This window comes from Actinomadura formosensis NBRC 14204 (assembly GCF_001552155.1).
In the GTDB taxonomy this organism is placed as follows: domain Bacteria; phylum Actinomycetota; class Actinomycetes; order Streptosporangiales; family Streptosporangiaceae; genus Spirillospora; species Spirillospora formosensis.
Map to the genome: position 1 here is coordinate 1 of NZ_BCQQ01000035.1, position 55,609 is coordinate 55,609.

The 55,609-nt window shown below is 71.6% G+C and carries 54 protein-coding genes and 1 pseudogene; 25 read left to right on the top strand and 30 right to left on the bottom strand.

The genetic code is table 11. The features are described from left to right. The 6 genes and pseudogenes from AF1_RS11835 to AF1_RS11860 all read right to left on the bottom strand — a co-directional run. Nucleotides 1-571: pseudogene (locus AF1_RS11835) on the bottom strand (hypothetical protein); the annotation flags it as partial. After that, entirely contained in the window at nt 568-1,389 is an 822-nt protein-coding gene (locus AF1_RS11840) for a hypothetical protein (RefSeq protein ID WP_067796612.1), read from the bottom strand. The pseudogene AF1_RS11835 and the gene AF1_RS11840, both read right to left, overlap by 4 nt. A gap of 140 nt (nt 1,390-1,529) precedes the next feature. Next, nucleotides 1,530-1,919, bottom strand: coding sequence for a VOC family protein (locus tag AF1_RS11845; protein ID WP_067796615.1), 390 nt, complete (start codon nt 1,917-1,919; stop codon nt 1,530-1,532). Nucleotides 1,920-1,988: 69 nt separating this feature from the next. Beyond that, entirely contained in the window at nt 1,989-2,855 is an 867-nt protein-coding gene (locus AF1_RS11850; protein ID WP_067796618.1) for an NAD(P)-dependent oxidoreductase, read from the bottom strand. A gap of 109 nt (nt 2,856-2,964) precedes the next feature. Beyond that, complete coding sequence (locus AF1_RS11855) at nt 2,965-4,041, bottom strand: phosphotransferase enzyme family protein (RefSeq protein WP_067796621.1); 1,077 nt, start codon at nt 4,039-4,041, stop codon at nt 2,965-2,967. Between the two features lie 103 nt (nt 4,042-4,144). After that, nucleotides 4,145-4,546 carry a nitroreductase family deazaflavin-dependent oxidoreductase gene (locus AF1_RS11860; RefSeq protein WP_067796623.1) on the bottom strand — a complete coding sequence of 134 codons (402 nt, stop codon included), beginning with the start codon at nt 4,544-4,546 and terminating at the stop codon, nt 4,145-4,147. 133 nt (nt 4,547-4,679) lie between these two features. On the opposite strand from AF1_RS11860, the gene paaI reads away from it, so the two are divergent. After that, a complete protein-coding gene (gene paaI, locus AF1_RS11865) occupies nt 4,680-5,114 on the top strand; it encodes a hydroxyphenylacetyl-CoA thioesterase PaaI (protein WP_306303160.1) in 435 nt (144 codons plus the stop codon). A 51-nt stretch (nt 5,115-5,165) separates the two neighbouring features. Here the strand turns inward: paaI and AF1_RS11870 are convergent, their stop codons facing one another. Next, a complete protein-coding gene (locus tag AF1_RS11870) occupies nt 5,166-6,032 on the bottom strand; it encodes a helix-turn-helix domain-containing protein (protein WP_067796756.1) in 867 nt (288 codons plus the stop codon). 578 nt (nt 6,033-6,610) lie between these two features. Here AF1_RS11870 and AF1_RS11875 point away from each other — a divergent pair. Next, the gene (locus AF1_RS11875; protein WP_067796626.1) at nt 6,611-6,919 is read left to right on the top strand and encodes a hypothetical protein; all 309 of its coding nucleotides are present in this window, start codon (nt 6,611-6,613) and stop codon (nt 6,917-6,919) included. 110 nt (nt 6,920-7,029) lie between these two features. On the opposite strand, the gene AF1_RS11880 is transcribed toward AF1_RS11875, so the two are convergent. Together AF1_RS11880 and AF1_RS11885 are read right to left on the bottom strand one after the other, a co-directional pair. After that, the gene (locus AF1_RS11880; protein WP_067796628.1) at nt 7,030-7,809 is read right to left on the bottom strand and encodes an ABC transporter permease; all 780 of its coding nucleotides are present in this window, start codon (nt 7,807-7,809) and stop codon (nt 7,030-7,032) included. Next, complete coding sequence (locus tag AF1_RS11885; protein ID WP_067796631.1) at nt 7,806-8,711, bottom strand: ATP-binding cassette domain-containing protein; 906 nt, start codon at nt 8,709-8,711, stop codon at nt 7,806-7,808. Before AF1_RS11885 ends, AF1_RS11880 begins: the two co-directional genes overlap by 4 nt. Before the next feature lie 158 nt (nt 8,712-8,869). On the opposite strand from AF1_RS11885, the gene AF1_RS11890 reads away from it, so the two are divergent. Next, on the top strand, nt 8,870-10,000 hold the full coding sequence (locus AF1_RS11890) for a sensor histidine kinase (protein WP_207394005.1): 1,131 nt from the start codon (nt 8,870-8,872) through the stop codon (nt 9,998-10,000). Nucleotides 10,001-10,008: 8 nt separating this feature from the next. Beyond that, nucleotides 10,009-10,683 carry a response regulator gene (locus tag AF1_RS11895; RefSeq protein WP_174548847.1) on the top strand — a complete coding sequence of 225 codons (675 nt, stop codon included), beginning with the start codon at nt 10,009-10,011 and terminating at the stop codon, nt 10,681-10,683. Between the two features lie 54 nt (nt 10,684-10,737). Here the strand turns inward: AF1_RS11895 and AF1_RS36285 are convergent, their stop codons facing one another. The 3 genes from AF1_RS36285 to AF1_RS11910 form a co-directional block, all read right to left on the bottom strand. Continuing rightward, entirely contained in the window at nt 10,738-11,391 is a 654-nt protein-coding gene (locus AF1_RS36285; protein ID WP_242608748.1) for a nucleoside triphosphate pyrophosphohydrolase, read from the bottom strand. Between the two features lie 11 nt (nt 11,392-11,402). Beyond that, nucleotides 11,403-12,317 carry a hypothetical protein gene (locus tag AF1_RS11905; protein ID WP_067796634.1) on the bottom strand — a complete coding sequence of 305 codons (915 nt, stop codon included), beginning with the start codon at nt 12,315-12,317 and terminating at the stop codon, nt 11,403-11,405. Between the two features lie 128 nt (nt 12,318-12,445). Continuing rightward, entirely contained in the window at nt 12,446-13,729 is a 1,284-nt protein-coding gene (locus tag AF1_RS11910) for a citrate synthase (protein WP_067796637.1), read from the bottom strand. 129 nt (nt 13,730-13,858) lie between these two features. Here AF1_RS11910 and AF1_RS11915 point away from each other — a divergent pair, with 129 nt between their 5' ends. Beyond that, nucleotides 13,859-14,521, top strand: a complete 663-nt coding sequence (locus AF1_RS11915) for a thiaminase II/PqqC family protein (RefSeq protein WP_067796640.1) — start codon at nt 13,859-13,861, stop codon at nt 14,519-14,521. A 9-nt stretch (nt 14,522-14,530) separates the two neighbouring features. Here the strand turns inward: AF1_RS11915 and AF1_RS11920 are convergent, their stop codons facing one another. Together AF1_RS11920 and AF1_RS11925 are read right to left on the bottom strand one after the other, a co-directional pair. After that, complete coding sequence (locus AF1_RS11920) at nt 14,531-15,406, bottom strand: serine/threonine-protein kinase (protein ID WP_165488356.1); 876 nt, start codon at nt 15,404-15,406, stop codon at nt 14,531-14,533. Nucleotides 15,407-15,502: 96 nt separating this feature from the next. Next, the gene (locus tag AF1_RS11925; RefSeq protein ID WP_255218797.1) at nt 15,503-16,333 is read right to left on the bottom strand and encodes an aldo/keto reductase; all 831 of its coding nucleotides are present in this window, start codon (nt 16,331-16,333) and stop codon (nt 15,503-15,505) included. A 286-nt stretch (nt 16,334-16,619) separates the two neighbouring features. Between AF1_RS11925 and AF1_RS11930 the strand changes: the two genes are divergently transcribed. Continuing rightward, nucleotides 16,620-17,405 carry a hypothetical protein gene (locus tag AF1_RS11930; RefSeq protein WP_067796650.1) on the top strand — a complete coding sequence of 262 codons (786 nt, stop codon included), beginning with the start codon at nt 16,620-16,622 and terminating at the stop codon, nt 17,403-17,405. A 279-nt stretch (nt 17,406-17,684) separates the two neighbouring features. Here AF1_RS11930 and AF1_RS34250 read toward each other — a convergent pair whose 3' ends face one another. After that, nucleotides 17,685-18,437: a hypothetical protein gene (locus AF1_RS34250; RefSeq protein ID WP_131732539.1), complete on the bottom strand. Its 753-nt coding sequence runs from the start codon at nt 18,435-18,437 to the stop codon at nt 17,685-17,687. A gap of 1,273 nt (nt 18,438-19,710) precedes the next feature. Continuing rightward, nucleotides 19,711-20,661, bottom strand: coding sequence for a hypothetical protein (locus tag AF1_RS11940; protein WP_067796655.1), 951 nt, complete (start codon nt 20,659-20,661; stop codon nt 19,711-19,713). A gap of 585 nt (nt 20,662-21,246) precedes the next feature. Between AF1_RS11940 and AF1_RS11950 the strand changes: the two genes are divergently transcribed. Further along, a complete protein-coding gene (locus AF1_RS11950) occupies nt 21,247-21,459 on the top strand; it encodes a helix-turn-helix domain-containing protein (protein WP_067796662.1) in 213 nt (70 codons plus the stop codon). A gap of 93 nt (nt 21,460-21,552) precedes the next feature. Here the strand turns inward: AF1_RS11950 and AF1_RS33195 are convergent, their stop codons facing one another. The 3 genes from AF1_RS33195 to AF1_RS11965 all read right to left on the bottom strand — a co-directional run bounded on the left by AF1_RS33195 (nt 21,553) and on the right by AF1_RS11965 (nt 24,563). Further along, nucleotides 21,553-22,860, bottom strand: coding sequence for a DUF2786 domain-containing protein (locus AF1_RS33195; RefSeq protein ID WP_067796665.1), 1,308 nt, complete (start codon nt 22,858-22,860; stop codon nt 21,553-21,555). A gap of 109 nt (nt 22,861-22,969) precedes the next feature. After that, nucleotides 22,970-23,242, bottom strand: coding sequence for a hypothetical protein (locus AF1_RS11960; protein WP_067796668.1), 273 nt, complete (start codon nt 23,240-23,242; stop codon nt 22,970-22,972). A gap of 214 nt (nt 23,243-23,456) precedes the next feature. Beyond that, nucleotides 23,457-24,563 carry a winged helix DNA-binding domain-containing protein gene (locus AF1_RS11965; RefSeq protein ID WP_067796671.1) on the bottom strand — a complete coding sequence of 369 codons (1,107 nt, stop codon included), beginning with the start codon at nt 24,561-24,563 and terminating at the stop codon, nt 23,457-23,459. Between the two features lie 377 nt (nt 24,564-24,940). On the opposite strand from AF1_RS11965, the gene AF1_RS11970 reads away from it, so the two are divergent. Both AF1_RS11970 and AF1_RS35645 read left to right on the top strand, forming a co-directional pair. Beyond that, complete coding sequence (locus AF1_RS11970) at nt 24,941-25,489, top strand: hypothetical protein (RefSeq protein ID WP_131732538.1); 549 nt, start codon at nt 24,941-24,943, stop codon at nt 25,487-25,489. A 737-nt stretch (nt 25,490-26,226) separates the two neighbouring features. Continuing rightward, nucleotides 26,227-26,892 (top strand): hypothetical protein, encoded by a 666-nt coding sequence (locus AF1_RS35645; RefSeq protein ID WP_067796678.1) that lies wholly within the window; start codon nt 26,227-26,229, stop codon nt 26,890-26,892. Nucleotides 26,893-27,139: 247 nt separating this feature from the next. Here the strand turns inward: AF1_RS35645 and AF1_RS11980 are convergent, their stop codons facing one another. Next, nucleotides 27,140-27,691 carry a GNAT family N-acetyltransferase gene (locus tag AF1_RS11980; RefSeq protein WP_067796681.1) on the bottom strand — a complete coding sequence of 184 codons (552 nt, stop codon included), beginning with the start codon at nt 27,689-27,691 and terminating at the stop codon, nt 27,140-27,142. Beyond that, nucleotides 27,688-28,695, bottom strand: a complete 1,008-nt coding sequence (locus AF1_RS11985) for a phosphotransferase family protein (protein ID WP_067796770.1) — start codon at nt 28,693-28,695, stop codon at nt 27,688-27,690. Before AF1_RS11985 ends, AF1_RS11980 begins: the two co-directional genes overlap by 4 nt. A 169-nt stretch (nt 28,696-28,864) precedes the next feature. On the opposite strand from AF1_RS11985, the gene AF1_RS11990 reads away from it, so the two are divergent. The 3 genes from AF1_RS11990 (at nt 28,865) to AF1_RS12000 (ending at nt 30,465) form a co-directional block, all read left to right on the top strand. Then, nucleotides 28,865-29,500 (top strand): TetR/AcrR family transcriptional regulator, encoded by a 636-nt coding sequence (locus AF1_RS11990; RefSeq protein ID WP_067796684.1) that lies wholly within the window; start codon nt 28,865-28,867, stop codon nt 29,498-29,500. Nucleotides 29,501-29,569: 69 nt separating this feature from the next. After that, a complete protein-coding gene (locus tag AF1_RS11995; protein WP_067796687.1) occupies nt 29,570-29,932 on the top strand; it encodes a VOC family protein in 363 nt (120 codons plus the stop codon). Nucleotides 29,933-29,970: 38 nt separating this feature from the next. Further along, nucleotides 29,971-30,465, top strand: a complete 495-nt coding sequence (locus AF1_RS12000; RefSeq protein ID WP_067796690.1) for a GNAT family N-acetyltransferase — start codon at nt 29,971-29,973, stop codon at nt 30,463-30,465. A 44-nt stretch (nt 30,466-30,509) separates the two neighbouring features. Here the strand turns inward: AF1_RS12000 and AF1_RS12005 are convergent, their stop codons facing one another. Continuing rightward, nucleotides 30,510-31,811, bottom strand: coding sequence for a helix-turn-helix domain-containing protein (locus AF1_RS12005; protein ID WP_165488355.1), 1,302 nt, complete (start codon nt 31,809-31,811; stop codon nt 30,510-30,512). A gap of 173 nt (nt 31,812-31,984) precedes the next feature. Between AF1_RS12005 and AF1_RS12010 the strand changes: the two genes are divergently transcribed. The 4 genes from AF1_RS12010 to AF1_RS12025 all read left to right on the top strand — a co-directional run bounded on the left by AF1_RS12010 (nt 31,985) and on the right by AF1_RS12025 (nt 35,548). Continuing rightward, on the top strand, nt 31,985-32,449 hold the full coding sequence (locus AF1_RS12010; RefSeq protein ID WP_084262805.1) for an ATP-binding protein: 465 nt from the start codon (nt 31,985-31,987) through the stop codon (nt 32,447-32,449). Then, a complete protein-coding gene (locus tag AF1_RS12015; protein ID WP_131732536.1) occupies nt 32,430-32,831 on the top strand; it encodes a hypothetical protein in 402 nt (133 codons plus the stop codon). The genes AF1_RS12010 and AF1_RS12015 overlap by 20 nt, the downstream gene beginning before the upstream one ends. A gap of 153 nt (nt 32,832-32,984) precedes the next feature. Further along, nucleotides 32,985-34,409, top strand: coding sequence for a hypothetical protein (locus tag AF1_RS12020; RefSeq protein WP_067796774.1), 1,425 nt, complete (start codon nt 32,985-32,987; stop codon nt 34,407-34,409). Continuing rightward, entirely contained in the window at nt 34,406-35,548 is a 1,143-nt protein-coding gene (locus AF1_RS12025; RefSeq protein ID WP_067796703.1) for an ARPP-2 domain-containing protein, read from the top strand. The genes AF1_RS12020 and AF1_RS12025 overlap by 4 nt, the downstream gene beginning before the upstream one ends. On the opposite strand, the gene AF1_RS12030 is transcribed toward AF1_RS12025, so the two are convergent. Both AF1_RS12030 and AF1_RS12035 read right to left on the bottom strand, forming a co-directional pair. Then, a complete protein-coding gene (locus tag AF1_RS12030; protein WP_067796705.1) occupies nt 35,541-36,353 on the bottom strand; it encodes a PIG-L family deacetylase in 813 nt (270 codons plus the stop codon). The two genes, AF1_RS12025 and AF1_RS12030, sit on opposite strands and share 8 nt — an antisense overlap. A gap of 57 nt (nt 36,354-36,410) precedes the next feature. Beyond that, nucleotides 36,411-37,265: a class II glutamine amidotransferase gene (locus AF1_RS12035; RefSeq protein ID WP_067796708.1), complete on the bottom strand. Its 855-nt coding sequence runs from the start codon at nt 37,263-37,265 to the stop codon at nt 36,411-36,413. Nucleotides 37,266-37,357: 92 nt separating this feature from the next. Here AF1_RS12035 and AF1_RS12040 point away from each other — a divergent pair, with 92 nt between their 5' ends. After that, nucleotides 37,358-37,858 (top strand): HAD domain-containing protein, encoded by a 501-nt coding sequence (locus AF1_RS12040; protein WP_067796711.1) that lies wholly within the window; start codon nt 37,358-37,360, stop codon nt 37,856-37,858. 96 nt (nt 37,859-37,954) lie between these two features. Further along, the gene (locus tag AF1_RS12045) at nt 37,955-38,962 is read left to right on the top strand and encodes a methyltransferase (RefSeq protein ID WP_165488354.1); all 1,008 of its coding nucleotides are present in this window, start codon (nt 37,955-37,957) and stop codon (nt 38,960-38,962) included. A gap of 27 nt (nt 38,963-38,989) precedes the next feature. On the opposite strand, the gene AF1_RS12050 is transcribed toward AF1_RS12045, so the two are convergent. Next, nucleotides 38,990-39,847: a helix-turn-helix domain-containing protein gene (locus AF1_RS12050; RefSeq protein WP_084262806.1), complete on the bottom strand. Its 858-nt coding sequence runs from the start codon at nt 39,845-39,847 to the stop codon at nt 38,990-38,992. A 66-nt stretch (nt 39,848-39,913) separates the two neighbouring features. Here AF1_RS12050 and AF1_RS12055 point away from each other — a divergent pair, with 66 nt between their 5' ends. Both AF1_RS12055 and gltX read left to right on the top strand, forming a co-directional pair. Beyond that, nucleotides 39,914-40,522 carry a TIGR03086 family metal-binding protein gene (locus tag AF1_RS12055; protein ID WP_242608746.1) on the top strand — a complete coding sequence of 203 codons (609 nt, stop codon included), beginning with the start codon at nt 39,914-39,916 and terminating at the stop codon, nt 40,520-40,522. 58 nt (nt 40,523-40,580) lie between these two features. Then, nucleotides 40,581-41,981: a glutamate--tRNA ligase gene (gene gltX, locus AF1_RS12060; RefSeq protein ID WP_084262807.1), complete on the top strand. Its 1,401-nt coding sequence runs from the start codon at nt 40,581-40,583 to the stop codon at nt 41,979-41,981. Nucleotides 41,982-42,041: 60 nt separating this feature from the next. On the opposite strand, the gene AF1_RS12065 is transcribed toward gltX, so the two are convergent. Then, nucleotides 42,042-42,695 carry a response regulator gene (locus AF1_RS12065; protein ID WP_131732535.1) on the bottom strand — a complete coding sequence of 218 codons (654 nt, stop codon included), beginning with the start codon at nt 42,693-42,695 and terminating at the stop codon, nt 42,042-42,044. 115 nt (nt 42,696-42,810) lie between these two features. Next, entirely contained in the window at nt 42,811-47,046 is a 4,236-nt protein-coding gene (locus AF1_RS12070) for a HAMP domain-containing protein (protein WP_067796723.1), read from the bottom strand. Between the two features lie 341 nt (nt 47,047-47,387). Between AF1_RS12070 and AF1_RS12075 the strand changes: the two genes are divergently transcribed. Genes AF1_RS12075 through AF1_RS12085 form a run of 3 tightly spaced genes read left to right on the top strand, consistent with a single transcriptional unit; the run spans nt 47,388 to nt 50,386 of the window. Next, the gene (locus AF1_RS12075) at nt 47,388-49,607 is read left to right on the top strand and encodes a SpoIIE family protein phosphatase (protein WP_067796726.1); all 2,220 of its coding nucleotides are present in this window, start codon (nt 47,388-47,390) and stop codon (nt 49,605-49,607) included. Nucleotides 49,608-49,638: 31 nt separating this feature from the next. Then, complete coding sequence (locus AF1_RS12080) at nt 49,639-49,986, top strand: STAS domain-containing protein (RefSeq protein ID WP_067796729.1); 348 nt, start codon at nt 49,639-49,641, stop codon at nt 49,984-49,986. A gap of 31 nt (nt 49,987-50,017) precedes the next feature. Beyond that, on the top strand, nt 50,018-50,386 hold the full coding sequence (locus AF1_RS12085; RefSeq protein WP_242608745.1) for an ATP-binding protein: 369 nt from the start codon (nt 50,018-50,020) through the stop codon (nt 50,384-50,386). 82 nt (nt 50,387-50,468) lie between these two features. Here the strand turns inward: AF1_RS12085 and AF1_RS12090 are convergent, their stop codons facing one another. Together AF1_RS12090 and AF1_RS12095 are read right to left on the bottom strand one after the other, a co-directional pair. Further along, nucleotides 50,469-51,818 carry a class II 3-deoxy-7-phosphoheptulonate synthase gene (locus tag AF1_RS12090; protein WP_067796736.1) on the bottom strand — a complete coding sequence of 450 codons (1,350 nt, stop codon included), beginning with the start codon at nt 51,816-51,818 and terminating at the stop codon, nt 50,469-50,471. Between the two features lie 128 nt (nt 51,819-51,946). After that, nucleotides 51,947-52,951, bottom strand: a complete 1,005-nt coding sequence (locus tag AF1_RS12095) for a sigma-70 family RNA polymerase sigma factor (protein ID WP_067796740.1) — start codon at nt 52,949-52,951, stop codon at nt 51,947-51,949. 130 nt (nt 52,952-53,081) lie between these two features. Here AF1_RS12095 and trxA point away from each other — a divergent pair, with 130 nt between their 5' ends. Continuing rightward, nucleotides 53,082-53,435: a thioredoxin gene (trxA, locus tag AF1_RS12100; RefSeq protein ID WP_067796743.1), complete on the top strand. Its 354-nt coding sequence runs from the start codon at nt 53,082-53,084 to the stop codon at nt 53,433-53,435. 109 nt (nt 53,436-53,544) lie between these two features. Further along, nucleotides 53,545-54,396 (top strand): putative RNA methyltransferase, encoded by an 852-nt coding sequence (locus tag AF1_RS12105; RefSeq protein WP_242608744.1) that lies wholly within the window; start codon nt 53,545-53,547, stop codon nt 54,394-54,396. Here the strand turns inward: AF1_RS12105 and AF1_RS12110 are convergent. Then, nucleotides 54,334-55,053, bottom strand: coding sequence for a hypothetical protein (locus tag AF1_RS12110; RefSeq protein ID WP_242608743.1), 720 nt, complete (start codon nt 55,051-55,053; stop codon nt 54,334-54,336). The two genes, AF1_RS12105 and AF1_RS12110, sit on opposite strands and share 63 nt — an antisense overlap. Between the last annotated feature and the right edge of the window lie 556 nt (nt 55,054-55,609).

Genomic DNA, 55,609 nt, shown 5'->3' on the forward strand with positions numbered 1-55,609 from the left:
GGGCCGCCGCGGCGACCTGCTCCGGCTCGGCCTGCCCGTCCACGACCGCGAACGACTTGATCTCGATGACGTGCAGCCGGCCCGCGAGCTGGAACGCGATGACGTCCGGCTCCAGATAGGCCGGACACCCGGCGATCTCCAGCCGCAGCAGCGGATGGTCGAACAGCGTCCCCTCGCCCGACTCCAGCGCGCGGGCGAGCAGCCGCCGGGTCCGCGAGTGCCGCAGCTCCCGGCTCTCGCTGCCCGCGACCACCTCCAGGTCGTCGTAGGCGACCTCGGGGACGTCGAGGCCGAGCCGCTCGCGCAGCAGCGTCACCAGCTCCGCGCACCCGTCGGCCTTCACCTGCGCCTCGAACACGTTGCCGCGCGTGATCGCGAACTGCGACTGCCCGAACGGCGCGGAGAACCCCAGGGCCCGCGCCACCGCGTCCTTGTCGACGCCCGCCGCGTCCATCACCCCGCGCCGGGCGCAGCCCGGATTGGAGGTGAGCGCGGCGATCGTGCGGGCGTCGTGGTTGCGCGGCGGAGCGTCGCCGCGCAACCGGTCCAGCTCCGGTGCGGTGTCGGTCATCGGTCGGTCTCTCCATCGATGGCAGGGTGCCGCCCGGAGGCCCGCACGGCGCGCAGCCGGCTGCCGAACAGCCGTTCCGCGTCGTCGAGCCGGTCCCGGGCGCGGGCCGCGGCGGCCTCGCGGTGCCGCCGGTCCGGTTCGCGGTGCACGTCCAGCTCGGCCCGGGCGGCCTCGGCGAGCACGGCCGGATCGGCCGTACCGACCGTACCGGTCGTCGCACCGGGAATGTTGGACGCGAAACGCCACAGCAGCCGCTGCACGCCGGGGGACGGTGTGCCGCGCCCGGCGTGCTCGGCGAGCCGTACCGCGGCGGTGAGGAAGTCGGTGCGCGGGCTCAGCGGCCCGACGACCCGCCGCTCCAGCGGCCAGGTGCTCACGGTGAGCAGCCCGCGCGCGGGGGCGAGCAGGTCGGCGGTCAGCGCGGCGCACAGGTAGTACGGCCGCGCGTACGGCGCGGTGCGGAAGGAGCGTTCCTCGTCGCGGCGCAGGCTGGTCAGCCGGCTCCCCGGGATCTCGCCGGTGAAGAACGCCGCGTACACCGCCCCGATCAGCTTCGGCGCCGCCGGGACGCCGAGGAGCGTGAGCGCCTGGTGGACCTGCTCGCGGACGGGCAGCAGCCCGCGTTCGCCGTCGTCGTGGGTCGCGGGCCCGCCGAGGACCGCGTCGTCCCACGCCTGCTCGGCCCGGCGCAGGTCGGCGCGCAGCGCGCGGGCGGCCCGCCGGTCCCCGGCCGCCATGGCCCGCCGAACGGCGGCGCGCAGCTCGGTGATGCGCGTCTCCAGCTCGTCGGGGGTCGGGACGCCGGGGGACCGGGGCATGCGGCAGACAGTACAGCCACTTCCCGACAGTTCCAGTGTTTTCCAGCTTTTCCGCGTCCCGGCCAGGGATCGGCGCGGCCTGCGCCGCACGACCGGGCACCGCCACGGCACGTGCGGCCGGAACACGGCGCCGGGCAGGATCAGGAACGCGGGTCGCGGCGCAGGGGGTGCCCCTCCGGGACCTCCACAATAACGATCTTCACGCCGTCCGGGTCCTCGATCCACATCTCGACCAGGCCCCACGGCTCCTCGCGCGGCTCCCGGGTGACGCGCGCCCCGGCGGCGGCGAGCCGATCGTGCTCCGCCCGCACGTCCCGCACCTGGAGCCAGATCATCGGGGACGAGCCCGTCTCGCCCGCGCCGTGCCCCGACACCTCCAGGAACCCCGGGCCGAGGAAGAACACCACGCTGGGGGAGCCGGCCGGGCCGAACTCCCGGTGGACGGCGAGCCCCAGGACGTCGCGGTAGAAGGACCGGGTGCGCGCCGGGTCGGCCGGGCGCAGCAGGATGCGGCTGCTCAGTACGTCCATGCCCGCCATCCTCACCCGGAGCCGCGCCGCCCCGGGCACCGCCACGCCCGGCCGGTGTCCCGGCGCGGGTCAGGTGAGGAAGCTCGCGCGATACGTGGCGGCCATGTCCTCGTCACCGTGTCCCCGCTCGATGACGCGGCGGAGCCGCTCGCCCGCCGCGTCGTTGACGTCCACCTGGATCTTGGCGGATTCCGCCGCCTCGTGGATCAGCCGGGTGTTGGTCTCGGCGTTGCGGGCGGCGAAGCTCGGCTCGAAGTCGCCCTCGACCATGGCCTTCATCTTCATCTGCAGGTAGGGGCTGTCGAGCGGGCCGCCGGTGAGGACCTCGCCGAGCAGCGCCGGGTCGAGACCGAGGCCCTTCGCCAGCGCGACGGACTCGGCGACGACCGCGGTCAGCGAGATCGCGTAGCCGACCGCGGCGAGCTTGAGCCGGGTGCCCGCGCCGGCCGCGCCGTCCTCGGCCAGCCAGAGCGTCCGGCCGCCGACCGCGTCGAACAGCGGATCCAGGACGGCCCGCGCCTCCTGCCGCCCGGCGGCGAGAACGAGCAGCCTCCCCTGCTCGGCGGGCTGCTTCGTCCCCTGGACGGGTGCGTCGACGAACGTGATCCCGCGTTCGGCGGCGAGGGCGGCGAGCCGTCCCAGGGACGCGAGGCCGACCGTGCCCATCTGTGCCCAGACCTGCCCCCGGCGCAGCGACGGCGACGCTTCGCTCATGACGGACAGGGCCGTCTCGCCGTCCTTCAGCATCGTGATGACCACCTCGGCACCGTCCACGGCCTCGGCGGGGGAGCCGGCCACCACCGCGCCGTCGGCGGCGAGGGGTTCGGCGCGCGCCCGCGTGCGGTTCCACACCGTGACCCGGTGGCCGTTCCGCAGCAGGTTGCGGGCCATCGCCGCCCCCATGATCCCGGTTCCGAGCATCGCGACCCGAGTCATCTCGCACTCCTTTTTGAACTGTTCGATCCATAACCGTGCCGGGGCAAGCCTCGCACACGGCCGCGCGGCGCGCATCCCGTGGGTCCCTACCCGCCCGCGGGAGGATCGGTCAGCCGTAGTGGGCGTGGCCGTCGTCGTGCGCGTCGGCGTGGGCGGCCGCGTACGGCGCGGCGAACGCGTCGAGGGTGCGGTCGAGATGCGCCGACCACCAGGCCACGAGGGGCGCCGGACCGCGCCCGCCCGTGCCGTCCGCGCCGAGGTACCGGTGCCGCAGCGGCGCGACGTCGCAGAGCCGCTCCCACCACTCGCGGTGCACCGCCGCCTGGATCTGCCCGGCGTCCAGCGGATACGCCGAACGGTGGCCACGCACGAACGCCTGCACGCGGTCCAGATCGAGGCCGCGCTCGTCCTCGCAGGCGAACAGCCGCGCCGCCGAGCGGACCACCTCACCGGCGATCGGCCCCGCCGCCAGCCCGTCCCAGCCGAGGACGGCGGTGACGTTGCCCGCCCCGCCGTAGCGCAGGTGCCCCGCGTGGAACGCGCCGTGCAGGTACCCGACCGTGCTCACCTCGATGTCCGGCGGCTGGTGCCCGGCGAACTCGGTGAGCAGGGCGCGGCGCTCGCGGAGCCGGCGCCCGGTCAGCGCGTCGAAGTCGGTGCCGCCGGCGTCGCCCGGGACGTCCCGCAGCATCTCCGCCACGGCGGCGGAGGCGTCCGCGGCGCGCGGTGTCGGCACCAGCATGCTCTGCTGGACGGGCGCCGTCAGCTCGTCGAGCGCCGCGTGCAGTCGCCCGAGCAACTCGCCGAGCGCCTCGCACTGGCCGAACGTCAGCTCCAGCCCGCCCCGCCGGCGTCCCCCCACCCACGGGTACAGGACGTAGCCGTGACCGGCCGCGGTGACCAGCGTCCGGCCGCCGCGCGCCGGCATCGGGGCGAGCACCGGCAGCCCCGCCGCGTCCAGCGCGGTGGTGACGGTGTGCTGGAAGAGCAGACGGCGCCGGTCGGGTTCGGCGTACTCCCGGAGGAAGAACGTCCCCGCGGATGTGCCGACGCGCCAGCAGCGGCGGCCGGGACCGGCCTCCAGCGGGCTCGTCTCGCCCGGCGCGCCGATGTCCCAGCGCCGCAGCGGCCGTGGCGGCGGCCCCGTGGCGGCGGGCGCGGTGTCAGCGCTCTGGGACGTGGGCACGTCGGCACCTCGGCTGCGTCGGACGGACGTCGGTCGAATGGGTGTTCTACGCCGACGCTACACGTCCCGCCCGCACGGCGAAAGGGAACGCGCGTCCGCCGCCTCAGACGCGCTCCAGCACCACCACGGGGATCTCGCGGCTCGTCTTCTTCTGGTACTCGTCGTAGTCGGGCCAGACGGCGGTCATCTTCCGCCACAGCGCCGGCTTCTCCGCGGCCGTCGCGGTGCGGGCCCGCGCGGTGAACTTGTCGCCCTTCACCTGCACCTTCACCGCGGGGTCCGCCTGCAGGTTCCGGTACCACAGCGGCGGCTCGTCGGCGCCGCCCTTGGACGCCACGACGAGGTAGGCGTCACCCTCGGTCTGGTAGATGAGCGGTGTCGTGCGCTCCTTGCCGGTCTTCCGCCCGGTCGTGGTGAGCAGCAGCGCCGTCGTGCCCTGCCAGGCGTGCCCCTCCGCCCCGTCGGTCTCCTGATAGCGCTTGACGTGCTCTTTGCCGAAAAGCATCGAATCCTCCTTTGGTCCGGCCTTGGCCGTTGTCCGGCTGCCCGGGTCAACCCCCGAACGGGAGATGCTCTTCCCGGAGTGCGGCACTCAATGCCGTGCCCTGCCGGCGCGCCGGGCTCATTACGCTGGGCCGGTGGACGACGCGGTGGAAGTGGCGCGGCGATGCGCCGAGACGATGTACGCACGGGACAAGGTGGCGCAGGACCTTGCCATGGAGATCGTGGAGATCGCGCCTGGCCGGGCGAGGCTGCGGATGACGGTCGCCGACACCATGGTGAACGGCTTCGGCATCGCGCACGGCGGCTACCTGTTCCTGCTCGCCGACACCGCGTTCGCCTATGCGTGCAACACCCACGACACCGTGACGGTCGCCGCGTCCGCCGACGTCGTGTTCGTAGCGAGCGCGCGCGGCGGAGACGTGCTTGAGGCGAGCGCGTCCGAACGCGTCCGCTACGGCCGCAGCGGGGTCTGCGACGTGACGGTGCGGCGCGTCCCGGACGGCGAGGTCATCGCGGAGTTCCGCGGCGGAAGCCGCAGCCGGGACCGGCGGGTCATCGGCGCCCCGTGAACCCCAGATCAGTGAACCCCAGACCAGTGAACCCCAGACCGGTGGACCCGGTCAGAGGTCCTTCAGGACGCGGGTGAGGAAGCGCGCCGTGTCGTCGGGACGCTCGGCCGTGATGCACAGTTTGTTCATCACCCGCATGTAGGTGTCGACGTCCGTCGGCTTGTCGAGATAGAGCGCGCTGGTGAGCTGCTCCAGGTAGACGACGTCGGACAGGCCGGGCTCGGCGAAGCGCAGGATCGTGAACGGGCCGCCCGCCGCCGCGTGCCCGCCCGCCCCGAACGGCACGATCTGCAGCGTCACATGGGGCAGCTCCGACACCTCGATCAGGTGCCTGATCTGGGCCCGCATCACGTCCCGGCCGCCGAGGGGACGCCGCACGACCGCCTCGTCCAGCACGGCCCACAGCGTCGGCGCGCCGGGCGAGGTGAACCGCTCCTGCCGCGTCGTGCGGATCTGGACGCGCCGCTCGACCTCCTCCTCGGAGGCGTCGGAGAAGCCGAGCCGGACGACCGCGCGGGCGTAGTCCTCGGTCTGCAGCAGCCCCGGCACGAACTGCAGTTCGTAGGCGCGCAGCAGTGACGCGGCCTCCTCCAGGCCGAGGTACACCTCGAACCAGCTCGGCAGGATGTCGCCGTACCGGTGCCACCAGCCGGGAGTGTTGGACTCCTTGGCGAGCCGCAGCAGCGGGGCGCGCTCGTCGGGGTCGGAGACGCCGTAGAGGGTGAGCAGGTCGGCGACATCGCGTTCCTTGAACCCGACCCGTCCCAGCTCCATCCGGCTGATCTTGGAGTGGGAGCCGCGGATCTCGTAACCCGCCTGCTCGGTGGAGATCCTGCTCGCCTCGCGCAGCCGGCGCAGTTGCGCGCCGAGCAGAATGCGCAGGACGGTGGGGCCGCCGCGTCGCGGATAATTGATCAGCCGTCCGGTGGGATCGCCATCGGGCGGAGGCGCGGAGGCAGCTGAATCCTGGGCCAAGGGGTCACCAGCCAGTCGACAGGTCTGCTCGTTGATGGAACGGCACCGACCTATGTTAGAGGATGCGGACACGCTTTTGGGAGATAGCGAAAACGCGTTCGCGAACGGATCCCGTGCGCGGCGTCGCCCGGGACGCGCCGGCCGAGACATCCGGTGACCAGTGCAGTCGGTGGCTGGGCGGCTGCGGAACGTGGCGCCGCTTCGGGACGGGAGTCGTCCCGATGGTCATTTCGAAGGCGGCCCCGGAGGTGGCTGGCGCGTCAATTGGGCGCCGTTCTGTGACATTGCACACGGCCAATCCTGACAAGTCAATCCGCAATCCGTCGAGTGACACGTGAATGTCGGTTGTCGTGCAATTTGGTGAATCGCCGGGGCGCCCGCGCGGTCCCGCCGGGCGGTACGTGATGAAGCTCTCGTCCCGCCCCGGCAAGATCTCCGGCCGCTCGGACGTTGACCGGGCAGCGGGCGGCCACCGCCGCCCGCTGCCGAGAGGCGACCACCACCGCGCATCTGGGAGAATCATGAACGCGACCCGTGAGCGACCGGAGATCCGGTTCCTGACCTCGGGCGATGTCACGGCGCACGAGCGCGCCGCCGCCGAGCGCGCCGTCCGCGAGGCGCTCACCGCCGCCCACCACGTCACCTCCGTCCAGGTCACGCTGAGCGTCGTCAACGACTCGTCGCTGCCGCGGCCGGCGCTGGCCCAGGCCGTGGCCGAGATCGACGGCCGGCGCGTCCGCGCCCAGGCCGCCGCGCGCCGCATCGACGAGGCCATCGACATGCTCCGCGAGCGCCTGGCCGTCCGGGCGACCTCGCTCCAGGCGGGCTGAACCCGCCCTGCCCGCCTGAGCGCTTCGGCAGCACCTCGCGGGCATGGGAAAGGCGGCGTCCTTCTCCGGGACGCCGCCGTTCGTGCGTTCAGGGGGCGAACAAGGCGCGTTCAGACGTCGCGCCGGGTCAGGAGGAAGGCGGCGAATCCGAGCGGGACGAGCACGTACGCCACCAGCACGGCCGCCGCGGCTCCCGGGGACAGGAGGTCGCCGTAAACGGAGTTCTCCGCGCTGAGCCCCGCCATCTCCCTGGGCAGGGCACCGGGCATGACCGACCCGATCCGCGCGTTCCACGGCCCCGGCAGGTGGCAGGCGAGCAGCGGCAGGACGTGCCATGCGAAGACGACCGACACGATCGATCCCGCCGTGGAGCGCAGCAGCACACCGAACGCCAGGCCGAGCAGCGCGAAGACCGGCACCACCGTGCCCGCGAGGACGAACCCCGGCAGGTCGTGCGCGATGGACGCCCGCTGGTCGGGGAAGGGCCGGTCGCCGACGATGAGCCGGGTCCCGAGGAACGAGCCGATCGTCACCGCCTCCCCGGCGGCCAGCGCCACCGCCCCGATGACCGTGCTCTTGGCGAGGAGCAGGGTGCGCCGCCCCGGCAGCGCGGTGAGGCTCGTGCGGATCATGCCCGTCCGGTACTCGGACGTGACGGAGAGCACGCCGAGGATCCCGAGGCACAGTGACGCGCCCCAGCCGGCCAGCTCCTGCAGCGGACGCAGCAGGAGCTCATCGCGGCGGTCGGCGGCCAGCCCGTCCCAGACGTGCGCCATCTGGAACGCCAGCAGCAGGACGAACCCGGTGAACAGGGCCGTCACCGACAGCACCCAGTAGGTCGAGCGGACCGAACGCAGCTTCCACCACTCCGCCGCCAGCGCGTCGGTCACGGCGTCACCGCCCCGAACTCGGCGCTGCCCGCGGTCAGTTCCATGTACGCCTCCTCCAGCGAGGCGCTGTGCGGCGTGACCTCATGCAGCGGGATCCCGTGCGCGGCGGCCGCGTCGCCGATGGCGGTCACGTCCAGCCCGGTCACGCTGAGCGCACCGCCCGGAGCTGATTCGACACCGCCTCCCGCGGCGGCGAGCACCGCGGTCAGGTCGGCCGGACGCGGCGAGCGGACGAGGACGCCGCGCCGGAACCGGTCCGCCAGCTCCCGCACCGAGGTGTCCGCGATCAGCCGGCCGCGCCCGATGATGACCAGCCGGTCGGCCGTCAGCTCCATCTCGCTCATCAGATGGCTGGAGATCAGCACCGTCCGTCCCCCGGCCGCCAGGGACCGCATCAGTTCCCGGATCCAGCGCACGCCGTCCGGGTCCAGGCCGTTCACCGGCTCGTCGAACACCAGCACCCCCGGATCGCCCAGCAGCGCCGCCGCGATCCCGAGCCGCTGCCGCATCCCGAGCGAGAACCCGCCGATCCGCTTGCGCGCCACCCCGGCGAGCCCGACCTGCTCCAGGACCTGCGTCACCCGCCGCGTCCCGATCCCGTTGCTGCGCGCCAGCCACCCGAGATGGTCGAACGCCCGGCGCCCACCGTGCACGGCGGACGCGTCGAGCAGCGCCCCCACCTCCCGCATCGGCCGCCGCAGCTCGGTGTACCGGCCGCCGTTCACCAGCGCCTCGCCGGACGTCGCCCCGCCGAGCCCCAGCAGGACGCGCATCGTCGTCGTCTTCCCGGCGCCGTTCGGACCCAGGAACCCGGTCACCGTCCCCGGCCGCACCACGAAGGACAGGTGATCCACGGCGGTGGTCCCGCCGTGGCGCTTGGTCAGCTCGCGTACTTCGATCATGCGGACCAGGCTGGTACGGGGCGGCCCCGTCCCACATCGGAGCATGGGCGGGACCCGCGCGTCCGACCGTGCTCCGAGGGCTCCGCCCCGCCTGCGACCCCGGTCTGACGGCCGCCGGTACGAGGCGCCGGCCCCGGGCGTCCCGCTACCGTCGTGACGTGGACGAATCCGAGCTGCGCCCCCCGTTCTGCACGCGGTTCGGCCGGCGCGGCCTCATCGGGCTGGACGCCGGTGCCGCGGTCCTCTACACGCTGGTGCTCCTGACGCTCTCCGCGGCCTCTGGCGAGTCCGCGCTTGTCGGCGTCCCGCTGGCCGCCGCGGTGGGCCTGCCCCTCGCGGTGCGGCGGCTGTGGCCCGTGCCCGTCTTCGCGGCCGTCCTGGCCGCCTCGACCGCGTCCTTCGCGCTCGGCCTGCCCTGGGACTCCCACGCCGCCGCCGCGTTCGCCCTCTACCCGGTCGCGCTCACCCGGCGCCGCCGCCGCTGGCTCCCCACCCCGCTGATCGGCGCCGCCAGCGCCCTGCTCATCTTCGCCGGCGCCACCGTCGGGCCCGCCGGCCGGCACGCCGAGATCCTCGGCAGGTTCGTGCTCGGCCTCGCCGTCCTCGGCGCGTCCTGGACGCTCGGCCGCGCCGTCCGGGAGCGCCGCGCGCAGACCGCGCACTCCGCCCGCCGCCTCGCCGACCAGGCCGTCTCGGACGAACGGCTCCGCATCGCCCGCGAACTCCACGACGTCGTCGCCCACAGCATGAGCCTGATCGCCGTCAAGGCCGGCGTCGCCGTCCATGTCGCCCCGGCACGCCCCGGCGAAGCCCTGGACGCCCTCCGCGTCATCGAGAGCACGAGCCGCAGTTCCCTCGCGGAGATGCGCCATCTCCTCGGCGTCCTGCGCACCGACGCCGACCTCGGCCCGGCTCCCGGCCTGGCCGGCCTGCCCGTCCTCGCGGAACGCGCCGCGATGGCCGGCGTCCGTGTCGACCTGGACGTGGACGCCTCCGGCCTCCCCGAAGGCGTCGAGCTCTCCACCTACCGCATCGTGCAGGAGGCGATCACCAACGTCGTCAAACACGCCGCTCCCGCGTCCTGCCGCGTCCGCGTCAGGGCCGGCGGACGCCGCCTGTCGATCGACGTCACCGACGACGGGCCCGGCGCGCGCGTCCTGCCGGGCGGTGACGGGCACGGGCTCATCGGCATGCGCGAACGCGTCATGATGTACGGCGGCGACTTCACCGCCGGGCCCCGTCCGGGCGGCGGCTTCGCCGTGTCGGCCGCATTCCCGTACGAACCCTAGGAACCCCGTTGGATCTGCGTGTCCTCGTCGCCGACGACCAGGCCCTGGTGCGCGGCAGCTTCCGCGTCCTCATCGACACCGCGCCCGGCCTGCGCACCGTCGGCGAGGCCGGCACCGGCGCCGAGGCCGTCGAACTGGCCGGCCGGGAACGTCCGGACGTCGTCCTCATGGACGTCCGCATGCCCGGGATGGACGGCATCGAGGCGACCCGGCGGATCTGCTCCGGCCTCCCCGGCGTCCGCGTCCTGATCCTCACGACCTTCGACCTGGACTCCTACGTCTACTCGGCGCTCAAGGCCGGCGCGAGCGGCTTCCTCCTCAAGGACACCCCGCCCGCCGACCTGCTCTCCGCCATCGAGGTCGTCGCGTCCGGCGAATCGCTCCTGGCCCCCACGGTGACCCGCCGCCTCATCGCCGAGTTCATCCGCCGCCCCGCACCCGTCCAGCCGCCGCCCGCGGGCCTGGACACCCTGACCGACCGCGAACGCGAGGTGCTGACCCTCATAGCCAGGGGCCTCTCCAACACCGAACTGGCCGGGCACCTCCACCTGAGCCCCGCCACGGTCAAGACCCACATAGGCCACCTCCTCTCCAAACTCCAAGCCCGCGACAGAGCCCAGCTGGTGATAGCCGCCTACGAAACCGGCCTGGTCCACCCCCAGCAGGGGCCGCAGCGGCAATGACGACAACACGACCCGCCCGTTTCTGCGGCGCGTCCAGCCGTCAGAAGAGGGAGGTCAGTCGCGGAGGTGCAGGACGAGGCGATCGGTGAAGGTGCCGCGGTCGGCGGCTTTGGCGGCGCGTTGCTTCTCCAGGTCTGCGGGGGTGAGCCCGTGAACGGCCGCGAGAGCGTGGACGACCTCCAGGAGATCGGCGAGTTCGGCCGGGTCGCCGCTCGCGGCGTACTCTGCGGCCTCTTCGAAGAGCTTGGCGCGCAGCAGCGCGGCATACTCTCCTTCGCCTGCGACGCGGGTTTGCGGCAGGCCGCCGGCCGCACGGATGATCTCGGGTATCCGGTCCCGGACGAGCTTCTCCGCCGGCCCGTCGCCCTCCTTGGTCGGGTGGACCGTCGCACCGTGCCTTCGGTCCAGGGATTGGATCCATTTCGCGGCGACCGCGGCGGTCTGGACCAGCTCGCCCCGGAGGGCGGCGGGCTCCGATTCGGCGAGGGCCTCGAAGAACTCCTCGGCCAGGATGTGCCGCCAGGTCAGCTCCCCGCGTGACCAGGCGGTACCGCATTCCCGCTTCGCCTCCTCCGCGTGTTCGCGGAACTCCGGTCCGCTCCCGTCGGGGAACTCTTGGACGCCCCATATCCGGTCCTGGGCGTCGCGTTCGGCCGCGATGTCCGCCAGCACCCGCGCCAGCGTTCCCGGCGTGTGAACGTTCTCCATGCCGCTCGACGTTAGCCACCTGGACGATTCGGCGGGGCATGGTCGGGCTCGCAGCTGAGCAACTCGTGCAGGACGGGTGGGAGGTCGTCCCAAAGCCATTCGTTGAGCGTGCCCGGGAAGTCGGCCGGTGGCCGTATGGCCAGGCGTCGGGGTGCGACTTCGGCCAGGTGCACCGCGAGGGGGCCGTCGTCCCACATGGGGTCGCGGTTGCCCCAGAACGTGGAGAAGTCGGTGCTCGTCAGCATCAGCTCGGCCGGCAGCGTGTGGTCGCCGGCGTGCCTGCCCAAGGGGAGCAGCCGTTGCGCGGCCGTGCGGAGGATGTTGAGCGCGGCGAGGTCGTGTGGGCAGGCGACGTCGGTGATCTCCAGTTCGGGAAGCCCGAAGCGGCCCAGTCCGCGGGTCTTGAGGGTGACGCAGGAGCAGCCGTCGATGTCGTCCTCGTCGGCGGTGCAGCGCCCCGAGTTCCGGTACGGCGGCAGGACGGTGCCGAGCCAGTCGTCGGCGAGGACGAACTCGTCGAGGCGTCCGGGGGAGGCCACGGGCAGAATCCGCCCGGTGGCGAGGTCCACGGGCACTCCGCAGAGCGCTTCGGCGATCGCCTTGGCCGCGGCCCGGGCGACATGCGGCCCGGATGGAAGATCGCCGACCGGCTGGACGGACGTGACACCGATGTGCCGGGCGGCCCGGCGCATCCTCTCCGTGTCGTCCTCATCGGCGCCGACCACCCCGCTCAGGTCCCAGGGCGAGCCCGCGGCGGGGTGGCAGGCCAGCACGAGCCGGGGAGTGCCGAGGCGCCTTGCCGCCGCTGCGGCGAACGGGCCGGGGAGCCGCCGGCGGATCACCGTCGGCAGGTCGCCGGGGTCCTTGTCGGCCGCGATGACGAAGCCGGTGGTCGTCTCGTCGGGGACGGTGATGGTGACGCGCATTGCGGCCTCCTCGGGGCGTGGACCGGCGGATGCGGTCCAGCCTCGGGGAGGCCGCCGAACGCTTTCACTAGAACGCGATTCTGTGGATAAGGGGGCGGAACGCGCGGGGCGTTGTCCTCCGGGCCGCCTCAGCGGGCGGAAGGCTCCACGTAGTGGCGCTCACCCGGGCCCACGTAGACCTGGCGCGGACGTCCGATCTTCGTGGACGGGTCGTTCATCATCTCCCGCCACTGGGCGATCCATCCGGGCAGCCGGCCGAGCGCGAACAGCACCGTGAACGCGTTCGTGGGGAAGCCCATCGCCTTGTAGATGACGCCCGTGTAGAAGTCCACGTTCGGGTAGAGCTTGCGTTCGATGAAGTAGTCGTCGCTCAGGGCGACCTCTTCAAGACGCATGGCCAGGTCCAGCAGCGGGTCCGACTTGCCGAGCGCGCCCAGAACCTTGCCGGTGGCCTTCTTGACGACCGCGGCGCGCGGGTCGTAGTTGCGGTAGACGCGGTGCCCGAAGCCCATCAGCTTGACACCGGGCTCCTTCTTCTTGACGCGAGCCACGAAGGAGTCGATGTCATCGCCGTTCTCGTGGATGCGCTCCAGCATTTCCAGGACGGCCTGGTTGGCGCCGCCGTGCAGCGGGCCGAACAGCGCGTCCACGCCCGCGGACACCGACGAGAACAGGTTCGCGTGGCTGGATCCCACGAGCCGCACGGTCGAGGTCGAACAGTTCTGCTCGTGGTCGGCGTGCAGGATGAACAGCATGTCGAGCACACGCGCGATCTCGGGATCGATCTCGTGGGGCTGTGTGGGGAGACCGAACATCATGCGAAGGAAGTTCTCCACATACCCGAGAGAGTTGTCGGGGTAGAGCAGCGGCTGGCCGATGGAGGTCTTGTAGGCGTAGGCGGCGATCGTGGGCAGCTTGGCGATGAGCCGGATGCTCGACTGGTCGACCTGCTCGGGGTCGAACGGGTCGAGGCTGTCCTGGTAGAACGTCGACAGGGCGCTGACCGCGGAGGACAGCACGGCCATGGGGTGGGCACGGCGCGGGAACACGGAGAAGAACGCGCGGAACTTCTCGTCCAGCAGCGTGTGGTTGCGCACATTGTCGGTGAAGGTGCTCAGCTGGTCGGCCGTCGGGAGCTCGCCGTAGATGAGCAGGTAGGCCACCTCAAGGAAGGACGACTTCTCCGCCAGTTCCTCGATGGGGTAGCCCCGGTAGCGGAGGATGCCCGCCTCACCGTCGATGTAGGTGATCGTCGACGTGGTGGACGCGGTGTTGGTGAAGCCGGGATCAAGCGTGACGTTCCCCGTCTCCTTCAGGAGACTGCCCACTCCCAGTCCTGACGGCCCTTCGGTCGCCTCGGTGACCTCCAGAGGCATCCGGCCGCCCGCGTGGTTGAGCTCGAAATCCGACATACTCGCTCACTCCCAACTGGGTCTACACCTGTGTAGACGTTTCGCCCTTCATCGTATCCAGGTGATCATTCACGCCGATCCTGACCCTTCCCATTGACGGATGACCAGCCCGGATGTTCCGGTGGGGGCATGACCGATCACGGAGCCGCCGAGCTCGTCGCACGCACGCGCCGGGAGATCGCGGAGGCGACGACCCCGAATCGCTTCGTCGACCTGCTCGAAACGGGAGACGTGCCCCGGGAGCGCCTGGGCTGGCTGGCCGGTGAGGAGTACCGGATCGTCGGTAGCGATCGGCGCAGTTTCGCCCTGCTGGCGGCCAGGTTCCCCGGTTCACCGTCCGGTGAGCTGTTTCTGGGGCTTGCGCAGGGCGAGGGGCAGGCGCTGGCCCTGCTCGGAGACTTCGCCGCCGCGCTCGGCAAGAGTGAGAAACATCTCATGGCGTACGAGCCGAGACCCCTCGCGCAGGCATACCCGGCCTACCTTGCGCAGAGGGCGGCCTTCGGGACGGCCGGCGAGGTCGCCTTGGCCATGCTCGCCAACCTGGAGGAGTGGGGCGCGTACTGCGCCCGCGTTGCCCGGGCCCTGCGAACGCGGTACGGCTTCGCCGACGCGGCCGTCGGGTTCTTCGACTTCTTCGCCGCGCCGCCGCCCGGCTTCGAGGAGCAGGCCGTGGCCGTGATCGCGGCCGGGCTCGCCTCCGGCGACGATCCCGCCGAGGCCGCTCGCGCGGCCCGCTTTCTGCACGCCTACGAGACCGCGTTCTGGAACGTCCTCGCGGAGGGCTTGCCGTGATGGGTCGTCCTAATGCTCACGGAGCGTTGGCAACTCGGCCGTGATCTCGACCAGGGTCCGTTCGTGGGCGCCGATGAGCTGCTCGATGTCCACGGGCGGCCATTCCTCGCCGTAGTGGGCGTCCAGCAACGTGGACAGGGCGACGAGGACCTGCTCCGGTGAGGGGCGTTCCCCAGGGTCCTTGACCAGGCAGCGGACCACGAGCCCGTGCAGGGGGTCGGGCAGACGGGTGAGGTCGGGGTCGCCGTACACGATCCTGCTGCGGACCTTGTGGCCCGTGCCAAAGGGCGCAAAGCCCGTCGCTGCGAACACGAGCGTCGCGCCGAGGGAGAAGACGTCGCTCTCCGGATGGACGGGGGCGCCGAGAGCCTGCTCCGGTGACATGTAGGCGGGCGTTCCCAGAATCTCCGTACGGGACAGCGGCAGTGCGTCCAGGGGCCTCGCGATGCCGAAGTCGATGACCCTTGGACCGTCCGAAGCGAGCAGGACGTTCGACGGCTTGAGGTCCCTGTGCACGATGCCCGCACCGTGGATCGCGATCAGCGCCTCCGCGAGCCCGGCGCCCAGCCGGCAGGCCGCCTGTTCGCGAAGCGGCCCTTTCTCCTGGACGACCTTGGACAGGCTCACACCGCGGATGTACTGCGTCGCAAGCCAGGGCTGATCCGCGTCCGGGTCGGCGTCGACGACGGGCGCGGTGTAGAAGCCGCTGACCGACCGCGCCGACGTCACCTCCCGGCGGAACCTCGCCCGCCACCTGGGATCGTCCAGAAGCTCCGGACGGATGACCTTCACGGCCACGAGACGCCTGCTGGGCGAGGCTCCAAGGAACACCTCACCCATCCCACCGGCACCGAGCCGGCCGACCACACGGTACGGGCCGATCATCTCTGGAGGTTCTGACTGCATGGCACGGAGATCCGATCATGGTGGGGCGCGCTCAATCGTGCCACGGCGCGGGCCTTCGCCCGACCATGCGCCCGTTCACGTCCAGGGCAGCGCACTCCGTTCCGCCCAATAGCGCTCCGGTGAGATGCTCAGGCCGGCCGGCACTAGCAGTTCGCGCTCGTCCAGGCACATCTTCGCCGCCGCCAGATTCGACTCCAGTTGCGCCGGGCTGACTGCGCCGATGAGAACGATGTCCGCCCAGGGCCGGGAAAGGGCCGCCGCCAACGCCAGGGCATCCGGCTGCATGCCGCTCTTGGACGCGAGCGTCTGCACGGCCACGGGCGGCCGTATGACGAGCCTCCCGTTGGCCAGCACCTCCTTGAGAAGAACACGCAACCCCGAATCGTGCGCTTCGCGCAGAGCGTCCTCGGCCGAGGTCTCCAGGATGTTCCACGTTGATTGGACGGTGCTGAAAAGCCTCTGGCCGGATACGTCCAGCGCCATCGCCCGGCGGATGGTGTCAGCCTGCCTTGGGCCCGACGTGGAGAACCCGACACGGATGCCCTCGGCGCTCAGTTCCGCCAGGGCCTCCTGTAGACGGATGTCCTGGAACAGGGGGCTATCTTCGGTCAGCGAATGCACTTGATAGACGGAGAGGTGTCCGTCCAGCAACTCGCGTGTCTCTCTGTACTGCGCACGGTAGCGGTCAAGACTATGTTCCTTGACCTCGTGCACGGGAGCATCGATCTTCCAATCGCCGACGTAGGTGTATCCCCACTTACTGGACACCGTCACATCATCGGGATCGCGGGTTTCAAGCCAGCCCCCAAGGAACTCCTCGGCCTTGCCGTAGGAGCGTGCGACATCCACCCAGCGGATGCCCGCCGCGTAGGCCGTATCAAGGACGTCCCAGGTCGTCGCACGCATCAACTCCACGCTCCGGCGAGGTGGAAGCTCGCCGGCCCTGCCCAGATTGATGTATGCGGGCCGCCCGAGTGCCGCAAGCCCGATGCCCAGCCTCTGTATAGCGTCCATCTCCCCACCCTTGCACGCCCGGCCGCGCAGCAGAGCCCGGATAATTGTCCGATTTGCCCAATGAAAGGCGCCCTGCCGGGGTCGGCTATCCACAGAATCACGTTCTACTATTCTCGGGGTTCCTCGTCCGCGAGGCTTTGTCCGCGTCAATGTCGATCGCGGTACGAAAGGCACGCCGATGCCCGAACAGATCAACCCCACCCGGTACGGCCCGCACCAGTTCGCCGGCCATCTCGGGCTCGCCCGATGGCAGCTGCGCGTCGGTCTGGAACATGGGCTCCTGCCCGGGCCCGACGTCGACGGGGACCGCTGGTCCGCCGGCCTCGCCGAGGCGGTCCGGGAACGAGGCAAGGAGATCGTCGCCAGATTCGGGGACGAACCGCCGATCGGCTCCGCACGCGCCGCCGCTCGGCTGGCCACCCGGGTGGGCCTCGACGTAGAACGCCGGGACATCGAGGTCCTGGTCGCCGAGGGCGCCCTCAGCGTCGTCAGCAGCTTCCGCGGACACCCGGTCTACCTCATGCGCGACCTCGACCGGCTCGATCCCGACGTCGTGCGGAAGGTCGTCACCGCAAGGAAGGGGCCCCTCACCGACACCGTCGACGCGGGCGGAGCGGCGGCGATCCTCGGATGGCCCCGCCGGACGTTCGACCGGATCGCCGCCGAGCGCGGCCTCATGACGGACCGGCTCGGCCGTTACGCCCTCTCCGACATCCGGGCACTGAGGGCGGACGAGCCCCTGGCCCACGAGGTGGCAGCGGAGAAACGTCACCTCGCCCTGACCAAGACCCGCAGGTCCGAGGCTCGGATCAAGGACGTCATCCGCGCCTGGATCCTGCGCTGCTCGGCCTACACCGACGATGCCGCCGGTCGGCCACCGGACATCGCCCCGCTCAGCCGCGCGCTCCGGAGCCTCGCCTCAGTCCGAGCCGAAATCGCCGAATACGAACGGGCAACGCCCTGAAGACCGTTCACCGGGGGGCGTCTCATGGGGGCGCCGGCCTGGACGATCATGGGCCGCCGTGACGGCGGGCGTTGCCCCTCGGGCACTGAACGACGGCGTGATCGCTTCGGCCGTCCTCGCCGTGAGCACGGCCGATGGCCCGCCCCATGGAGCCTCGCGTGGCCGGGCGCAATCGGGGTTGGCGCCGGTCGCCCCCTAAGCGCCGTATCTGGCCGGTGCCGGCACTTGGCGGACGCCGCGCCCGTCGCGTTCCGGTCGTCCTTCACATGGGCCCGCCGGTCAGGGGCGCCGCGGGGACGAGCGGCGTCTGGGCGAGGATTCCCGAGTCTTCCCGTGCTGCGCCAGCACGGCCAGGAGGTGGTCCCGGGCCTCTGTGCGGGACATCGCCGGGACGCAGCCGGGGAAGCCGAGAGCCAGCGAGGGAGGGGCGCTGACGAGGCCGTTGTCGTCGATCGTGGCCTGCTCGCCCGTCCAGGGACCGAGGAGGATCGCGGAGGCGCCGCCGGGATGCCGGGCGAGGAGCGCCTCGATCCTGCCGATCTCCTGGGCGCAGTCGGCCACCAGGAGGAGCCGGCGTGCCTGCGTCACACCGGTGTTCCGGCGGATCACGAGTTCGGTCTCCAGGTAGGCGACCGCGGCGTCGAGATTGCCGGGGATGAACAGGCCGGGGGTCTCGTCGTCGAGCAACTCGTCCTCGGCCAGCCCGAACAGGGTGGTCGCGTCCGGACGCGGGATCACCACCAGGGAGTCGTCACCGTGATAGCCGAGAGCGGTCAGGGCGAGGACGCGTGCGGTGGAGACGGCGCCGGGGCCCGACAGGCCCATGGCCGGAACGGCGAATGGGTCGAGGACGGGACGGTAGCCGAATGCGGCCGGCCGCCTCTCTTCCACATCGGGTGTGCGGAGCACGGGCAGGCCCGCGCCGGCGAAGGCGAAGACGCGGTGGCGGAAGGGATAGCAGATCACCGCCGCCGCCGGAACGAGCAGGCTCAGCAGCACGACCGGCCGCAACGAGCGAGGAGGAGACTCCACCTCCCGGGCCTGATTCTGTGTGCGAATTGGTCCCGGAGCGGGGGAGGCAGGACGGGATGTGGCCTTCGCGCGGGTGGGAGAGGACGGCCTGCCGCCCGGCGGATCCGGCGGAGCGGGGCGCGGATCCGGCGGAGCGGGGCGCGGATCCGGCAGGGGGGCGCTCGGGCGCGGTTTCGCGAGCGGTGCGGGTGAGGGCGTCCTGCGCCCGGTTCTGGGCTTCCCGGTGTGCCGGTCCGCCCAGCGGGGGAACCCCCGGCCGAACTCCGGCCTCCGGGGAGACCTCTCGTGCATCGACCGCCATGCCTCCCTGCATTTGCGCGCGGTGTGCCGGTCGCCGATGCCCGCGGCGTGACGGCAGATCGGCGGCACGGATCCGCGCGGCTCCGGTCCGGCTCGGTCGGTGGCGTACGAAGGTGCGGCGGCGCCGATGGAGAGGGCGGCGGCGATCGCGGTACAGGCCATCAGCCCGCAGGCGCAGCGGAGCCAGCCGCCGAGCAGGACGGCAAGGCGGGGATATGCCAGGAAACGGTTCATCTCGCCTCGGGGGGATCGGTTCGGTCACCGTGAGAATGCCGATCGTAGTCAATTTGGCTACGGAGCGTTGAACATTGCTCACAGTTGATCATTGATCATGTGCGGCCGACCCCTGCACCACGACCGAAATGAGCGGTATGTGGCAGACGGTTCCGGCATGCCGATGCCCTGCCTCGCGGAAGGTGTGCGGCGCGGTTCGGCGCCCTGGAAACGCACTCCCTCTCCCGCCGCCACGTGCTTTACGAGGACACCGCTCACACGGTCGCGGGTACGCGCCGAAGAACAACTCGTTCTTGAGGAGGCGGAACGGCATGCGCGGGGTGGCGGCGCGATGCCAGAAGCCGCACTCGCCGCCAGCGAGGCAAGCGGCACAGATCAAGCGGCACGCTCTCGGCCCTGGAGTTCGAGGCCCCCAACCTCGAACACCACACTCAGACCGCCACCCCACCCACCCCAACCCAGGACGCCCCGCCCGGGGTGCCCTGCCCTCGCCCCGGGGATGCTCCGCACCTGTTTGGAATGTCCCACCCCCGCCGGGGATGCTCCGTATCTATCCGGGTATCCCGCACCCGCCCCGGGACGCCCCGCACTTGCCCGGGTGTTCCGCACCCGCCCAGGATGCTTCGCCCCCGTCCGGGGGGTGCTTCGCGCCCGCCTAAGAGGCCCTGCATCTGCCCGGGGCGGTGTTCGCCGCTGTTCCTTCCAGCCGCTCGCCGGGTGGCCGGGCGGGAGGCTCGGGTCAGGCGGCGCGGTCTGCGGGGGAGAGCAGGACGTCGTACATGCCCAGGGGGAGTGTGTCGCCCCACAGCCAGTCGTTGACCGTGCCGCCGAAGTCCTCGGGCGGGCCGACGGCGAGGAGGCGCGCGGTCAGCGGGGTGAGGCGGACCTGGAACGGGACCGGTGGGGTGAGGTGGATGCGGCGTGTCGATCCCCAGAACTCGTTGAAGTCGCGCTGGGTGAGGTCGAGCGTGGCCGGGACGGTGCGGGTTCCGGTGGCCGGGCCGCCGGCGAGCCATGACCAGTGGTCGGTCAGGAGGCGGCGGGCGGTCGTCCGCAGGACGTTGAGCGCAGCGAGGTCGTGTGGGCAGGCGACGCCGGTGATCTGCAGTTCGGGGAGGCCGAAGCGGCGGAGGCCGCCGGTGCGCAGGCGGACGCAGGCGCAGCCGTTGACGCCCTCGGGGTCCAGTTCGGGGTCGGCGGCCGTGCAGCGGCCGTTGGCGCGGAACGGCGGCAGGATGTCGCCCAGCCAGTTGTCGGCCAGTACGAAGCGCGTCCTCTCGGTGGTGGACGGCGTCAGGATGTGGCCCGTGATGAGGTCGGCGGTGATGCCGCCGGTGGCCTCGGCGATGGCGTAGGCGGCGGCGCGGGCGACCTGGACGCCACGGGGCTGGTCGGTGATCGGCGCGAAGGCGGTGACGACCGCGAACTCCGTCGCGTCGTGGAAGGTCCGCGCGGCCCGTCCGTCTTCGGGACGGGCCGCGCGGACGTCCCCCGGATCCCAGCGGAGGGTGGCGAGGTCCTCCCGGGTGACCTGGAGCTGGGACGAGCCCAGCCGCCCCGTGATGTGGGCGTGGTACGGGCCGGATGCGGTTCGGTTCAGCAGGTCGGGGAGGTCGTGCGGGACGCTGCCGGCGGCCACGGCGAACCGCGAGGTGGTGGTGGACGGGACCGGGAACGTGATCGTGGTCATCGGGCCGCTCCTTCCGGGGACGGGACACGGCCAGCATGCGCGACCGTCCAGACCGGAAGCAGTAGAACGAGATTCTGGGGATAAGTCACCGGTCGGCCCGGGACGTACGGCACCCGGAGGCCGGCCAAAGTGCTCACGAAGACCCATGTGAAGCGGGCTTGGCGGGCGAATCCGTGCCGGCGGGGCTTGCCGGGCCGGGGCGCGGCGCGATGCACCGGAGGTCAGCCGCGACGATCGGTAAAATTCTCGTCACCCGCGGTGGAGGTCATCGGGGAGGTGACGGCCTGTGGCGGCGGCGTCCGCGGTGACGTCGACGGAGCCGGGCGGGGCCGCAAAGGGCAGGTTCCGGTGCGGGTGCCGCCGCGGACGATGATCCTGCGGAACGGCGGCCGGCAGTGGCTCGGAGCCCGTCTGTCCAGTTCCGACACGCCGTTCACCACGGAAAAGACCAGCTTCGGCCGAATTCGCGGGGATTCGCGCGGCATCGACGGCGTAATCAGGGGGAATGTGTACCTTGGGGAGATCAACACTGCTGTGAGCTGCGGGGACGGGCCCCGCCGCGCAGCGTTGGAATAGGAGGTCCCCGTGGCTCGAACACTGTCGAGGGGCACCCGCGTGACCGGTGCCGAACGCACGCAGCTCGCCGCCGAGCTCGCTCCGCGGTACGCGGCCGGCGAGAGCATCCGCGACCTGGCCGCCGAGACCGGCCGGTCGTACGGGTTCATCTACAACGTCCTGAAGGAGGCGGGAGTGCCGCTGCGCGGCCGGGGCGGCAACACCCGGCGCAAGAAGAACTGAACCGCTCCCGCGACCAGGTAAGACCAGTCCGTACAAGGAAGAAGCGAGTACATGACCGGACGTCCCCCTCGCCCCCCGGGGGGACCCCGTGCGCTACGAACGGCGGAACGCCCCGGTGACCTCGGAGCGCCCGTTCAGGTTGGCGAGGTCGGCGGCCGCCCGCCCGGCCACCCAGCCCTCATAGTTGGAGACGGAACCCGCCCGCCCCTCGGTGAGGCCGGGGAACATCGTGTCGACGGCCCGCTCGACGGCCCGGTCGCGCGCCGCCAGTACGGGAAGAAGATCCTTCCCGCCGGCGCCCGCGGCCGCCCTGCCGGCCGCCTCACCCGCGACCTCCCGCAGACGCTCCCCGACACGGGCCGCGTAGGCGTTGAGGAACGCGTGGCGGAACGACCGCGTCCGTGACCGTCCCCGCGCGTCGCGGCGGGGACCCGCGTGCACCATGGCGGACGTCGCCTGCACGAGCAGCGATGTGAACAGCATCTCCACGGCGGCCAGATCGGCCGGATAACCCAGGACCGTGGAGAAACCCAGCTCACGATGCCAGACCGCCCGGCAGCGGTTCGCGTCCGCCACGACCGTCAACAGGGCCGCCTTGGGCGCCTCATACGGGTTGTCCACTGCGATGCGCCGCCCGGCCGGCCCGCCCGTGCCGCCCGCCTGCGCGTCCAGCAGCGCCTGGTCGATGCTGTGCCGTGCCATCAGCTCCTGAGCACGCGCACTCAGCGCCTCCGCCTCCTCGGGGAACTCGGTGGACTCGGCCTTGGCGAGAAGGGCCCGGACCCGGCCCAGTGTCCGCTGATCCACCGCCCGCTCACGTCCCCCGGCCGCGTCCGCGAACCGGCTCCCGCCATGCGCGCCCCGGCCGGCCGCGCCGCCGCCGGCCGTGTTCCCCCTGGAGGCACCCTCACCAGGCGTGCCGTCATCGGACGTTCTCGCGCCGCCCTGCCGGGTGCCGTGTGCGGACCCGCCGCGGGGGTCTCGGGGCACCCTGCCGGGCGGTGGGCCCAGGGACGGGAGCTTCGGCAGTGCCTCCAGAAGATGGATGAGCTCGATCGCACACGTCACGTAGACCGCGTGGTGCACGCCTTCCCGGCCGCACCACTCGGACGGATGCGAGTCGTCGCCTGTCCACCAGACGGCGGCGCCGAGGGCGGCGAGCTGGTCGAGCCATTGAGCGTCGACGGAGGTCCGGGGGTAGGCGCGCATCTCGTCCGCGATCGCGTCCGTTGCGAGCCGGGCGTGTCCGGCGGTGAGGCGCCGCGATGCGAAGCGGACCACGTCGGCCGGCTGCCAGCCACGGTCCCAGGCGGTGGTGACCGCCCGGCGCAGCCGCGCGGCGAGGCAGCGATCGGTGTTCGACGCCGGCGACCCGGGGCCGCGCCGCCATGCCTGTCGCACCGGGACTCCCGTCCTCCGACATCGAAGGCCAGGACGCATCATGTCATCCCCGGGCCGGGGACATGCGAAAGCCCCGGCCGTCCGGGCCGGGGCCGTGCCGGTGAGCGGGTCAGGAGCCGGCGTAGCGCTCGCCGCGCATCTCCTCGACCACGACGCTCTGGTACGCGCGGGAGGTGTCGGGGACGTAGCTGAGCCGCGCGAGGGCCCTGCCCTCCTGGTCCCTGATCTCGAAGTGGTAGCCCTTGCGGGCATCCTCGATGTGGGCGACGGCCTGGTCGTGCTTGAGCCGGCACATGGTGTCGACCTTCTCCAGTGCCCCCTTCAGGCTCCCCGCGTCGCTGATGAGCCGCGCCGGCTCGCCCGTCTCCCAGATCTCGAACATTGGTCGCGTCCTGTCGGCGGTCGGAAAGGAACAGACGGAGCTTTGCAGACGTCGGACCAAGCCTGCGCCCATTTGATGGAAAATTCAATCAGAGCAGGTCTCGGATTGGTCACCATTCGAAGTTGTCCGCGCTCGCAGCGTCAGACCGCATGCGCGGAGGCCGGTGCTTCCGCGGGCGAGGAATCCGTCGTGAGGAGCCGGGCCGCACGATCGTTTAATCCTCGACGCTGACCACGGTCTCCTTGGCGGCCGGCTCAAGGAACCGCAGGAGCGACTCCCCTTCGGCGGTCAGCTCGTCGATGGCCGCATGGGGGAGGGGCTCGAAGGGACGCATCCGCAAGGTGGCGACCTTGCGCTTGTATTCGGTCTCCCAGGTGCCGCGGGCGAAGCCGTCCCACAGGAACACGGCACGGACCCGCAGATTCTTGGTCGTGAGCATGGGGCGGTGGGCGTCGGCGATGACGCGCCTGCGGTCGGCGTGGGCCAGCACCAGGCTGTCGAACTCAGGCAGGAACCGCGCCGGTGCCGGGACGTCCTCACCGGGTCGCGGGGCGCCGGGAAGGTCGAACAGCTCCCGGCCCTTGTCGTCGGTGAAGACGCGCAAGCGCGGGCGTAGGCGTTCCAGAGCCTCCCCGGTGGAGGCCAGCCCTGACCATGTCTGCGCATCGGCGGCGGAGGCGGGCCCATAGGCCGCCAGGTACTTGAAGACGAGTTCGTCAAGCGCCCCCACAGGCTCCGCAGACGACGCGGGGTCGGCGTCCAGCCACTCGTCGGCCAGCGTGAACCGCGCCGTGCGGGGGAAACCCCACCTGTCCTGAGTGGGGACCATCACCAGCGGCACGCACAGCCGGACGGCGTAGCCGAGGGCACGGTCATTGACGTCGGGGAACTGCTCCTGGAGCAGCGCGCGCACCTCGTTGAACGTGCGCGGGCCGTCCTGGAGCAGGGCACGTGCCGCCGGGACGACCTTCTGCAGATCCAGTCCCTTGGCGCGGTCGCCCAGGACGCGTAGGGCACCGTCCAGCATGGGCTGCATCGTCGTACGGAACGCCGTGTAGTCGTCCCCGGTCATCAGGTGGAGCGTGGCCCGCATCATCGTGGCGCGCACGAGCGACCGGTCGTGCAAAGCGGTGTGCAACTCGGACGCCTGGAAACCGTCCAGCCGCGTCCACAGACCGAGGAACGGCGGTTTGGGCTCCTGCGCCTGCATGCCGAACAGCCGCCGGACCGCCTCCGGGACGGGGATCGCCTCCCGCGCGAGCAGCATCTGCCGTGCCAGCGTGGCCCGGTTCAGGGCCTGGACGCTCAGGGTTTCGGTCATCGCTCCAGAATGCCGCCGCCCACGTCCCGGATCCACCGCCTTCCGGCCGTGCGGCCGCGCCCGGCGTCCACGTGGCGGACATCACGTCCGCCTCCGGAGGCGGATGACGGAGCCGGGGGAGAGGAGCCGGCCCGGCGCCGCCGCCGGGGACGCCTCCGCCGCGCGGACCGAGACGCTCGGGGAACGCGGTATGCGGCCTGGTCAGGCCGTTCTGGACGCCCGGCGAAACGTGGGATGCAGTGATCGATAACGAGCGACGGGGCTGGGGGTTACGGTGGGATTTTTCCCGAAATGCACGTGCATCAGCTCTTGCACCTGCACGCCATCACTAGCAGGATGATCCCGGACCCCCGCACGTGAACTCCCCGGAGATCGCGATGACCGCACACTTGAGCGACAGTGACCGACAGGCGCTGCGGCTGGCCCAGGATCTCCGCGAGGAGATGCGGGCCGCACTCCCGCAGATGCCGGCCGCCCCTTCGGTCTCCCCGTTCGTCGACCAGGCCGGGATGCCGAGCGTCCTGCTGAAGATGGACGCCGAGACCGCCCGCGCGCTCATGGCCGTGCTGGCCGAGCGCCGTGCGGAGCGCGGCGGCGTTCCCGGCCCCGAGCCGCGCCATGGCGACGGCGCCCCCGTGCCGCCGCTTGCAGCTCCGGCCGTTCCGGCGGCGCAGGGGCCCATCGCGGCGGCGCTCGGCCCGTACGGGGAGCAGCCCTCTCCCGGACCCGGCTACCCGGCGCCCGGCTACCCGGCGCCCGAGTACCCGGCGCCCGGCTACGTGGACCCCGGCTACGCAGACCCCGGCTATGCGGAGGCGCCGTTCGTCCCGCAGCAGCCGGGTGCCCCGGTAATCCCCGGTGGGACCGGACTTCCCGGTGGAACCGGTCCGACCCCCCTCGTGCCGTCGGTCTACCCGACCCACTGATCACGGCCCCCTGCGCGATCGCACGGGGCATCGTTCGGGTCGTCCGCTGCCATTGATCACGCCCGTGTGCGGGCCGCTGTGAGCGGCCGCACACCATGCGGTGTGTTCCCGCTCACGTGAACCAGGGGTCGCACGGGTCTGCGCGCCGGCCGGGCGGGCCGGTCCCAGTGCGTCCAAGCTCCCGTTCCGCCCTCGCACCGCCCTGATCTTCCCGGAACCGATAAAGATCGTTTTCTGTGGGCAGAGAGGCCCGGAGCCCCGATGGGAAAGGGGTTCCCGGCGAGTTGGCCGACATAAAGATCCACTTGGGCAAAGGTAAAGAAATCGCCCGTTTGGCGAAAGTACGGTAATGCCGTATATAGTCATCCCCAGGTCCGGTCAAAGAACCGTTGACCTGGCCTGATTGCAAAGCCGTCGCCTCCCGCCCGCCAGGCGGGATCACTTAGCCGAATCGCGGCCGTACCATGCACCGGCCGTGCACCGTGATGGGCCCGTGAGCCCCCGGTCGGCATTCATTCCGCTTCATTGAAGCCCGCGTCACGCGCATGTCCAAGGACGGACGCGCGGAGGGTGCGGGCGCGGTCCGCCATGCCCATGGACCGTTCCAAGCGGATCTCTTTCCCTGCGGCGGCATCTCCCGAGCTCGACGTCTCGGAGCCGTTCTCCCCTGCCCGGAAACCGGCGTATCGCCGGTCCGGCGCTGAACGGCGGCCCTGTACCCCGACCGAAGGAAATCCATGCAGCAGCGAGCGATGAACCTCGTCCTGACCGGCGTCACCGGCACCGCCCTCGCGGGCATGCTGGTCGCCGGCGTCGCAGCGGCGAGTGAGGACTCCGCTCCGGAAAAGCAGTTCCTGTCGCAGCAGGCCGTGGCCGCGCAGGAGCACAAGACCCCCCGTAAGCACGCCGCTGAGAGCGGTTACAACGGCGCGAAGACCGCCGAGGCCGGTTCCAAGGCCGCCAAGGCCGAGGCCAAGACCGAGGCCAAGCCCGCCAAGAAGGGCCCCAATGTCCTGCTGAGCGGGAAGACCACCGCGTCCTACTTCTGGGACGACGGGTCGGGCGTCAACGGCGACACCGGCGCCCCCGCCGGCGGCAAGCCGATGCAGAAGGGCCTGTTCGCCAGCCCAAGCTGGCCCATGCACACCAAGGTCAAGGTCTCCTACAAGGGCCGCAGCATCACCGGGTTCGTCGGCGACCGCGGGCCTGGCGAGCCCTCGCACCGGGGTGTCATGCTCGACCTCGACACCTACACCTTCCGGTACCTGCTGGACGGCAAGAAGCCCGCCAGCAAGTACAACGCCGGTGGCGGCGAAGGGCACCTGAAGGGCGTCAAGTGGGAAGTCCTCTCCTGGGGCAAGGGCGCCGGGAAGAAGGGCGCGCCCCGGCCTTTCGGCTCATGATCTGAGGCCGCCCGGACGGTCCGTGAAATGGCTCACAGCACAAATGTGAGCCCGCTCACGGTCGTTCGGTGAGGTCTCTCACAGACCCGGCACAGGGCTGCCGGTGCATGGAAAACGGGGATTCCCCGGTATCGAAAGATCACCGGGGGATCCCCATTTTCAGCGCTCCGACCGGCGGAACGGGGCGAGCGGCTCGGTCGCCGTCCGTGCGGCGTAAGGGCGTCACCGACTGCCCCGTTCGCACCGGTCACTTCCCAGGCTGCGTCCCGCCGGCCGGTTTCGCAACCTCCGCGGCCCCCACCTGCTGAGACAGCAGCCGACCCGGCCAGTCGCCGACCTTGAACTCCGCGACGGGCTCGAAGCCGTTGCGCCGGTAGTACTCGACGAGCCGGCCGTCCCCGCCGCCGTAGCAGTCGACGCGCAGCAGGCCGGCCCCCTTCGCCCGCGCCTCGTCCCGCGCCTTGCCGATCAGCGCGCCGCCGACGCCGTGCCCGGCGAACGCGCGGTCGGTCACCAGCAGCGTGATGTACAGCTCCGGCTCGTCGACCGGGGCGACATAGGACGGCGGTCGCGGCGCCACCGCCATGACCCCGGCGGGACGGCCGTCCACCTCGGCCACCCAGATCTCGTCGTCACGGGCGATACCGGTGATCCGCTCCACGCGGCGCGGATCCCGCGACCAGGGCTCACTGCCCCACTGCCCCGTCCGGCCGTTCGCCGCGAGCCACGCCACGGCGCCGTCCAGCATCGCCAGCATCAGCGGCGCGTCACCGGGACCGCCGCGGCGGATCCGCGTCATGAGCCGATGAAGCCGCGTGCGCGGCGGAAGAGGTCGAGGGTGATCGTGTGCAGCATGTCGCCGGTCTCCTTCGGCGCCTTGCCCGCGAACGCGCGGGCGTGCGTGCCCTCCAGGACGATCCCGAGCTTGAAGCAGGCGAGCACCGCGTACCAGGTGATGGACGACAGATCCCGTCCGGCGACGGCGTCCGCGCGCTCGGCGTAGGTGGCGACCAGCTCGTCCGTCGTCGGGAGGCACCCGGCCCGGCCCAGCGGCCCGGCGAGCGCCGCGGCCACGTCGTCGCGGTCCGGCCAGGTGGCCAGCAGCCAGCCGAGGTCCAGCAGCGGGTCGCCGATCGTGCACATCTCCCAGTCGACGATGGCGGCGACCTCCGGGCCGTCGAAGGAGTACATCAGGTTCGCCAGGTGGTAGTCGCCGTGCATGATGCCGGGCCGCCACGTCCTCGGGCGGTTGTCCTCCAGCCAGCGGGCGACATCGTCCAGGCCGGGGATGTCGGGACCGGGGTAGCCGTCGAGCGCGCTGTAGGAGTCGAGCTCGGACATCCAGCGGTCCACCTGCCGATCCAGGAACCCCTCCGGCCTGCCGAAGTCGCCCAGGCCGACGGCCTCGTGGTCGACCGCGCCCAGCGCCGCCAGCGCGCGTGCCGCGTTCAGGCCCATCTCCCGCTGGATGGACGCGTCTCCCGCGTGCAGTTCGGGGAGGGTGACCGAGGCGTTGAAACCCTCGACGGGCGTCATCAGGTAGAACACCGCGCCGCCCATGACGGACTCGTCAGGGCAGGCGGCGATGAGGCGCGGCGCGGGGACGTCGGTGCCGTCGAGCGCCGCCAGCACGCGGGCCTCGCGGCGCAGGACGTCGTTCGTCTTCGCCCGCAGATGGCCCGGCCCGCGCCGCAGCACGTAGTCGCGGCCGCCCCGGCGGAACCGGATCAGCGTGTTCTGCGTACCGCCGGCGAGGGGCTCGACGTCCTCGAACGGGCCGCCCGGCAGGCCCTGGCCGGCCATCCACCCGTCCAGGACGTCGAAGTCCACGAGGGCGCGGTCGATCTGCTCAGGCTGCACGGTGGGCCCCTTCCCGGCGAAGTCAACCGGAGAGTAACAGTCATGCACTTGCATTACCGAACCAGGTGGGTCGATTATCGGGGGACCGACATCGGGGAGCACGCGATCGGCAATGAGCAGTGACACGCGGGAACGCCTGCTGGACGCCGCCGAGACCCTCTACGCGGCGCGCGGCGTGGACGCCGTCAGCCTCCGGGAGATCCTCCAGGAGGCCGGCGCGCGCAACGCCACGGCCGTCCAGTACCACTTCGGGGACCGCGCCGGGATACTGCGCGCGATCCTCGACCGGCACGCCCCCGACGTGGAGGCCCGCCGGCACGCCCTGCTCGACGCCTACGAGGACGGCGCGCGGGGCGTCCGGCCCCTGGCCGCGGCGCTCGTGCGTCCCATGGCGGCCCGCCTCGCCGACGCTTCGGGCCGCGCCTACCTGCAGATCTGGGCGGACATGGTGAACCGCCCCGACCCGCTCGTCCCCGTCGCCGTGCTGGACGACCCGCGCGACAGCCTCCGCCGGTGGCGGACCCTCGTCGAACCGCTGCTGGAGGAGGACGCGGCGCGCCTGCACCGCCGCTTCACCGCCATCCTGTACGCGTCGATCGAACTGGCGCGCCGTGCCCGCTCCGGCCCCCGCACCGACGACCGCCTGTTCACCAGCTACCTGATCGACGTCGTCGCCGCGATCCTGGGCGCGCCCGTCTCGCCGGAGACCCGCCGCCTCGCCGCCGAACGCGACGCCGTCCGCCGCTGAGGTCACATTCGTCCAAGACGGGCGGAGCCGCCTCCCGCACACTGGGCGTGTCAGACCAGGGAGGACGACATGACGAGCGAGATCCGCCGGACCCTCTACCCGCTGATCGGGTCCGCCGACCCGGCGCGGTCGATGGCGTGGCTGGAGAAGGCGTTCGGTTTCACCGAGATCGCGGCGCACAGGGACGACACCGGCGCGATCGTCCACGCCGAGATGCGCTTCGACACCGGCATCATCATGCTGGGCGCCGCCAAGACCGCCCCGGCGGCGATCTATGTCGCCGTCGACGACCCCGACGCCCACCACGACCGCGCGAAGGCCGCCGGCGCCGAGATCTTCCGCCCGCTCGCCGACCAGGACTACGGTTCCCGCGACTACGCGGCCCGCGACCCGGACGGCAACGAGTGGTACTTCGGCACCTACCGCCCCTGACGGGCCCCGCCGTCCGAGGCGGGTGAGAAGGTCGCCCCATGCGCTTGCGTGATGTGGAGCCCGGTGATGTCGACGCTTACGTCCGGATGCGGTGCGACCCGGTCATGATGGCCGAGCTCGGCGGCCCGCTGCCCCGGGAGGGCATCGAGGAGAAGGTCCGCCGCGACGTCCGGGACGTGGCGGCGGATACGTTCTGGATCAAGATGATCGTGGTCGAGGAGACCGTCGCCGGGACGGTGTCCCTCTGGTCGCACGACATGGACGGCGATCCCCATGCCGAGATCGGCTGGATGGTCCTGCCCGAGTGGCAGGGCCACGGCCTCGCCAAACGCGCCGCCCGGATGCTCCTGGACAAGGCCCGCGACGACGGCCGCTGGGGGCCCGTCCACGCGTTCCCGGCGCGGACGAACGCCCCGTCCAACGGCATCTGCCGCTCGCTCGGCTTCACGTTCGTCGAGGAGAAGGAGATCGTCTTCGCGGGCAAGCCCCTTTGGGCGAACCACTGGGTCATCGACCCGTCCGCGTCCTCTTGACCGGGAGGCGGGCTCGGCTCGCCCGGCGTGATGCCGTGTCGGGGTCAGGTGAGCGCGTGCGGATTGGGGGCGGTGGTCGCCAGTACCTCACGGAATTCGCCGACCGCCGGACGTCGCCGCTGCTCGATCGGTACCGCGTTCAGGACCCGCTTTCCGGTCTCGGTGATCATTTGACTGTGGTAAGCGGCGGGTAGCCCGTCCAGCAGTACCGCGGCCTGCCGTGTCCCCTCATCGACGCCGCCTTTCACCACGGTGCAAAGGGCCTCATGGAGTCGGACGTTCGCGGCGTACTGGTACTCGGGGCCATAGTCCAACACTTGGCTCCGCGCTTCGTCTGCCCGTGCCTCATCACCCTTGCCCGAGTAGACCCAGCTTTCGGCGAAGTGGGCTTGGTCGGCGGCCCAGAGGCTCGGAATGATGCTCGGACGCGCGTCACCTCCTTCCCAGCCGACGAAAGTGTTCAGCGAATCCCTGGCGTCGTCGTGCCTGCCGACCATGGTGAGCGCCTTCGCCTTGCTGCCCGCGAGATCCGCCAGCCAGAACGAGGGCCTGTCACCCGCGATCTCTTGCGCCTTCTCGATCAGCCGGAGGACGGTTGCCAGGTCGCGCTGCCCGTAGAGTCCGACGCCTACTTCGCGGCAGCGGACCATCATGCGGACGTCGAGGTCGCCGGAGAGGTCGGCGGCGGTTTTGGCGGTGCGCCACCAGTGGATGGCGGCGCCGTGGTCGCCCAGGCGGGTGACGACGTTGGCTTGGAGTGTGCCGAGTGCGGCCACGATGCGGTTGAGTTCGGTGGCTTCCTTGATGGTGGCCGTCTTGAGTTGGCGTTGGATCGCCGGCAGGTCGATGCTCAGGCCGTCCCGTACCTGTGCGGGAGGCCGTGTGCGGAGGGCGTGCAGGTGGTCGGCGCATGCGATGCCCCAGTCCTCGATCGGCCGGGGTTCGCTGTCCAGGACGAGATCGAGGAGTTGCCGCACCGACTCCGCGGAGGACCCCAACGCCCCGGCTCCCATGCCGAGAGCCGCCAGTAACAGCCGCCGACGCTCCATATCATCCCAATCGTCCGGGGTGTCTCCTATGTTCACGTTAACCGGGGAACGGGCGGCTGTAGAGGGCTGCTGGAGGGTGGGGTGGTCGACTCCGGGGCGGGCCGGCGCCAGGGCCGCGAGTTCCCCGCCGGCGCCGAGAAGCTCATCGAGGCGGGCGGCGAGTTCCTGGGACGGCGGCTTGTGCCCGCGGGAGACGCGCGACAGACGTGACGAATCGTAATGTGCGACTTTGGCCAATTTGCGTAGGCTCATGCCACGCTCGGCCATGAGTGTGAGCATCTTGTCGCCGAATGTCATGGGCATCCGTTCATTGCCGTGTTGACCATTGATTCCGGCTGTCCCGGGGGGTGGGACAGTGGGTCGCCGCCTCACGATAGCCACAGAATTCCGTGTGCACGGCGGTAATCGACGACACGGAGATCGGGCCCATAGTGCACAGTGGGGGAAATGCCCCTAAAGAAGGGGCGGAAATGCCCGCAGAACGGCAATTCCGGACAGCGGTCCGTGCGGAACTCGACGTGACGTGCCTCGCGGCCCTGACCGTCCCGGGGATGGCCCGCATGCTGGTGGGACTGCGGCTCACCGAGTGGGGGCTGGACGCGCTCGTCCCGGACGTGTGCCTCATCGCGGCGGAACTGGTGACCAACGCGGTCAAGAGCACGCCCGACCGCGAGATCCGGGTGCGCCTCACACCGGAGCGGGAGTCGGTCCTGCTGGGCGTGTGGGACGCCTCGGACGAGATGCCGCGGACCAAGCCGCCCGTGGAGGCGTCGCTGCTCGACCTCGTCCCCGACCCCCGCGCCCTGGAGCCGGGGCACGGCGACGCGGGCGGCCGGGGGCTTCCCATCGTCGCGGCCCTGGCGTCCGAATGCCGGGTCAGCAGGACCGCCCCGCACGGAAAGTGGGTGTGGGCACGTGTTCGCACCGGGAAGTGACCGGCGGCGCGGGATGGAGCGGTACCTGCTGCGGTGGCGGACGCGCCGGGGGCGCCGGACGCAGATCCGCCACCTGGACCTGCTGGCCCTCGCGCTCAAGGCGCGCGGCCGGCGATGCGTCCCGCTCTACTGGAAGGAGAAGTCCCCGCTTCCCGTCCCGCTCCTGTGGGTGTACGCGACCGGTGCGGCCGAGGACGCCGGCATCATGGTCACCGTGCTCGCCGCGCCCGGAGGAACGTGGGGTTACTACGAGGCCCGGCGCGGACGTCAGGGCTACCTGTACCTCTGCGGGGACACGAAGGCCGCCGCGGAACAGGTCGATCTGCTCCTGAAGCACCGGATGTGCCCGGGCACCGGCGCGTTCCCGGAGCGCGGTTATTGAGAGGCTGGAGGGCCGGGCGCGGTGTTACGGTTCGGGGGCCGGCCGCGGGACTTCGGTGCGACTTCCGGAACCCACCTTTGAAGTGATGATTCGCAGCTCGTGCCCTCCTTCCCCGGCCGGCATCCCGACCCCCCCTGAGCATCCTGGGAAATGATGAGCGAGACGTTCGCGGACCTCGTCGCATGCGAGGACGTGCTGATGTTCGTCAACGCGGCGATCACCTCCACCGGGCAGCGGGAGTTCCATCACGACGCGGGGGAGCAGCGCCTCAGCCTCGATTTCCTGCACGAATACATGCTGGAGAACTACCGGGAGGTGTACGCGGCCGCCCTCGCGCTGGACGTCAACGACCACAACGCTGCGATCATCGTCCGGAATCTGCTGGTGCGCGCCGGTGAGGTCGGGGTCGAGCGGCGCAGGCGTGAAGGGCTCCTGATCGCGCGGCGGCTGGAAACGCTGCCGCCGCAGCGCGTGTACCGGCTGTTCCGGGAATTGCGGCGGCTCGGGGTGAACAACCGGCGGACGCGCGCCGTCATCCGCGACTGGATGGCCGCGCGGCGCGACCCCGCGTTCGACTTCGTGAAGTACCGGGGGGCGGTGAAGGACGTCGTGCGGCACGCGCATCTGCGGCTCGGTGACGAGCAGCACGACTTCCTCTTCACGCCGCACAGGGTGAAGTCGTTCCGGACGCCGATCTTCGAGCAGTGGCGCCGGGCGCATTACGAGCAGGCCGCGATCTATGAGCTTCCGTACACGGTCGCGGAGGGCTTCGCGGCCAAGCACGGGATCGCGCGCGAGGTGTTCCTGGAGCGGATCGAGCCCAAGATGACGCGGCTGGAACGCCTCCGCCTGCACAAGAGCGCGGACGTCCAGGTGGATCTGGGGGAGATGCCGCTGACCCGGCTGGCCTCCTATGTGCTGTCGCTGCCGCTGGACGAGAGGGCCGAGCGCCGGGCCGAACTGTCGCGGGCGCTGCGCACCGCCGCGCGGCGGGTGGCCGGGGCGGCGCGCGGATCGTGGGGCAGGGTCACCGCCGTCCTGGACGACAGCTACTCCTCGCTCGGGTCGGGGCAGAAGCGGCGCCGCCCGCTGGCCGTCGCGCTCGCCGCGCACTACCTGCTGGAGGCGCTCGCGAGGGAGTTCACGCCGCTGTGGACGTCCGGGCGCACCGATGAGCTGCTGCTCTACCCGTCCGGCCCGACGCCGCTGGGCCTGCGGATCATCGACGCGCTCGGCACCGGGCCCGAGCGGCTCCTCATCGTCTCCGACGGCTGGGACAACGCGCCGCCCGGCCTCGCCGCGGACGTCCTGCGGGTCTGGCGGACGCGCCTCGACCCCGGCCACCGGCTCGCCCCCGGCCACCGGGTGCTGATCGTGCACCTGAACCCGGTGTACGAGGCCGGCGACTTCGACGTGCGGCGGCTGGCGCCGGGCGTCCCGACGGCGGGCGTCCGCGACGCCGAGAACCTGCCCACGCTGGTCGAGTTGGCGCGGTTCGCCGAGGGGCGGGTCGGCCTCGACAAGCTCCAGGCCCACCTCGACGACCGGGCCGCACGCTTCCTGGGAGTCCCCGCATGACGTTCGCACTGGACGGCCTGGAGACGGGCCCGGCGCAGGTGTGGAGTTCGGTGCGGCTCGTCCCGCTCATCCGGGACGAGCCCGTTCCCCACCTGCGGCTACACCGGAAGGCGTACCAAGAGCCGGTATCGGTCGTGGACGTGGGCGGCGCCGTCTACGTCTCGTTCGTCCCGCACGCCTTCGTCGCGTCCTGGAGCGACGGCGACCCGCGGCCCGCGGCCTCCTACGGGACGCGGCTGCTGGAGCGCGACACCGGGGACGCCCCGCCGCGCATGCCGGTGCGCGTCACCCGGCGCATGGCGCGCAGGGCGGGCAAGGACCGGCTCCGCTTCCTGCCGCTGCACCTGGCCGTCGAGGGCTATCTCGCACTGCACTTCGGCGGCCCCGAGACCGCCTGGGAGGAGTGGGCGCGCAAGACCGTCGCGCACGGGCTGTCGCCGCGCTGCGAGGAGACCTATCTCGGGCTCCAGGTGCGGGGACTGGAGGACGCGCTCAGGATCTTCGAGATCCATCCCGGGCAGTGCGGCGTCATGGTCTACGTCGCGGACGCGCTGGCGAGCGCGTTCGTCGTCCCGCATCCCGACGACTACCGGGCGCTGCATCCGACGCTGGTCGAGGACCTCTTCGGCGAGCTGATCTACATGTACGGCCTGCTGGGCGCGCCCGCAGCCGACCTGTCCGCGCGCATCGACGGCACCGGGATCGGCTCCCTGGACGACCTGCGCGCGGCGGCGGAGCTCAGGCAGGAGGAGTGGGCGTCCTTCCACGACGGGGTCATGGCCGGGCGGTTGTTCGACGCGGACGGGTCTCGCCAGGTCGTCCAGCACCTGCGCGGGTTCGAGCTTTCGCGGTTCCTGCCGTCGTTCGCGCTGCGCGAGGAGAACCACATCGGTGAGACGATCACGGACGAGGCCGGCCGCGTCGCCTACCTGAAGTCGTTCCGGCTCTCGGACGCCCAGGTCAGGCGCGGCTACCTCCTCAAGAAGCTCGCCGAGCACGACTGGCGGCTGAGCGCCACCGCCGCCGCGCTGGGCGCCGACAAGGCGGCTCTGGCGCTGCGGCTGGAGCGGGCGGGGTTCGGCTACCTGCTGCGGCAGGACGTCCTCGACCACTACCGGGCGCAGCGCCGTACTACCTGAGCCCGGCGAACAGGTCGTCCTCCCTGCCGGGGGCCTGGACGCGGCAGCGGTGCCGGATGAACGACTCGGACGAGAACGCCGCCCGCTGCATCTCCTCCGGCAGCCGCAGCAGGAAGATGTTCTCGCCCTGGCTGGCGTGCGCCTCCAGGGCCTTGCGCTTGGCCTCCACGTGCGCGGACACGTCCACCGTGCTCGTGATCAGCTCGTCGGGGGTGCCGAAGTCGTCCGGCGGCTCGAAGTCGATCTCGATGCCCGCCTCGCGGACCGCGTCGAACATCTGCCGGATGCCCGAGCGCGGGATGGCCGCGTAGTACAGCTTGTCCGGCACGCCGCTCCTGTCCGCGGCGGCGAGCGTGATGCGGTGGGCCTGGATGTGGTCGGGATGCCCGTAGCCGCCGTTCTCGTCATAGGTGACGACGACCTGCGGGCGGTAGCGCTCCATCAGCCCGGCCAGCCGCGCCGCCGACTCGTCCGGCGGGACGTTCGCGAAGGCGCGCGGGTCGTGGTTGGCCGACCAGCCGTCCATGCCGGAGTCGCGGTAGCCGAGCAGTTCCAGATGCCCGATGCCGAGCAGCCCGGCCGACTCGCGCAGCTCGGCGAGGCGGCGCCGCGCGACCTCCTCGGCGTCGTGCCCCGGCTCGCCGGGCTTCACCCCGGCCGAGCCGTCGCCCTGCTCACCGTTGGTGCAGGTGACGAGCACCGTCCGGATGCCCTCGGCGGCGCAGCGGGCGAGCAGGCCGCCGGTTCCGAGGACCTCGTCGTCCGGGTGGGCGTGGACGGCCATCAGCGTGAGTTCGTGCGTCATCCGGGCTCCTCCAGGGGTTCCGGCCGTCCACCCTACGTCCTGGACCCCCGAAGTCGATCATGTCTGGGAGGTGGATTCCACCGGCGACAGGTCGGCGAGCGTCACCGGATGCGCCGGCTCGTCGAACGGGAACGACGAGGACGCCTCCAGGCCGTCCACCGTGAGCAGCTCACCGGGCGCGAGGAGCCGCCAGGCCGGGTCGTCGTCCATCCGCTCGCTGGCGAGCACGACCGCCGGGCACGCCTCCCGGTGCGCCGTCACCCGCACGTGGCCGGGCTCGCGGTCGGAGGTCAGGTGCCGGGCCGGGCCGGGCTTGTCGAACCTGGGGTTGAGCACCCACAGCTCGTGAGTATCGGGGTAGCGCAGCGCCCACAGGCGCTTCGACTCGGCCAGCAGGACGTTCAGCGCGAACACCGGCAGTTCGGCGGCGATGCGGCGGACCGCCGCGATCAGCCCGGACGCGGTGTCACCGTGCCGCCGGATCTCCGCCGTGATGTAGGCGAAGACGAGTTCGGAGTCGGTGCGCCCCTGCGTCAGCGCCCGGTCCACGTCGGTCAGCCACGAGCCCAGCATGTCGAGGCCCCGCACCACGCCGTTGTGGGCGAACAGCCGGTCGTCCATGACGAACGGGTGGGAGTTGTGGACCTCGGGCGCCCCCGTGGAGGCGTACCGGACATGCGAGACGAACGTGTGCGACACGACGGTGCGCGCCTCGGAGTTGAAGTCGGCGTCCTGGAACGCCGCGATGGGCGCGCGGTCGCGGACGGGCTCCTCGCCCAGCGAGAACCAGCCGAGCCCCGTCCCGTCCGGCATGCGGCGGCTCTGGAACTCCAGGCTCTCCGGCGCGTCCAGCAGCCAGAACGTGGCGTGGACGCGGGGTCCTCCCGTGGTCATCCCGAACAGGCGGCACATGCCGGGAGGATGCCCAGCGGGACGCCGGATATGACACGGGCACCGGAAAACGACCTTCGACGGCGGGCCCTCGATGGCGTACCGTCCCATGTATGGGGTCGCCGGTGGTTCTCCTGGACGTGGACGGGGTTCTCAATCCTTTCGAAAGGCCCCATCCCGGTTTCCAGCGGCACGAGTGCTCGCCGAACGGCAGGACGTTCCGGCTCTGGCTCAATCCGGAGCACGGCCCGTCCCTGCTCGATCTGGCCGAATCGGCCGGCGCGGAACTGGCCTGGGCGAGCTACTGGTGCGACCACGCCAACGTGTGGGTCGCGCCCCGGGTCGGGCTGCCGGAGCTGCCGTTCGTCCCGATCCCGCAGTTCCCCGGCATCGAGGAGGGCCGCACGCTCGGCGCCTGGAAGGCCCGGCACGTGGCCGCCTGGGCGGAGGGCCGCCCGTTCGTCTGGTTCGAGGACGAACCGGACGCCACCGAGTGCATCGCCGGTGAAACGGACGTCGCCGACCACCTCCTCGTGGAGATCGACCCGTTCCGGGGCCTGACCGACGAGCACCTCGAAACCGCCGCGGCCTGGCTCCGCGCCCTGTCCCGCTGACCGTCCCGCTGACGGGAACGGAGGTTCCATCCGTCCAAGACGGCGTGCGGCGGGGCTCCGTAGCGTCCGGGGGACGAGATGAAGGGGGAACCGACGATGTCGAGATCACCGCTGATGGACCTGGTCTTCGGCTATATGCAGGCGCAGATGATCCACGCGGCCGCCGAGATGGGCGTGGCGGACGCCCTCGCGGACGGGCCGAGAACGAGCGCGGAACTGGCGGAGGCGACCGGCACCCACGCCCCGTCCCTCCACCGGCTGCTGCGCGGCCTCGTCACCCTGGGCGCCGTGGAGCAGAAGGACCGGGACGTGTTCGCCCTCACCGCCGCCGGGCAGTGCCTCCGCGCGGACGCGCCCGATTCGATCCGCGCGCTGGTCAGGCTGTTCTGCGGCCCGGAGGTGTGGCGGACGTGGGGCGACATGACCGAGACGGTGCGCACCGGGGAGTACGCGTGGAAACGCGTCACCGGCAGGACGTCGTTCGAGTACTTCGAGTCCGACCCGGAGCTGTCGGCGACGTTCAACGCGGCGATGGCCGAGCACACCCGCGCGGTGGTGCCCGGGGTCATCGAGGCCCACGACTTCTCCCGCTACGGGACGGTCGCGGACCTCGGCGGCGGCGACGGCACGCTGCTCGCCGCGCTCCTGCGCGCCCACCGGGACCTGCGCGGCCTGCTGTTCGACCTGCCCGCCGGGCTCGCCGCCGCGTCCGGCGCGCTCGCGGACGTCGCCGAACGGACCGAGATCGTGCCGGGCGACTTCTTCGAGGCCGTCCCCGGCGGCGCGGACGCCTACGTGCTGAAGAGCGTCCTGCACGACTGGTCCGACGAGAAGGCCACCACCATCCTGCGCAACATCCGCGAGGCGATGCGTCCCGATGCCCGCGTCCTCATCCTGGAGCAGGTGATGCCGGAGACGGTCACGCCGGAGACCGCGGGCATCGTCCGCAACGACCTCAACATGCTGGTCTCGACGGGCGGCCGTGAGCGCACCGAGGCCGAGTTCCGGGACCTGCTGGCCGCGGCCGGATTCACCGGCGTCTCGCTCACCGGCCCGCTGCCGCCCGCGTCCTACCACGTCATCGAGGCCCACCCCGCGAGCTGACGCCCGCCGGGGGGCGCCGGCAGGCGGTCATGCCTCGGTACCGCCAGGGCCGCCGCGGCCGGGCGCCGTCTCGCGGGCGTACCGCGCGGGCGGCGTCCCGACCGCGGCGGTGAAGTCGCGGGTGAAGTGCGCCTGGTCGGCATAGCCCAGCTCGGCCGCCAGCGCCGCCCAGTCGGCCGCACCGCCGGACGCGGCCCGTTCGGCGGCCTCCTGCATCCGGAACCGCCGGATCACCCACTTCGGGCCGATGCCCACGTACTCGTGGAACAGGCGCTGCAGGCCGCGCGTGCTCAGCCCGGCCTCCGCGGCCAGCTCGCCCACCCGCACGAGGCCCGGCCGCGAAGCGATCCGCTCCACGATCGCGGCGGCCCGCTCGGCGGACGGATCGGGATCGCCGGGGGCCAGGACCGCGAGAAAGGACTCCAACCGCCCGACGGCCTCCTCCGCGCCGGCGGAGGCGAAGACCTCATCGGCGAGCGCGAGACCCGCCGAGCCGAACACCTCGTCCACCCCCGCGAACCGGCCGGTCAGCGTGGAGACGGGCGCGTCCATGAACGGCCTGAACCCGCCCGGCCGGAAGGCCGCGCCCACCACCCGGCCCTCGTCGTGGATCTCCTCGACGAAGTCGTCCCGCACCACGCCGACGATCCGGGCCCGTGTCGTCCCGCCGGTCAGCCGGCTCGTGAACGACATGTGGACGGACGGCCGGGTGAGCACCTGCTGCCGGTGCGGCGGCCGGCCCCGCAGATCCCACCGCAGCACCCAGAAGTACTCCACGAACGGGGCGAGCGCCGGGGCCGGCGCGATCCGCTCCACCCGGAACCGCTCCAGGCCCGCCCGCGCCCGCAGGATGCCCCGCGTCCCACCGGGCAGGGATCGTTCCATCGGCTCAGGCTAGCGCTGTCGCGTTTGTTCAAGACCGGCACCGCGAACCCGCTCTACCGTGACCGTGTGTTCGAACAGATGAGCGAGGGAGAGATCATGGACGTCCGGAGCCGGCTGCTTCCCGCCGCGGAGGCCGCGGCGCGGATCGTCCTGGAGATCCCCGCGGTGAAGCTGGACGCGCCGACCCCCTGCCCCGGCTGGGACGTGCGGGCGCTGGTCAACCACCTGATCCTCTGGAACGGGCGGGGCGAGTCGGCCGCGCACCGCGCGCCCGTCACCGGGCCGGGGGAGGACCACGACTTCACCGCCGAGCCGCGCTGGGCCGAGCGGTTCGAGGAGCAGGCCCGCAAGACCGCCGAAGCGTGGCAGGACCCCGCCGCCTGGGAGGGCAAGACCAGTCTCACCGGCGACAAGGAGGGGATGCCCGCCGAGTTCATCGCCGGGATCGTCTTCGGCGAATGCGTCCTGCACGGCTGGGACCTCGCCGTCGCGACCGGCCGTGAGCCGGGCTTCCCGCCCGAGGTCGTCCAGGCCGCCTGGGAGCAGATCGTCCCCATGGCCGAGATCAGCCGGCGGTACGGGGCGTTCGGGCCCGAGGTGCCCGTGCCGGAGAACGCCCCGCTGCTCGACCGCGTCCTCGGGACGGCCGGCCGCGATCCGCGCTGGACACCCTGAATCCGCCGCGGTGCGGGTCCCGGCGCGAGCGGGGGCCCGCGCGCTCTACCCTTGAGACATGTCTTCGAGTTCTTCGATCCGCGTCCGTTTCGCCCCCTCACCGACCGGCATGTTCCATGTCGGCGGCGCCCGCTCGGCGCTGTTCAACTGGGTGATGGCCGTGCAGTCGGGTGGGACGCTCGTGCTGCGGATCGAGGACACCGACGCCTCCCGCAACAGCCCCGAATGGACCGAGGGCATCATCCGGGCGCTCGCCTGGCTCGGGATCGACGGGGAGCAGTACGAAGGCCCCTACTTCCAGTCGGCGAACGCCGACAAGCACGCCGAGGCCGCCGCGAAGCTCAAGGACGCCGGCCGCGCCTACTACTGCGACTGCGGCCGGGAGGCCGTCGTCGCCCGCACCGGCGACCAGCACAGGGGCTACGACGGGTTCTGCCGCGACCGCGGCCTGGAGCCCGGCCCCGGACGCGCCCTCCGCTTCCGCACCCCCGACGAGGGGCAGACCACCGTCGTCGACCTGCTGCGCGGCAAGCCCGTCTTCGAGAACGCCGTCCTGGAGGACTTCGTCATCGCCCGCGCCGACGGCACGGTCACGTTCCTGCTCGCCAACGCCGTCGACGACATGAGCCAGGGCATCACCCACGTCGTCCGCGGCGAGGAGCACCTGTCGAACGCGCCCAAGCAGCAGCTGCTGTGGGAGGCGCTCGGCGGCGAGCCGCCCGTGTGGGCGCACGTCCCCGTCATCGTCAACGAGAAGCGGCAGAAGCTCTCCAAGCGGCGCGACAAGGTCGCCCTGGAGGACTACCGGGCCGAGGGCTACCTCGCCGAGGCCATGCGCAACTACCTGATGCTGCTCGGCTGGGCCCCGTCCGGCGACCGCGAGATCGTCCCCTGGGACGTCATCGTCGAGGAGTTCCACATCGAGGACGTCAACACCTCGCCCGCGTTCTTCGACGTCAAGAAGCTCCGCGCCATCAACGGCGAGTACATCCGGGCCCTGCCCGCCGAGAAGTTCATCGCCGAATGCCTGCCGTTCCTGGAGCGGGCCCCCTTCGAGGTGAACGTCGCGGTCTTCGCCGAACTGGCCCCGCTCGCGCAGACCCGTGTCGCGCTGCTGTCGGAGATCGTGCAGATGATCGACTTCGCGTTCCTGGACGAGCCGCCCTTCGACGAGCAGTCCTGGAACAAGGCGATGAAGGAGCCCGCCGCCGCGATCCTCGCCGCCGCCGAAGTCGCCTACCAGGACGCCCCCTGGAACGCGACCGAGCTGAAGGACCGCCTGGAGCGCATCGGCGCCGAGCACGGCCTCAAGCTCGGCAAGACCCAGGCCCCCGTCCGCGTCGCCGTCACCGGCCGCACCGTGGGCCTGCCGCTGTTCGAGTCCCTGGAGATCCTCGGCCGCGACCGCACCCTGTCCCGCATAGCCGCCGCTCACGCCCGGCTCGAAGCGTCCTCCTGACGGCCCCGTGTCCGGCCCCGGAACGGGGCCGGACAGGCTGTTCTCAAGGCATGCGCCCGGTCAGGCAGGGGGGCGCTCCTCGCCGTCCAGGGCCCGGCGGAGGCCGGTCAGGCGGTGGATCAGTTCGTCGTACTCGTCGCGGTGTGCGCGCGGAATGCGCTTGCCGACCACCTTGGCCTGCTCCTCCACCGGGGTGAGCCGCTCGTCCAGGCGATGCCGCAGGTCGCGGTCCGTGTCCTCGCCGGGGCGGACGTTCGGGAGGGCGGCCTGGTCGCGGAGTAGCACGGCCTGCTCGCGGAGCAGCGCGGCCTGCTCGCGCAACTGCTTGTTCTTCGCGTGCAGCTCCACGAACACCGACACCTTCGCCCGCAGCACCCACGGGTCGAACGGCTTGGAGATGAAGTCGACCGCGCCCGCCGCGTAGCCGCGGAACGCGTAGTCGGGGTCGCTGTTCAGCGCCGTCAGGAAGATGATCGGCAGATCGCGGGTCTTCTTGCGGCGCTTGATGTCGCGGGCCGTCTCGAACCCGTCCATCCCCGGCATGATGACGTCCAGCAGGATGACCGCGTACTCGTCGGTGAGCAGCGCCTTCAGCGCCTCCTCCCCGGACCGCGCCCGGACCAGCTCCTGATCGAGCGAGCTGAGGATGGCCTCCAGCGCGATCAGGTTCTCCTCGCGGTCGTCCACGAGGAGGATCTTCGCCTTGTCGTCCACGCGCGTTCTCCGATCCCGTCCGCCGCCGGCCGCATGAGCCCCCACCATGAGCCCCCACCACGGGCTCCCACCACGGGCCCCCACGGCGACCCTACTGCCCGGGCGTCTCCTCTCTTCAGCGGACGATGGAGGGGTGCAGCCAGTTCCTCATGACGTCAAGGAGATGATCCGGGTCCACGGGCTTCGGCACATAGTCCGACGCGCCCGCCTCCAGGCTCTTCTCCCGGTCGCCCTTCATCACCTTGGCCGTGATGACGATGATCGGCAAGTCGGCGAACTGCGGCATCTCCCTGATGGCGGCCGTGGTCGCGTAGCCGTCGAGGCCCGGCATCATGATGTCCATCAGCACGACGGCCACGTCCGGGTTGCGATGCAGGACGTCGATCCCGGCCTGGCCGTCCTCGGCGTAGAGGACCTCCATCCCGTAGCCCTCAAGGACGCTGGTGAGCGCGTACACGTTCCGCGCGTCATCGTCGACGATCAGGACCTTGCGGCCTGACAGGACCGTGTCGAGAAGGTCTGCGGGCGGCTCCTCCAGCAGCCGGTTCAGGGTGGGCTCCACCTCCCCGGGCGGCTCCTCACCCGGCGGGCGCTGCTCCACCGGCAGCCCGTTTTTCGCAGGGGTCGCGGGACGGGCCGCTGTGCCGTTCTCCCGGCCGGCGGCCGCCGCCTCCTCCGCGCCGCCCTCCGGCGCGGTGACCTCCGGCGGGACCGGTCGCCGCCGGTCCTCCCGCTGGCTGTACCGGGCGGGCAGGTACAGCGTGAACACGCTGCCGCGGCCCGGCTGGCTCTCGGCGTGGATCTCCCCGCCGAGCAGCCGCGCGATGTTCCGGCTGATCGACAGGCCGAGGCCGGTGCCGCCGTAGCGGCGGCTCGTGGTCCCGTCCGCCTGCTGGAACGGCTCGAAGATCTCCTGCAGCTTGTCCGCGCTGACCCCGATCCCGGTGTCGATCACCCGGAACGCGATCACATCCGGGGTGTTCCACAGCGCGGGCAGCGTGAAGTCGATGTCGCCGGCCCGCTCGATCAGCAGCCGCACCTCGCCCTCGGCGGTGAACTTCACCGCGTTCGACAGCAGGTTCCGCAGCACCTGCTGCAGCCGCTGCTCGTCGGTGTTCAGCGTGGCCGGGACGTCCGGCGCCACCTCCACGCCGAACTGCAGGCCCTTGTCGACCGACAGCGGGCGGAACGTCGCCTCCACATAGTCGACCAGCGCCGACACCGACAGCCGCTGCGGGTGCGCCTCCATCTTCCCCGCCTCGACCTTGGCCAGGTCCAGGATGTCGTTGATCAGTTCCAGCAGGTCGGTGCCGGACTCGTGGATCGTCCGGGCGAACTCCACCTGCTTGCCGGTCAGGTTCCCGCTCTGGTTCTCCGACAGCAGCTTGGCCAGCACCAGCAGGCTGTTCAGCGGCGTGCGCAGCTCGTGCGACATGTTCGCCAGGAACTCCGACTTGTACCGGGACGAGATCGCCAGCTGCTCGGCGCGCTCCTCCAGCGTCCGCCGCGCCTGCTCGATCTGGTAGTTCTGGATCTCGATCGCGCGGTTCTGCTGGGCCAGCAGCGCCGCCTTCTCCTCCAGTTCGGTGTTGGAGTGCCGCAGCTCGCCCTGCTGGCGCTGCAACTCGTCCGAGCGCTCCTGCAGCTCCTGCGCGAGCCGCTGCGACTCGCCGAGCAGCGCCTCGGTGCGGGCGTTGGCGCGGATCGCGTTCAGCGTCACCCCGATCGTCTCGATCAGCTGGCTGAAGAACGCCAGGTGGACGTCGGTGAACCGGCTGAACGAGGCCAGCTCGATCGCGCCGAGCACCTCGTCCTCGAACATGATCGGCAGCACGATGATGTTGACCGGGGACGCCTCGCCCAGCCCCGACCCGATCTTGACGTAGTCGGCGGGCGCGTCGGCGATCAGCAGCGGCCGGCGCTCCTGCGCCGCCTGCCCCACCAGGCCCTCGCCCGGCACGAACCGGACCGTGCCGGTCCGGTTCCGCCGCCTCCCGTACCCGGCGATCAGCGTCAGCTCGGTCTCCTCGCCGAAGTTCTCCGCGAGGTAGAACGCGCCGTACTGGGCCCCCGCCGTCGGGGTCAGCTCCCGCATGATCAGCTCGGCGACCTGCATCAGGTCCCGGTGGCCCTGCATGAGCCCGCCGATCCGCGCCAGGCTGGTCTTGAGCCAGTCCTGCTCCTCGTTGGCGCGGGTCGTCTCGCGGAGCGTCGCGACCATCAGGTTGACGTTGTCGGACAGCTCGGCGACCTCGCCGCGCGCCTCCACCTCGATCGTCCGGGTCAGGTCGCCGGTGGCGACCGCCCGGGCGACCTCGCCGATCGCCCGCACCTGGGTGGTCAGGTTGCCGGCCAGCTCGTTGACGCTCTCGGTCAGCCGCTTCCAGGTGCCCGACACGCCCTCGACCTCGGCCTGCCCGCCGAGCCGCCCCTCGCTGCCGACCTCGCGGGCCACGCGGGTCACCTCGGACGCGAACGACGACAGCGTGTCCACCATCGTGTTCAGCGTCGTCTTCAGCTCCAGGATCTCGCCCTGCGCGTCGACGTCGATGCGCCGGGTCAGGTCGCCGTGCGCGACCGCGGTCGCGACCTGCGCGATGTTGCGGACCTGGTAGGTCAGGTTGGACGCCATGCCGTTGACGTTGTCGGTCAGGTCCTTCCACATGCCGCCCGCGCCCGGCACGATCGCCTGCCCGCCGAGCCGTCCCTCGGTGCCGACCTCGCGGGCCACGCGGCTGACCTCGTCGGCGAACGCCGACAGGGTGTCCACCATCGTGTTCAGGGTGTCCTTGAGCTGGAGGATCTCGCCCTGCGCGTCCACCTCGATCCGGCGGGTCAGGTCGCCCTGCGCCACCGCGGTGGTGACCTGCGCGATCCCGCGCACCTGATTGGTCAGGTTGTTCGCCATCGAGTTGACGTTGTCGGTCAGGTCCTTCCAGACCCCGCCCGCGCCCGGCACGGCGGCCTGGCCGCCGAGGCGGCCTTCCGTGCCGACCTCGCGGGCCACGCGGGTCACCTCCGACGCGAAGGCCGACAGGGTGTCGACCATCGTGTTCACGGTGTTCTTCACCTCAAGGATCTCACCCTGCGCGTCCACGGTGATCTTCTTGCCGAGGTCGCCCTCGGCCACCGCGGTGGTGACCTGCGCGATGTTGCGGACCTGGTAGGTCAGGTTGGACGCCATGCCGTTGACGTTGCTGGTCAGGTCCTTCCACACGCCGCTCACGCCCGGCACCCGTGCCTGGCCGCCCAGGCGCCCCTCCGTGCCCACCTCGCGGGCGACGCGGGTGACCTCGTCGGCGAACGCCGACAGCGTGTCCACCATCGTGTTCACGGTGTTCTTCAGTTGCAGGATCTCGCCCTGCGCGTCCACGGTGATCTTCTTGCCGAGGTCGCCCTCGGCGACGGCGGTGGTGACCTGCGCGATGTTGCGGACCTGGCTGGTCAGGTTGTTGGCCATCGCGTTGACGTTGTCGGTCAGGTTCTTCCAGACGCCGCTGACGCCCCGGACGTTCGCCTGCCCGCCGAGCTGCCCCTCGGTGCCGACCTCGCGGGCGACGCGGGTGACCTCGTGGGCGAACGCCGACAGCTGGTCGACCATCGTGTTCACGGTGAGCTTCAGCTCCTGGAGCTCACCCGTCGCCTCCACCGTGACCTTGCGGGTCAGATCCCCCTTCGCGACCGCCGTGGTGACCTCCGCGATGTCGCGGACCTGCGAGGTCAGCCGCGCCGCCATCACGTTCACCGACGCCGTCACGTCCCGCCACCGGCCGGTCATGCCGCGCGCCGGCGCCTGCCCGCCGAGCCGGCCCTCGGTGCCGACCTCGCGGGCGAACTGGGTGACCTCCCAGGTGAACTGGTCGAGCAGCTCCACCATGCCGTTCACCGACTTGGCCATGCGCAGCAGCTCGCCCCGCATCGGCCGGCCGCGCACCCGCAGCTCGACCCGCTGGCTCAGGTCCCCGGCCGCGACCGCCTCCACCACCTGGTGCATGCCGGTGGCCAGGTCGGTGAGCTTGTCGATGATCGCGTTCGCGTCCTCGACCGCGGACGCCCACGTCCCGCGCAGCACCCCGGGCGTCAGCCGCCCCCGCAGCTGCCCGTCCCGGCCGATCTCGCGGCGGACGCGGCTCAGCCCCGAGGCCAGCTCCTCGCCGTTCTGCCGGATCTCCTCCAGGATCGCCGCGGCCTCCGCCACGGCGCCCTCGCCCGGCACGTCCAGCTCCGTCCTCGCCCTGCCGTCCCGCACGGCGACGAGCGCCTTCAGCAAGGGTTCCAGGTCCGCGTCGCTGTAACGCGGGGTGGTGTCGCGGTACCCGCGGTGGCGGGCACGTGACGCGGTACGCGGCATTATCTTCATCCTCCTGGCCCGCGATCGTCGGTCATCCGAGATACCACGGGCTCCTTCTCCGGCCCTGCTTCCGGCTTCCCTGGGCCCTCGTGCGGCCGCACCTGTACTGTACGTCGCCGGACGGCGGCCGGATCCCGCCCCGAGCCGGCTCCGCGCGGACGGGTGATGACCGTGCATCAGTGCTCGTAGCCTTCGTGTTACGGTCTGTCGAGTCGTGGCGGGGGCCGCGTTCACCGAGGCCGGGTGCGGCGCGGATGCCGGTTCACGGCCCGTGGCCACTGACCGGCCGGTCTGCCACGATGGCCAGACCGTGTAGTGACGCTTCGAGCAAGGGACGGCAGTTGGATCGGCAGACGGCGTCGGCCACCTTCCCCTCCGCCGCCACGGCGGTCGCGGACGCGCGCCGGTTCGTCCGGAAGGCGCTGGCCGACTGGGGCATGGACGAGGCCGCCGACGACGCCGTGCTGGCCACCAGCGAACTCGCCACCAACGCGGTCGCCTACGCCGGGACGTCCTTCGAGGTCTCCCTCCGGCTGGAGGACGGCGACATCAAGATCGAGGTCCGCGACCGGCACCCCACCCGGGGCATCGAGATGCCGGGCGTCACCGCGACCAGCGGGCGCGGGCTGCCCTCGATCGCCCGGATCGCCGCGTCCTGGGGCGTCTCCTACGATCACCGCACCAAAGGCGTCTGGTTCCGGCTGCCCCGGCCGGGCACGGAGAGCAAGGCCGTGCCGTCCGTGGCCGCCACAGGCCAGGACGCCGGCCCGGCCCGGGCCGCCGGCAACGGCACCGCCAGGCGCGGGAGGGCGGGCCGGAAGTCTCATGACCGGGCGGAACCGGCCAGGGACGGTGCCGGCTCCGCCGGTGACACGATCGACCTCCCCGTCGCCGGCGACCGGCTCCTGAGCTCTCCGGCCGCGGTGGAGGCCATGGAGGACGGCGTCGCCACCGTCCGCGAGGTCCTCGGCGCGGAGGGCGCCGCCGTCCTGCTGACCGAGCGCGACGGCCGCATGATCATGGGCTCGTCCACCGGGACCGCCGCCGAGATGCCGCTCGGCGAACTGTCGGCCGCCGGGCTCGGCCCCGCCGCCCACGCCGGTTCGCCCTGGGTGGCCGGCGGCGCCGACCCCACCGCGACCGCCCTGCGGGCGCGGTCCCTGGCCGCCGCCCCGCTGGAGTCGCAGGGACGCCTGACGGGCGTCGTCGTGGCCGTCTCGTCGGTCCCCGGCCGCTTCGACGAGGCCGACGGCGCCCGGCTCGGACGGCTCGCGGACGAGATGTCGCTCTCCCTGGAGAAGGCCAGGGTGGGGGAGTTGGAACGGTCCTGGCGCGGCTGGCTCAGCTTCGTCGCCGAGGCCAGCGACCTGCTCGCCGGCACCCTCGACCAGGAACGCACGATGGCGCTGGTCGCCCAGCTCGTCGTCCCCCGGCTGGCCACCTGGTGCGCCGTCTACACCGTCGCCGAGGCCGAGCCCGACCGGCTCGCCTACGTCTGGCACGCCGACGAGAACCGCGCCGACGGGCTCCGCGACCTGCTGGAGCACGCGGGCGCCGCCCTGCCGACGGACGGCCCCGGCCCGTGGAACGGGCTCGCCACCGCCCCCGAGGAGGTCCGCGCCGCCGCCGGCGCCACCGCCGCCGACCACGTCTACGCGTTCCCGCTGATCGCCCGCGGGCGGCGCATCGGCACCATCGTCATCGGCCGGCCGTCCGGCGACCGCTTCCCGCGCAGCGCCATCGAGCTGGCCGAGGAGCTCAGCCGCCGCGCCGCCCTCGCCGTGGACAACGCGCGCCTGTTCTCCGCGCAGACCGCCATGAGCAGCGCCCTGCAGCGCAGCCTCCTGCCCCCCGGCATCCCCGAGATCCCCGGCCTGGAGGTCGCGGTGGTGTACGAGCCCGCGGGGGAGGGCAGCGAGGTCGGCGGCGACTTCTACGACGTGTTCGAGACCGGCCCGCGTCCGGGCGGCCCCGCGTCCGCGTCCCGCTGGCGGTTCGCCATCGGCGACGTGTGCGGCACCGGTCCCGAGGCCGCCGCCGTCACCGGCCTCGCCCGGCACGCCCTGCGCATCCTCGCCGCCGAGGACATGTCCGTCCCGGACGTGCTGGCCAGGCTCAACCGGCTCATCCTCGGCGAGGGGGAGCGCGGCCGGCTGCTCACCCTGCTGCACGGCGAGATCGCCGCACGCCGCCGCGACGGCGTGCGGATCAGGCTGGCGAGCGCGGGACACCCGCTCCCGCTGGTGCTCGCCCCGGACGGCAGCGTGCGCGAGGCGGCCTCGGCCCAGCCGCTGCTCGGCGTCTTCGACGGCGTGGACTTCCACACCGACGTCGTCGACCTGCGCCGCGGCGAGGTGCTGCTCTGCGTGACCGACGGCGTCACTGAACGGCGGGCCGACGGCCGGCTGCTGGGCGACGGTGACGGCCTCGAACGGCTGCTCGCGGGCTGCACCGGGCTGAGCGCGGGCGCCGTCGCCGCGCGCATCCAGCGCGCCGTGCGCGACTTCGGGCCCGAGCCGTCGAACGACGACATTGCCCTCATCGTTCTACGGGCGTCATGATGGAGACCAACAATCGGTAAGGTGGGGTGCCGTGGGGCTTGCCTTGCACACGACACGACAGGACGGCCGCGCGACGATCGCCGCGCGCGGCTCCATCGACCTGCACTCCTCCGAAGAGCTGCGCACTCGGCTGACCGAGCTCGTGGACGCGGGCGAGCGAGCGGTCGTCGTCGACCTCGCGGCGGTCGACTTCTGTGACTCCTCCGGCCTGAACGTCCTCGTCCGGGCGTACAAGCACGCCCGCGCGCAGAACGCGACGCTGACCGTCACCGGCGCCTACGGCCGGGTCGAGAACGTGCTGCGCACCACCGGGCTCGACCGGTTCCTGATCGAGGGCTCGGCGGAGGAGGCTCCGATGGGTGGTGAGGGGACGCGATGAAGAACGGCGAGCGGGCGGAGTGACCGACCCGATGACCGAGACCACCCTCCGCGCGGCGCCCCAGACCGAGGCGGTCGAGTACGCACGGCGTCTCGCCGCCCGCACCATGCGCACCTGGGCGCTGATGGAGCGTGAGGAACTCGTCACCGCGATCGTGGCCGAACTCGTCGCGAACGCCGTCCGGCACGCGGGCACCGCGCTGGAGTTGCGGCTGCTGCGCGGCGCCGGCCGCGTCCGCGTCGAGGTCCGCGACCGCGCCGCCCAGCTACCGCGGCTGACCGTGCCCGGCCCGCTCGACGAGTCGCACCGCGGCCTGTTCATCGTCGACAGGTTCGCCGACTCCTGGGGCGCCGACCCGGTGACCGGCGGCAAGGTCGTGTGGGCCGAGGTCGACATCTGACACAGGGATTCCGCCCTGGAACGTGCCGCCCCGGAAGACTTTCCGTTGGGGTGGCCCACCGGCCGGTGGGCCACCCCAACGTTCAGACGGACTTGCGGTACAGCTCGGCCACCATGAACGCCAGGTCCAGCGACTGGCCCCGGTTGAGCCGCGGGTCGCACGCCGTCTCGTACCGCTGGTGCAGGTCGGTCTCGGCGAGCCCTTCGCCGCCGCCGACGCACTCGGTGACGTCGTCACCGGTGAACTCGATGTGGATGCCGCCCGGGTGGGTCCCGAGCGCCCGGTGGACTTCGAAGAAGCCCGCCACCTCGTCCAGGACGTCGTCCAGACGCCGGGTCTTGTGCCCGCTGGGCGCCTCGAACGTGTTGCCGTGCATCGGGTCGCAGATCCACGCGACCGGTGCGCCGCTCTGGCGCACCTTCTCGATCAGCGGCGGCAGCGCGTCCCGGATCTTGCCCGCGCCCATCCGGGTGATGAAGGTGAGCCTGCCCGGCTCCTGGTCGGGGTTCAGCCGCTCGATCAGCGCCAGCGCCTCGTCGGCGGACGTCGTCGGGCCGAGCTTCACCCCGATCGGGTTGCGGATGTGCCGCAGGAACTCGACGTGCGCGCCGTCCAGCTGCCGGGTGCGCTCACCGATCCACAGGAAGTGCGCGGACACGTCGTACGGCAGGCCACTGAGGTGGTCGATGCGGGTCAGCGCCCGCTCGTACTCCAGCAGCAGCGCCTCGTGGCTGGAGTAGAACTCCACCCCGTGGAACTCGTCGGGGTTCGCCCCGCACGCCTTCATGAACGTCAGCGCCCGGTCGATCTCGGCCGCGAGCTGCTCGTAGCGGCGCCCCGCCGGGCTCTGCTGGACGAAGTCGCGGTTCCACGCGTGCACCTGCCGCAGGTCGGCGTACCCGCCCCTGGTGAACGCCCGGCACAGGTTCAGCGTCACCGCCGAGCAGTGGTAGGCCCTCAGCAGCCGGGTCGGGTCGTTGCGGCGGGATGCGGCGTCGAACGCGAACCCGTTGACCGCGTCGCCCCGGTAGGCGGGCAGTTCGACGCCGCCGCGCACCTCCACGGGCTTCGACCGCGGCTTGGCGAACTGGCCCGCCATCCGGCCGATCTTCACGACCGGGACGCTGGCGGCGTAGGTGAGCACGACCGCCATCTGCAGCAGCGTCTTCAGCTTGTTCTTCACCGCGTCGGCGGTCGATCCCTCGAACGTCTCGGCGCAGTCGCCGCCCTGCAGGACGAACGCCTCACCGCGCGCGACATCCGCGAGCTGTGCTTTCAGCTGGTCGCACTCGCCGGCGAAGACGAGCGGCGGCTGGGTCGCCAGTTCGGCGGCGACGGCCCGGACCTCATCCGGATCGTCCCATTCGGGCTGCTGGGGGGCGGGGAGGGCGCGCCAGGCGTCGAGGTCCCCGGTGACGGCGGATCTGCTCACGCTGAAAGGCTAAGGCACCGCCCGCCCGCGCCGGACGGTGAGCCCGGCCGCGGCCGGAAAAGGGCACGGGGCCGCAGACGCGGAAGCGGGCGGTCCCGGCGCACCGGAACCGCCCGCTTCCGCCGTGCTCAGGCCGCCCGGCTCGCGGCGGTCGCGGGCTCCTGCGCGGAGCCCGATCCGCCGGCCGGCGTCCTGCGGCCGCTCAGGTCCGTCTCGTTCGCCAGCTGCCGCAGCCGCCGCAGCGAACGGTCGGTGATCTGCCGCACCCGGTTGTGGCTCAGGCCGTACCGGGCGCCGATCTGCGCGTACGACAGCGGCTGACCGCTGTCCATCCCGAACCGGGCGCGCAGGATCGCCGACTCGCGCTCCGGAAGCCGGTCGAGCAGCCGTCCAAGGCCCTCGATGTCGTCCAGGGCGAGGATCTCCGCCTCCGGTGTGACGGCGTCCGGGTCCTCCAGCAGATCGCCCATCGACGTCTCGCCGGCGTCGTCGACGGTCGCGTCCAGGCTCGCCGGGTCGCGCCGCCAGCGCAGCAGCTCGTCCACATGGTCGGCATCGGCGCCCAACGCCCCGGCGAGCTCCTCCCGGTTCGGTTCCCGGCCGAGCTCACGGCCCAGCTGGCGTTCCGCGCGCCGCAGCCGCGAAAGTTCCTCCTCCACGTGGACCGGCAGCCGGATGGTGCGGGCCGTGTGACTGAGCCCGCGCCCGATCGCCTGCCTGATCCACCATGTCGCGTATGTGGAGAACTTGAAGCCGCGGCGGTAGTCGAACTTCTCCACCGCGCGCATCAACCCCAGGTTCCCCTCTTGAATCAGGTCGATGAGGGGCAACGAATCGGTCGGATACTTCCGGGCGATCGAGACCACGAGCCGCAGGTTGGCCTCGACGAAGCGCTGCTTCGCGCGCAGCCCCGCCGCGGCCAGCTCCTCCAGCTCCTCACGAGTCGCGCCCGCGGGCACCTTCCCCTCGTCGAGGAGCTGCTCGGCGTACAGGCCCCCTTCGATCGCCTTGGCCAGATCGACCTCCCCCTGCGCGTCGAGCAGGGGGGTGCGGCCGATCCGGTCGAGGTACGCACCGACAAGATCCTTGTCGGTGACATCGACCCTGTCGCCCTTTGTACGGGTTGCAGCCATCCTGACCCTTCTCCGGTGCGATCTCCCTAAGAGGACAACGCTAATTACCGCTCTGTGATTCCCGGGTGGGGAATACTGCGAGGCTGTCAGCCGCTCTATGTCCTGATACCCCGACAGAGGAGAAACCGACATGGCGACGGTCACACTGACCGCTGAGAACTTCGACGAGGTCGCCCAGGCCGACGGCATCGTGCTGGTCGACTTCTGGGCGGAGTGGTGCGGACCGTGCAAACGCTTCGCGCCCGTCTTCGAGAAATCCGCGGGCAGGCACAAGGACATCGTCTTCGGGAAGGTCGACACCGACGCGGAGCCCGAGCTGTCGGAGCGGTTCGGGATCAGGTCCATTCCCACGCTGATGGTGATCCGGGACGGCCTCATCGTCTTCGCCGAGCCGGGCGCGGTGCCCGAACCGGTGCTGGAGAACGTGATCGAACAGGTCCGCGCCCTCGACATGGAGGACGTCCGCCGGCGCGCGGAGACCTGACCGCCGGTCCCGCCGGGTTGCGCGGCTCCGGCGTCCAGCGGACGCGGGGGCGGTCAAAGGACGGCATGAGGGCAAAGAACCGAGTGGCGGCACCCGCCCCGCCCTCCCCATGGACGATGATGGACGGATGCTCGCCGATGTCGTCCCATACCTGGTGTGCCCCGTCTGCGGAGCCGACCTCGAACTGGCCGACCGCGGACTGCTCTGCCCCAGCGGGCATACCTTCGACATCGCGCGACAGGGCTATGCGAACCTTCTGCCCGGCAACGCCCGGCCGGGAACGGCCGACACACCGGAGATGGTCCGCGCGCGCGACCAGTTCCTCAGAGCGGGCTATTTCCAGGAACCTGCGGACAGGCTGGCACTGAGCGTCTCCCGCGCCGGTGCCGCGTTCGTCGTCGACGCGGGCGCCGGAACCGGGTACTACCTGGGCCGCATACTCGACCGGTCGCCCGGCGCGGTGGGTCTCGCGCTGGACATCTCCAAGCACGCGGCCCGCCGCGCGGCCAAGGCGCATCCGCGCGCGGGCGCCGTCGTCGCGGACCTATGGCGCCCGCTCCCGCTGCGAGACGGTGTCGCCGACACGGTCGTGAACGTCTTCGCGCCGCGCAACGCGGCGGAGTTCCACCGGGTGCTCCGCGACGACGGGCTCCTGTTCGTCATGACCCCCTCGCCCCGGCATCTCCGCACCCTCGTGGAGCCGCTCGGCCTCCTGTCGATCGACAGGCACAAGATCGAACGCATGGACGCCGCGCTCGCCGGCTACTTCAAGTTCGATTCACGTCAGGAGATCGAGACGGAGGTCGTCCTGACCCACGACGAGGTGGCCACGCTCGTGGGGATGGGGCCCAGCGCGCACCATGTCCCGGCCGATCGGCTCCGGAAGCGCCTGCAGCGGCTACCGGACCCATTGTCGGCGCCGTTGTCCTTCGTCCTGTCGAGCTACAGGCGGCTTGAGTAGACGCGCGCCGACGCCCAAGGTGAGCTCCAAGAGCACCTGCGGCACTTCGCCCGGCTCCGCAAGGTCCTCCACGCCCGGCACGTCGCCCGTCTCGTACATGAACGACGTGACGACCGAACGGACGATGCCGCACAGCAGAAGGCGCTGGAGGCCCTGCCCCGCGCGGAGCCACTCCGCGGGAGAGTCGCCACGGGTCGTGAGAACCGCGCGCCGGCCCTTCGCCCCCCGCTCTTCCGGAAGCGGGTAAAGCGTGGCCCCTTCGAGGCGCACCGCCTCACCCAGTTCGTTGAGGACGGGAGGAGCGGGCCGCATGTCCGACGGAGGACGGGCGGCGAGGAAGGGCTTCAAGGTCGCGGCGTAGAGGAGGCGCTCCTCGCGGGTCACTCTGTGGCGGCCGGCCAGACGTACAGAGGCGAGGACCGCCGGGCGTCCGGCGTCCGGAAGCAGCCGCACCACGGCCTCGTACCCGAGTTGGGCGGCGGCCAGGCGAAGGTTCACGAGCGCCGCGCCGCTACTGAGGTGCAGGCTCCGTCCAGCGGGATCGTGCACGGGCCGGAACCTGTCCGGGTCGGCGTGCACCTCGATCAGCCCGGGAACGACCTTGAACCGCCAGGCGTGCACGTCATGGATCGTCGGTCCCATCGTCGCGGCGACCACGAGACGCTCCGCGGAAGTGCGGATGGCGGCGGGCGCATTCACGAGGTGTCCTCCTGACCTCGGCCGAGTGTCGTGCCGGGAGCCAACGCCGCCCCTCGGCCTCGGATACCGCGAGACGAGCGGTCTGCGCACGGTATCTCACTGTGACCCACCGCACGTAGTGCGTGAAGGACGAGGTCAGCAGGGCCGATGGTGTGTTCGGATGACAAGATCGGCCCCATGCGCGGATGACGCGATTTGACGGTGCCTGCGGGGGACCCTAATGTCTCATCTGCCCCGAGGGGACGCGGGACGCCGCAAGGCGGCCGGCCCCGGGGAATCAGACCTCCGAAACGGTTCGAGCGTCGCTCGGACTGATGTAGGATGGCCTGACAGCCTAGAACGGGATGCAGGACGCCGCGAGGTGGCCGGCCCGCAGGGCACCTCCTACGAGATGGTCTTCGCCAGGTCTTCGGCCTGGGGGTGAGTCGTCGCGTGGGGGGCTGGGACGCCTCCGATCGTCAAAAAGATCTTCGTTAATCGGCTTGACAACGGGAGCGAACCGGGTAAGTTAGTA

Coding starts and splice junctions, on each gene's coding strand:
- AF1_RS11860 (WP_067796623.1), bottom strand. CDS start 4,546: ATGCTTTTCGGCAAAGAGCACGTCAAGCGCTATCAGGAGACCGACGGG.
- AF1_RS11915 (WP_067796640.1), top strand. CDS start 13,859: ATGACCGATCACGGAGCCGCCGAGCTCGTCGCACGCACGCGCCGGGAG.
- AF1_RS12070 (WP_067796723.1), bottom strand. CDS start 47,046: ATGCCGCGTACCGCGTCACGTGCCCGCCACCGCGGGTACCGCGACACC.
- gltX (WP_084262807.1), top strand. CDS start 40,581: ATGTCTTCGAGTTCTTCGATCCGCGTCCGTTTCGCCCCCTCACCGACC.
- AF1_RS36285 (WP_242608748.1), bottom strand. CDS start 11,391: ATGGAGAACGTTCACACGCCGGGAACGCTGGCGCGGGTGCTGGCGGAC.
- AF1_RS11905 (WP_067796634.1), bottom strand. CDS start 12,317: ATGCGCGTCACCATCACCGTCCCCGACGAGACGACCACCGGCTTCGTC.
- AF1_RS12010 (WP_084262805.1), top strand. CDS start 31,985: ATGCCCGCAGAACGGCAATTCCGGACAGCGGTCCGTGCGGAACTCGAC.
- AF1_RS11940 (WP_067796655.1), bottom strand. CDS start 20,661: ATGACCACGATCACGTTCCCGGTCCCGTCCACCACCACCTCGCGGTTC.
- AF1_RS11960 (WP_067796668.1), bottom strand. CDS start 23,242: ATGTTCGAGATCTGGGAGACGGGCGAGCCGGCGCGGCTCATCAGCGAC.
- AF1_RS11930 (WP_067796650.1), top strand. CDS start 16,620: ATGCCCGAACAGATCAACCCCACCCGGTACGGCCCGCACCAGTTCGCC.
- AF1_RS12035 (WP_067796708.1), bottom strand. CDS start 37,265: ATGTGCCGCCTGTTCGGGATGACCACGGGAGGACCCCGCGTCCACGCC.
- AF1_RS11995 (WP_067796687.1), top strand. CDS start 29,570: ATGACGAGCGAGATCCGCCGGACCCTCTACCCGCTGATCGGGTCCGCC.
- AF1_RS11920 (WP_165488356.1), bottom strand. CDS start 15,406: ATGATCGGCCCGTACCGTGTGGTCGGCCGGCTCGGTGCCGGTGGGATG.
- AF1_RS12030 (WP_067796705.1), bottom strand. CDS start 36,353: ATGACGCACGAACTCACGCTGATGGCCGTCCACGCCCACCCGGACGAC.
- AF1_RS35645 (WP_067796678.1), top strand. CDS start 26,227: ATGCAGCAGCGAGCGATGAACCTCGTCCTGACCGGCGTCACCGGCACC.
- AF1_RS11985 (WP_067796770.1), bottom strand. CDS start 28,695: ATGGCCGGCCAGGGCCTGCCGGGCGGCCCGTTCGAGGACGTCGAGCCC.
- AF1_RS11970 (WP_131732538.1), top strand. CDS start 24,941: ATGACCGCACACTTGAGCGACAGTGACCGACAGGCGCTGCGGCTGGCC.
- AF1_RS12040 (WP_067796711.1), top strand. CDS start 37,358: ATGGGGTCGCCGGTGGTTCTCCTGGACGTGGACGGGGTTCTCAATCCT.
- AF1_RS12025 (WP_067796703.1), top strand. CDS start 34,406: ATGACGTTCGCACTGGACGGCCTGGAGACGGGCCCGGCGCAGGTGTGG.
- AF1_RS11965 (WP_067796671.1), bottom strand. CDS start 24,563: ATGACCGAAACCCTGAGCGTCCAGGCCCTGAACCGGGCCACGCTGGCA.
- AF1_RS12050 (WP_084262806.1), bottom strand. CDS start 39,847: ATGGAACGATCCCTGCCCGGTGGGACGCGGGGCATCCTGCGGGCGCGG.
- AF1_RS11990 (WP_067796684.1), top strand. CDS start 28,865: ATGAGCAGTGACACGCGGGAACGCCTGCTGGACGCCGCCGAGACCCTC.
- AF1_RS11885 (WP_067796631.1), bottom strand. CDS start 8,711: ATGATCGAAGTACGCGAGCTGACCAAGCGCCACGGCGGGACCACCGCC.
- AF1_RS11875 (WP_067796626.1), top strand. CDS start 6,611: ATGAACGCGACCCGTGAGCGACCGGAGATCCGGTTCCTGACCTCGGGC.
- AF1_RS11910 (WP_067796637.1), bottom strand. CDS start 13,729: ATGTCGGATTTCGAGCTCAACCACGCGGGCGGCCGGATGCCTCTGGAG.
- AF1_RS12085 (WP_242608745.1), top strand. CDS start 50,018: ATGACCGAGACCACCCTCCGCGCGGCGCCCCAGACCGAGGCGGTCGAG.
- AF1_RS12095 (WP_067796740.1), bottom strand. CDS start 52,951: ATGGCTGCAACCCGTACAAAGGGCGACAGGGTCGATGTCACCGACAAG.
- AF1_RS12000 (WP_067796690.1), top strand. CDS start 29,971: ATGCGCTTGCGTGATGTGGAGCCCGGTGATGTCGACGCTTACGTCCGG.
- AF1_RS11840 (WP_067796612.1), bottom strand. CDS start 1,389: ATGCCCCGGTCCCCCGGCGTCCCGACCCCCGACGAGCTGGAGACGCGC.
- AF1_RS12105 (WP_242608744.1), top strand. CDS start 53,545: ATGGACGATGATGGACGGATGCTCGCCGATGTCGTCCCATACCTGGTG.
- AF1_RS12020 (WP_067796774.1), top strand. CDS start 32,985: ATGAGCGAGACGTTCGCGGACCTCGTCGCATGCGAGGACGTGCTGATG.
- AF1_RS12045 (WP_165488354.1), top strand. CDS start 37,955: ATGTCGAGATCACCGCTGATGGACCTGGTCTTCGGCTATATGCAGGCG.
- AF1_RS11845 (WP_067796615.1), bottom strand. CDS start 1,919: ATGGACGTACTGAGCAGCCGCATCCTGCTGCGCCCGGCCGACCCGGCG.
- AF1_RS12005 (WP_165488355.1), bottom strand. CDS start 31,811: ATGACATTCGGCGACAAGATGCTCACACTCATGGCCGAGCGTGGCATG.
- trxA (WP_067796743.1), top strand. CDS start 53,082: ATGGCGACGGTCACACTGACCGCTGAGAACTTCGACGAGGTCGCCCAG.
- AF1_RS11980 (WP_067796681.1), bottom strand. CDS start 27,691: ATGACGCGGATCCGCCGCGGCGGTCCCGGTGACGCGCCGCTGATGCTG.
- AF1_RS11850 (WP_067796618.1), bottom strand. CDS start 2,855: ATGACTCGGGTCGCGATGCTCGGAACCGGGATCATGGGGGCGGCGATG.
- AF1_RS11925 (WP_255218797.1), bottom strand. CDS start 16,333: ATGCGTGCGACGACCTGGGACGTCCTTGATACGGCCTACGCGGCGGGC.